The organism is Corynebacterium ureicelerivorans (assembly GCF_000747315.1).
Lineage (GTDB): Bacteria > Actinomycetota > Actinomycetes > Mycobacteriales > Mycobacteriaceae > Corynebacterium > Corynebacterium mucifaciens.
Map to the genome: position 1 here is coordinate 1 of NZ_CP009215.1, position 55,638 is coordinate 55,638.

At 64.7% G+C, this 55,638-nt stretch carries 53 protein-coding genes, 3 tRNA genes and 4 pseudogenes (1 of these 60 only partly in view); 37 read left to right on the top strand and 23 right to left on the bottom strand.

The window, feature by feature from the left end; translation table 11 throughout:
* The first annotated feature begins 69 nt into the window (after window positions 1-69).
* The 5 genes from dnaA to gyrB all read left to right on the top strand — a co-directional run bounded on the left by dnaA (window position 70) and on the right by gyrB (window position 7,300).
* The gene (gene dnaA, locus CUREI_RS00005; RefSeq protein WP_051952363.1) at window positions 70-1,608 is read left to right on the top strand and encodes a chromosomal replication initiator protein DnaA; all 1,539 of its coding nucleotides are present in this window, start codon (window positions 70-72) and stop codon (window positions 1,606-1,608) included.
* Window positions 1,609-2,166: 558 nt separating this feature from the next.
* Complete coding sequence (dnaN, locus tag CUREI_RS00010; RefSeq protein ID WP_038608935.1) at window positions 2,167-3,351, top strand: DNA polymerase III subunit beta; 1,185 nt, start codon at window positions 2,167-2,169, stop codon at window positions 3,349-3,351.
* Between the two features lie 3 nt (window positions 3,352-3,354).
* Window positions 3,355-4,536, top strand: a complete 1,182-nt coding sequence (gene recF / locus CUREI_RS00015; protein WP_038608938.1) for a DNA replication/repair protein RecF — start codon at window positions 3,355-3,357, stop codon at window positions 4,534-4,536.
* The gene (locus CUREI_RS00020) at window positions 4,520-5,116 is read left to right on the top strand and encodes a DciA family protein (protein WP_038608940.1); all 597 of its coding nucleotides are present in this window, start codon (window positions 4,520-4,522) and stop codon (window positions 5,114-5,116) included. Before recF ends, CUREI_RS00020 begins: the two co-directional genes overlap by 17 nt.
* Window positions 5,117-5,263: 147 nt before the next feature.
* Window positions 5,264-7,300: a DNA topoisomerase (ATP-hydrolyzing) subunit B gene (gene gyrB / locus CUREI_RS00025; protein WP_038608942.1), complete on the top strand. Its 2,037-nt coding sequence runs from the start codon at window positions 5,264-5,266 to the stop codon at window positions 7,298-7,300.
* A 9-nt stretch (window positions 7,301-7,309) separates the two neighbouring features.
* On the opposite strand, the gene CUREI_RS00030 is transcribed toward gyrB, so the two are convergent.
* On the bottom strand, window positions 7,310-7,744 hold the full coding sequence (locus tag CUREI_RS00030) for a DUF6918 family protein (protein ID WP_038608944.1): 435 nt from the start codon (window positions 7,742-7,744) through the stop codon (window positions 7,310-7,312).
* 138 nt (window positions 7,745-7,882) lie between these two features.
* Window positions 7,883-8,188 carry a hypothetical protein gene (locus tag CUREI_RS00035; protein ID WP_144242370.1) on the bottom strand — a complete coding sequence of 102 codons (306 nt, stop codon included), beginning with the start codon at window positions 8,186-8,188 and terminating at the stop codon, window positions 7,883-7,885.
* Between the two features lie 56 nt (window positions 8,189-8,244).
* Between CUREI_RS00035 and CUREI_RS00040 the strand changes: the two genes are divergently transcribed.
* Window positions 8,245-9,240 (top strand): PDDEXK family nuclease, encoded by a 996-nt coding sequence (locus tag CUREI_RS00040; protein ID WP_158407432.1) that lies wholly within the window; start codon window positions 8,245-8,247, stop codon window positions 9,238-9,240.
* Window positions 9,241-9,319: 79 nt separating this feature from the next.
* On the opposite strand, the gene CUREI_RS00045 is transcribed toward CUREI_RS00040, so the two are convergent.
* Both CUREI_RS00045 and CUREI_RS00050 read right to left on the bottom strand, forming a co-directional pair.
* A complete protein-coding gene (locus tag CUREI_RS00045) occupies window positions 9,320-9,589 on the bottom strand; it encodes a hypothetical protein (protein ID WP_038608952.1) in 270 nt (89 codons plus the stop codon).
* Window positions 9,586-9,798 carry a hypothetical protein gene (locus tag CUREI_RS00050; RefSeq protein ID WP_038608954.1) on the bottom strand — a complete coding sequence of 71 codons (213 nt, stop codon included), beginning with the start codon at window positions 9,796-9,798 and terminating at the stop codon, window positions 9,586-9,588. The genes CUREI_RS00045 and CUREI_RS00050 overlap by 4 nt, the downstream gene beginning before the upstream one ends.
* A 61-nt stretch (window positions 9,799-9,859) precedes the next feature.
* On the opposite strand from CUREI_RS00050, the gene gyrA reads away from it, so the two are divergent.
* The 11 genes from gyrA to CUREI_RS00105 all read left to right on the top strand — a co-directional run bounded on the left by gyrA (window position 9,860) and on the right by CUREI_RS00105 (window position 18,309).
* The gene (gene gyrA, locus CUREI_RS00055; RefSeq protein WP_038608957.1) at window positions 9,860-12,406 is read left to right on the top strand and encodes a DNA gyrase subunit A; all 2,547 of its coding nucleotides are present in this window, start codon (window positions 9,860-9,862) and stop codon (window positions 12,404-12,406) included.
* Between the two features lie 3 nt (window positions 12,407-12,409).
* Window positions 12,410-12,754: a DUF3566 domain-containing protein gene (locus CUREI_RS00060; protein ID WP_038608960.1), complete on the top strand. Its 345-nt coding sequence runs from the start codon at window positions 12,410-12,412 to the stop codon at window positions 12,752-12,754.
* 75 nt (window positions 12,755-12,829) lie between these two features.
* Window positions 12,830-12,903, top strand: a tRNA-Ile gene (locus tag CUREI_RS00065).
* Between the two features lie 19 nt (window positions 12,904-12,922).
* Window positions 12,923-12,995, top strand: a tRNA-Ala gene (locus CUREI_RS00070).
* 286 nt (window positions 12,996-13,281) lie between these two features.
* Complete coding sequence (locus CUREI_RS00075) at window positions 13,282-13,638, top strand: hypothetical protein (protein ID WP_038608962.1); 357 nt, start codon at window positions 13,282-13,284, stop codon at window positions 13,636-13,638.
* A gap of 68 nt (window positions 13,639-13,706) precedes the next feature.
* Window positions 13,707-14,459: a glycosyltransferase family 2 protein gene (locus tag CUREI_RS00080; protein ID WP_038608966.1), complete on the top strand. Its 753-nt coding sequence runs from the start codon at window positions 13,707-13,709 to the stop codon at window positions 14,457-14,459.
* 41 nt (window positions 14,460-14,500) lie between these two features.
* Window positions 14,501-15,349, top strand: coding sequence for a phytoene/squalene synthase family protein (locus CUREI_RS00085; RefSeq protein ID WP_236627220.1), 849 nt, complete (start codon window positions 14,501-14,503; stop codon window positions 15,347-15,349).
* Window positions 15,346-16,893: a phytoene desaturase family protein gene (gene crtI / locus CUREI_RS00090; RefSeq protein ID WP_038608970.1), complete on the top strand. Its 1,548-nt coding sequence runs from the start codon at window positions 15,346-15,348 to the stop codon at window positions 16,891-16,893. The genes CUREI_RS00085 and crtI overlap by 4 nt, the downstream gene beginning before the upstream one ends.
* Window positions 16,893-17,192, top strand: a complete 300-nt coding sequence (locus CUREI_RS00095) for a lycopene cyclase domain-containing protein (protein WP_038608972.1) — start codon at window positions 16,893-16,895, stop codon at window positions 17,190-17,192. Before crtI ends, CUREI_RS00095 begins: the two co-directional genes overlap by 1 nt.
* A complete protein-coding gene (locus CUREI_RS00100; protein WP_038608975.1) occupies window positions 17,189-17,455 on the top strand; it encodes a lycopene cyclase domain-containing protein in 267 nt (88 codons plus the stop codon). The genes CUREI_RS00095 and CUREI_RS00100 overlap by 4 nt, the downstream gene beginning before the upstream one ends.
* Window positions 17,455-18,309: a prenyltransferase gene (locus CUREI_RS00105; RefSeq protein WP_144242371.1), complete on the top strand. Its 855-nt coding sequence runs from the start codon at window positions 17,455-17,457 to the stop codon at window positions 18,307-18,309. The genes CUREI_RS00100 and CUREI_RS00105 overlap by 1 nt, the downstream gene beginning before the upstream one ends.
* 6 nt (window positions 18,310-18,315) lie before the next feature.
* Here CUREI_RS00105 and CUREI_RS00110 read toward each other — a convergent pair whose 3' ends face one another.
* The 3 genes from CUREI_RS00110 to CUREI_RS00120 are packed head-to-tail and all read right to left on the bottom strand — an operon-like array spanning window position 18,316 to window position 21,536.
* Window positions 18,316-18,777 (bottom strand): hypothetical protein, encoded by a 462-nt coding sequence (locus CUREI_RS00110; RefSeq protein ID WP_051952089.1) that lies wholly within the window; start codon window positions 18,775-18,777, stop codon window positions 18,316-18,318.
* Between the two features lie 54 nt (window positions 18,778-18,831).
* Window positions 18,832-20,925 (bottom strand): YhgE/Pip domain-containing protein, encoded by a 2,094-nt coding sequence (locus tag CUREI_RS00115; RefSeq protein WP_038608979.1) that lies wholly within the window; start codon window positions 20,923-20,925, stop codon window positions 18,832-18,834.
* A complete protein-coding gene (locus CUREI_RS00120; RefSeq protein ID WP_051952090.1) occupies window positions 20,922-21,536 on the bottom strand; it encodes a hypothetical protein in 615 nt (204 codons plus the stop codon). Before CUREI_RS00120 ends, CUREI_RS00115 begins: the two co-directional genes overlap by 4 nt.
* 95 nt (window positions 21,537-21,631) lie before the next feature.
* Between CUREI_RS00120 and CUREI_RS00125 the strand changes: the two genes are divergently transcribed.
* Window positions 21,632-22,186, top strand: a complete 555-nt coding sequence (locus CUREI_RS00125; protein WP_038608981.1) for a TetR/AcrR family transcriptional regulator — start codon at window positions 21,632-21,634, stop codon at window positions 22,184-22,186.
* Here the strand turns inward: CUREI_RS00125 and CUREI_RS00130 are convergent.
* Window positions 22,183-22,887, bottom strand: coding sequence for a hypothetical protein (locus tag CUREI_RS00130; RefSeq protein WP_038608985.1), 705 nt, complete (start codon window positions 22,885-22,887; stop codon window positions 22,183-22,185). The two genes, CUREI_RS00125 and CUREI_RS00130, sit on opposite strands and share 4 nt — an antisense overlap.
* Window positions 22,888-23,163: 276 nt before the next feature.
* Between CUREI_RS00130 and CUREI_RS00135 the strand changes: the two genes are divergently transcribed.
* The 5 genes from CUREI_RS00135 to CUREI_RS00155 all read left to right on the top strand — a co-directional run bounded on the left by CUREI_RS00135 (window position 23,164) and on the right by CUREI_RS00155 (window position 28,882).
* A complete protein-coding gene (locus tag CUREI_RS00135; protein ID WP_038608986.1) occupies window positions 23,164-24,114 on the top strand; it encodes a methylenetetrahydrofolate reductase in 951 nt (316 codons plus the stop codon).
* Window positions 24,111-26,363 carry a 5-methyltetrahydropteroyltriglutamate--homocysteine S-methyltransferase gene (gene metE, locus CUREI_RS00140; protein ID WP_038608987.1) on the top strand — a complete coding sequence of 751 codons (2,253 nt, stop codon included), beginning with the start codon at window positions 24,111-24,113 and terminating at the stop codon, window positions 26,361-26,363. Before CUREI_RS00135 ends, metE begins: the two co-directional genes overlap by 4 nt.
* A gap of 150 nt (window positions 26,364-26,513) precedes the next feature.
* Window positions 26,514-27,464, top strand: a complete 951-nt coding sequence (locus CUREI_RS00145) for an endonuclease domain-containing protein (protein ID WP_038608990.1) — start codon at window positions 26,514-26,516, stop codon at window positions 27,462-27,464.
* A gap of 168 nt (window positions 27,465-27,632) precedes the next feature.
* A complete protein-coding gene (locus CUREI_RS00150) occupies window positions 27,633-28,154 on the top strand; it encodes a peptidylprolyl isomerase (protein ID WP_038613558.1) in 522 nt (173 codons plus the stop codon).
* Between the two features lie 56 nt (window positions 28,155-28,210).
* Window positions 28,211-28,882: a rhomboid family intramembrane serine protease gene (locus CUREI_RS00155; RefSeq protein WP_038608993.1), complete on the top strand. Its 672-nt coding sequence runs from the start codon at window positions 28,211-28,213 to the stop codon at window positions 28,880-28,882.
* A gap of 239 nt (window positions 28,883-29,121) precedes the next feature.
* Here the strand turns inward: CUREI_RS00155 and crgA are convergent, their stop codons facing one another.
* The 8 genes from crgA to CUREI_RS12570 are packed head-to-tail and all read right to left on the bottom strand — an operon-like array spanning window position 29,122 to window position 38,440.
* On the bottom strand, window positions 29,122-29,400 hold the full coding sequence (gene crgA, locus CUREI_RS00160; RefSeq protein ID WP_038608996.1) for a cell division protein CrgA: 279 nt from the start codon (window positions 29,398-29,400) through the stop codon (window positions 29,122-29,124).
* A gap of 36 nt (window positions 29,401-29,436) precedes the next feature.
* Entirely contained in the window at window positions 29,437-31,491 is a 2,055-nt protein-coding gene (gene pknB / locus CUREI_RS00165) for a Stk1 family PASTA domain-containing Ser/Thr kinase (RefSeq protein ID WP_069202870.1), read from the bottom strand.
* Window positions 31,492-32,967 (bottom strand): serine/threonine-protein kinase, encoded by a 1,476-nt coding sequence (locus CUREI_RS00170; protein WP_038608999.1) that lies wholly within the window; start codon window positions 32,965-32,967, stop codon window positions 31,492-31,494.
* Window positions 32,968-34,413, bottom strand: coding sequence for a penicillin-binding transpeptidase domain-containing protein (locus tag CUREI_RS00175; protein ID WP_038609002.1), 1,446 nt, complete (start codon window positions 34,411-34,413; stop codon window positions 32,968-32,970).
* Window positions 34,410-35,756: an FtsW/RodA/SpoVE family cell cycle protein gene (locus tag CUREI_RS00180; protein ID WP_038609004.1), complete on the bottom strand. Its 1,347-nt coding sequence runs from the start codon at window positions 35,754-35,756 to the stop codon at window positions 34,410-34,412. The genes CUREI_RS00175 and CUREI_RS00180 overlap by 4 nt, the downstream gene beginning before the upstream one ends.
* A complete protein-coding gene (locus CUREI_RS00185; protein WP_038609007.1) occupies window positions 35,753-37,105 on the bottom strand; it encodes a PP2C family protein-serine/threonine phosphatase in 1,353 nt (450 codons plus the stop codon). The genes CUREI_RS00180 and CUREI_RS00185 overlap by 4 nt, the downstream gene beginning before the upstream one ends.
* Window positions 37,102-37,551, bottom strand: coding sequence for an FHA domain-containing protein FhaB/FipA (locus tag CUREI_RS00190; RefSeq protein ID WP_038609010.1), 450 nt, complete (start codon window positions 37,549-37,551; stop codon window positions 37,102-37,104). The genes CUREI_RS00185 and CUREI_RS00190 overlap by 4 nt, the downstream gene beginning before the upstream one ends.
* 10 nt (window positions 37,552-37,561) lie before the next feature.
* A complete protein-coding gene (locus CUREI_RS12570; RefSeq protein ID WP_038609013.1) occupies window positions 37,562-38,440 on the bottom strand; it encodes a DUF3662 and FHA domain-containing protein in 879 nt (292 codons plus the stop codon).
* A 168-nt stretch (window positions 38,441-38,608) separates the two neighbouring features.
* Here CUREI_RS12570 and CUREI_RS00200 point away from each other — a divergent pair.
* A tRNA-Leu gene (locus tag CUREI_RS00200) sits at window positions 38,609-38,692 on the top strand.
* Window positions 38,693-38,825: 133 nt separating this feature from the next.
* Here the strand turns inward: CUREI_RS00200 and CUREI_RS11480 are convergent.
* The gene (locus tag CUREI_RS11480) at window positions 38,826-39,716 is read right to left on the bottom strand and encodes a DDE-type integrase/transposase/recombinase (protein ID WP_051952091.1); all 891 of its coding nucleotides are present in this window, start codon (window positions 39,714-39,716) and stop codon (window positions 38,826-38,828) included.
* 101 nt (window positions 39,717-39,817) lie between these two features.
* Complete coding sequence (locus CUREI_RS12130; protein WP_144242372.1) at window positions 39,818-40,504, bottom strand: hypothetical protein; 687 nt, start codon at window positions 40,502-40,504, stop codon at window positions 39,818-39,820.
* A gap of 125 nt (window positions 40,505-40,629) precedes the next feature.
* Between CUREI_RS12130 and CUREI_RS00215 the strand changes: the two genes are divergently transcribed.
* Complete coding sequence (locus CUREI_RS00215; protein WP_038609019.1) at window positions 40,630-41,181, top strand: LURP-one-related/scramblase family protein; 552 nt, start codon at window positions 40,630-40,632, stop codon at window positions 41,179-41,181.
* Between the two features lie 5 nt (window positions 41,182-41,186).
* Window positions 41,187-42,539 carry an MFS transporter gene (locus tag CUREI_RS00220; protein ID WP_038609022.1) on the top strand — a complete coding sequence of 451 codons (1,353 nt, stop codon included), beginning with the start codon at window positions 41,187-41,189 and terminating at the stop codon, window positions 42,537-42,539.
* Here CUREI_RS00220 and CUREI_RS00225 read toward each other — a convergent pair.
* Window positions 42,536-43,828, bottom strand: coding sequence for a hypothetical protein (locus CUREI_RS00225; protein ID WP_144242373.1), 1,293 nt, complete (start codon window positions 43,826-43,828; stop codon window positions 42,536-42,538). The genes CUREI_RS00220 and CUREI_RS00225 overlap by 4 nt on opposite strands.
* Window positions 43,829-43,854: 26 nt before the next feature.
* On the opposite strand from CUREI_RS00225, the pseudogene CUREI_RS12135 reads away from it, so the two are divergent.
* The 4 genes and pseudogenes from CUREI_RS12135 to CUREI_RS11850 form a co-directional block, all read left to right on the top strand.
* Window positions 43,855-44,019: pseudogene (locus tag CUREI_RS12135) on the top strand (glutaminase); the annotation flags it as partial.
* Window positions 44,020-44,041: 22 nt separating this feature from the next.
* Window positions 44,042-44,296, top strand: a complete 255-nt coding sequence (locus CUREI_RS00230) for a recombinase family protein (RefSeq protein WP_051952092.1) — start codon at window positions 44,042-44,044, stop codon at window positions 44,294-44,296.
* Entirely contained in the window at window positions 44,254-44,355 is a 102-nt protein-coding gene (locus CUREI_RS12575; protein ID WP_236627290.1) for a hypothetical protein, read from the top strand. The genes CUREI_RS00230 and CUREI_RS12575 overlap by 43 nt, the downstream gene beginning before the upstream one ends.
* A gap of 65 nt (window positions 44,356-44,420) precedes the next feature.
* A protein-coding gene (locus CUREI_RS11850; RefSeq protein WP_236627221.1) for an IS3 family transposase occupies window positions 44,421-45,763 on the top strand; the annotation gives its coding sequence in 2 pieces (ribosomal slippage) (window positions 44,421-44,862 and window positions 44,862-45,763; 1,344 coding nt in all).
* Between the two features lie 62 nt (window positions 45,764-45,825).
* On the opposite strand, the gene CUREI_RS12390 is transcribed toward CUREI_RS11850, so the two are convergent.
* Complete coding sequence (locus CUREI_RS12390; RefSeq protein ID WP_158407433.1) at window positions 45,826-46,002, bottom strand: hypothetical protein; 177 nt, start codon at window positions 46,000-46,002, stop codon at window positions 45,826-45,828.
* Window positions 46,003-46,021: 19 nt separating this feature from the next.
* Entirely contained in the window at window positions 46,022-46,654 is a 633-nt protein-coding gene (locus CUREI_RS12140) for a hypothetical protein (RefSeq protein WP_144242375.1), read from the bottom strand.
* A gap of 154 nt (window positions 46,655-46,808) precedes the next feature.
* Here CUREI_RS12140 and CUREI_RS00245 point away from each other — a divergent pair.
* The 4 genes and pseudogenes from CUREI_RS00245 (at window position 46,809) to CUREI_RS12580 (ending at window position 50,578) form a co-directional block, all read left to right on the top strand.
* Window positions 46,809-48,158, top strand: a pseudogene (locus CUREI_RS00245) (IS256 family transposase).
* A 28-nt stretch (window positions 48,159-48,186) separates the two neighbouring features.
* Window positions 48,187-48,773, top strand: a pseudogene (locus CUREI_RS00250) (transposase); the annotation flags it as partial.
* Between the two features lie 170 nt (window positions 48,774-48,943).
* A pseudogene (locus CUREI_RS00255) lies at window positions 48,944-50,182 on the top strand (glutaminase); the annotation flags it as partial.
* Between the two features lie 18 nt (window positions 50,183-50,200).
* Window positions 50,201-50,578, top strand: coding sequence for an SRPBCC family protein (locus tag CUREI_RS12580; protein ID WP_269077762.1), 378 nt, complete (start codon window positions 50,201-50,203; stop codon window positions 50,576-50,578).
* A 10-nt stretch (window positions 50,579-50,588) separates the two neighbouring features.
* On the opposite strand, the gene CUREI_RS00260 is transcribed toward CUREI_RS12580, so the two are convergent.
* Window positions 50,589-51,899, bottom strand: coding sequence for a M20/M25/M40 family metallo-hydrolase (locus CUREI_RS00260; RefSeq protein ID WP_038609036.1), 1,311 nt, complete (start codon window positions 51,897-51,899; stop codon window positions 50,589-50,591).
* A 40-nt stretch (window positions 51,900-51,939) separates the two neighbouring features.
* On the opposite strand from CUREI_RS00260, the gene CUREI_RS11490 reads away from it, so the two are divergent.
* Both CUREI_RS11490 and amn read left to right on the top strand, forming a co-directional pair.
* Window positions 51,940-52,515, top strand: a complete 576-nt coding sequence (locus CUREI_RS11490; protein ID WP_051952093.1) for a TetR/AcrR family transcriptional regulator — start codon at window positions 51,940-51,942, stop codon at window positions 52,513-52,515.
* A gap of 11 nt (window positions 52,516-52,526) precedes the next feature.
* Window positions 52,527-53,885, top strand: a complete 1,359-nt coding sequence (gene amn / locus CUREI_RS00270; protein WP_038609039.1) for an AMP nucleosidase — start codon at window positions 52,527-52,529, stop codon at window positions 53,883-53,885.
* Window positions 53,886-53,889: 4 nt separating this feature from the next.
* On the opposite strand, the gene CUREI_RS00275 is transcribed toward amn, so the two are convergent.
* Complete coding sequence (locus CUREI_RS00275) at window positions 53,890-55,122, bottom strand: dicarboxylate/amino acid:cation symporter (RefSeq protein WP_038609042.1); 1,233 nt, start codon at window positions 55,120-55,122, stop codon at window positions 53,890-53,892.
* Window positions 55,123-55,259: 137 nt separating this feature from the next.
* Here CUREI_RS00275 and CUREI_RS00280 point away from each other — a divergent pair, with 137 nt between their 5' ends.
* Window positions 55,260-55,638, top strand: the beginning of a protein-coding gene (locus CUREI_RS00280; RefSeq protein ID WP_038609045.1) for a Sir2 family NAD-dependent protein deacetylase. The gene runs 554 nt beyond the window's last position; the window shows 379 of its 933 coding nt (coding positions 1-379); it begins with the start codon at window positions 55,260-55,262; the stop codon falls past the right edge of the window.

Here is a 55,638-nt window from a genome sequence, read left to right on the forward strand (position 1 = left end):
GTGGATTACACAGTGGAATGCGGTGGATTTCGCCGGATTCCGGCAGGAACGAGCAGACTGGAGACAACGTTGGCCGACCAACACCTGGCAGATCTGTGGCATGGCGTCGTCGACGAACTGCTGCGGCTTTCCGAGCAAGCCACCTCGTCGGTGCCAACCCTGACCCCACAACAACGCGCTTACCTGCGGTTAATGAAGCCGGTGGTGCTTGTGGACGGCTACGCCCTACTCTCCGCACCCCACCAGGCCGCCAAAAATGTCGTTGAAGAGTCCCTGGCTCCCCACATCACCGCGGTGCTGTCCTCCCACACCGGGCAGCCGTACAACCTGGCCGTTTCCGTCGCCGCACCCGAGCCGGAACCAACCCCCGCGCCGCAGACGAGCTGGCAGCCCACCCAATCCAACGTCGAAGCACCCGGGGTAGGAGAGCAAATCCCGATGGGGTTGGACGAGCTCGCGCAAATGCACGCGGCGCAGGTGGCGGGACGTCGTCGAGAAGCAAATGCGCACCCGACTGTGGACCGCCGCATCCCGCGCGAAAAGCCCGCGCACGACCCGGACCGCGAGGCGAGCCTGAACCCGAAGTACACCTTTGAGAACTTCGTCATCGGCTCCTCCAACCGCTTCGCCAACGGTGCCGCAGTCGCTGTCGCCGAAAACCCGGCCAAGGCCTACAACCCGCTGTTCATCTGGGGCGGGTCCGGCCTGGGCAAAACGCACCTGTTGCACGCCGCCGGCAACTACGCCGGTGTGTTGCAGCCGGGGCTGCGCATCAAATACGTCTCCTCCGAAGAATTCACCAACGACTACATCAATTCCGTGCGCGACGACCGGCAGGAATCCTTCAAGCGGCGCTACCGCAACCTGGACATTTTGATGGTCGACGACATCCAATTCCTCGAGGGCAAAGAGGGTACCCAGGAAGAGTTCTTCCACACCTTCAACGCGCTGCACCAGGCCAACAAGCAGATCATCTTGTCCTCCGACCGCCCGCCGAAGCAGCTGACCACGCTGGAAGACCGTTTGCGCACCCGCTTCGAAGGCGGCCTGATCACCGACGTGCAGCCGCCGGACCTGGAAACCCGCATCGCCATCTTGATGAAGAAAGCGGCCGCCGACGGCACACAGGTCGATCACCAGGTACTGGAGCTCATCGCCTCGCAGTTCGAGTCCTCCATCCGTGAACTGGAAGGCGCGCTCATCCGCGTGTCCGCGTACTCGTCGCTGATCAACGAACCCATCACCATGGATGTCGCACAGGTTGCGCTGCGCGACATCCTCCCCGACGAAGGGGACGTCAACATCACCGCGACCGCCATCAAAGACGCCGCTGCGGAGTACTTTCAGGTGTCTCTGGAGCAGCTCACCGGCGCCGGGAAGACGCGCCAGGTCGCCCACGCCCGCCAGATCGCGATGTACCTCTGCCGCGAGCTGACCGACCTCTCTCTGCCCAAGATTGGCGACGAGTTCGGCGGCAAGGACCACACCACCGTCATGTACGCCGACCGCAAGATCCGCAAAGAAATGACGGAGAACCGCGGCACGTACGACGAAATCCAAGAACTGACCCAGGTGGTGAAGAACCGCGCCCGCGCCCGGGGGCGGTAGTTTCCAGCTACTAGGAGCCAGCTATTCGCCGAAAAACGGCGGATAGCTGGCTCTTTGTAGCTGGATCCAGCCTTGTGGCTGACGGCCCGCCACCCCACAAACCTCAGCAGTCACTGCAGTACCACTCTCCACAGTCCTATCCACACCTGTGTAATTACACGGTTGTAGTTTCGTTAGCTCGCACACATTGTGTTCGTTGTCACAAGGCATAGAACTGGGGACAGTGTGTGCATAACCAGTGGAAGAGCGGGCTTGCAATTGTGTAATTTCACCCAGGCCGAAAAACTATCCACAGAGGCGCGTGTTTATCCACACGTTATCCACAGCCCAAATCACACGCGTGACACGCCGTGCGACCGGCAGAAAAGGGCCCCCATCCACAGATTCCCCAGCCCCTACTGTTGTTGCCACCTTTACTTCTTGTAATTCAATCTGGAGAAAGAGAGGGTGTGCAAAAGCCCGCCGACCACCCGTGCAGGCCCCCAAATGACAAATGTAGAGTGGTGTCCGATCTGACCCTGCCCACGCAATCTGCCGAGCGAAGGAGACCGCGCCGCCATGGACAACAATGTGTCGTTCCGCGTCCACAAGGACGAACTCGCCGACGCTGCGGCATGGGTAGCACGCAGCCTGCCCACCAAATCCACGCAACCGGTCCTTCGCGCGGTGGTCATCACCGCGGATGACAACGGCTTGGAATTCGCAGGCTTCGACTACGAGGTCTCCACCCGCGTGCGCATCGCCGCCGAGGTGAACGACCCGGGGCGCGTGGCTGTGGCCGGCAAGCTCCTCGCGGACATCGTGGGCACGATGCCGAACGACGCGATCGAGGTCAGCACCGACGGCAAGGTCATGACGCTGCGGGCTCGCTCCTCCCGCTTCGAACTCCCCCTGATCGCGCTGGACGACTACCCGCAGCTACCGCAGCTTCCCGAGGTCACCGGCCGGATCTCGCCGGCTGCCCTGACGGGCGCCGTCACCCAGGTGGCCTCCGCCGCCGGCCGCGACGACACGTTGCCGATGCTCACCGGCATCCACGTGGAAATCGACGGCGAGAACGTGAAACTCACCGCCACGGACCGCTTTCGCCTGGCGCAGCGCCACCTGACCTGGGAGCCGGCTCACCCCGGCGTCAATGCCGACCTGCTCATCCCGGCGAAGACGTTGCTGGATAACGCCCGCACCCTGGACACCTCCGTCGACGAGCCGGTGGAACTCGCCGCGGGATCCGCAGACAACATCGGCGGCGACGGCCTGTTCGGTCTCCACACCGGCAACCGCGAAACCACCACGCGCATGCTGGACGCCGATTTCCCCAACGTCGCGCCGCTGCTGCCCAAGACGCATACGGCGATCGCGTCGGTGGAAGTCGCGCCGCTGCTCGAGTCCATCCGCCGCGTCAGCCTCGTCGCGGACCGTAACGCCCAGCTGCGCATGCACTTCCAGGAGGGCGAGCTCACCCTGTTCTCCTCCGGCGCGGATTCGGGCGCCGCACAGGAGACCCTGCCCGCCGCCTTCGCCGGGGTGGATGAGCTACTCATTGCGTTCAACGCGGGCTATCTTCGCGACGGCCTCTCGGTCATCGGCACCGACCGCGTCGTCTTCGGGTTCACGGAGGCCTCCCGCCCGGCCATCATGATCCCGGAACCGGAGGTGATGCCCGAGCGCGGCGAGAACGGGACGTTCCCCACGCCGCAGACGCACTTCACCTACCTGCTCATGCCGGTGCGCCTGCCGGGCTAGCCCATGCATGTCCGCGAGCTTGATCTGCGTGATTTCCGCTCGTGGCCCGAGCTGAATCTCAAGCTTGAGCCGGGCGTGAGCGTCTTTGCTGGCCGTAATGGCCACGGCAAAACCAACATCGTGGAGGCGGTTCACTACTCGTCCAAGCTGTCCAGCCACCGCGTATCGACGGATGCTCCGCTCATCCACGCCGGGGCCGACAACGCCCGCATCTCCGCCACCACCGTCAACGACGGCCGCGCCCTGACAACGCATCTGCTGCTCAAGGCGCACGGCGCGAACCAGGCGCAAATCAACCGCACCCGGCTGAAATCCGCCCGCGAACTGCTCGGCGTGCTGCGGGTGGTGATGTTCTCGCCGGAAGACCTGCGTCTGATCACAGGCGAGCCCGCCGAGCGCCGGAAGTTCCTGGACGATCTCGCAGCCCTGCGAGCGCCCCGTCTTGGAGGCGCGAAGGCGGATTACGACAAAGTGCTGCGCCAACGCAACGCGCTGCTGAAAAACTCGAACATGGTGCTGCGCCGCGGGTACCAGGATGCCGACGGCGCCAGCGCGCTATCCACCCTAGACGTGTGGGACGGCCAGCTCGCGGCACTTGGCGCTCAGGTGGTCGCAGGGCGGCTTGCGCTTGTGGACGAGCTCGCCGGCCGGATCACCGAGGCGTACACGTCCGTCGCCCCGGAGTCGCGCCCCGCGTCGGTGGCGTACAGCTCCACCCTTGACCGGGCAGTCACGGAGCTCGCGGGCGGGCCGTCGCGCGACCCGGACGTGTTTGAGGCCGCCATGCTGGCCGAGCTGGGCCGGCGCCGCAAAGAGGAGATCGACCGTGGTGCAACCCTGGTAGGGCCCCACCGCGACGACCTGACGCTGATGCTCGGCGACCAGCCCGCGAAGGGTTACGCCTCACACGGCGAGACATGGTCGTACGCGCTCGCACTCCACCTGGCGGAGTACCACCTTCTGGCCAGCGAGGGCACGGACCCGGTGCTCATCCTCGACGACGTCTTCGCCGAGCTGGACGCGAAGCGCCGCGAGCGGCTCGTCCACGTCGCCTCCGACGCGGAACAGGTGCTCGTCACCGCCGCGGTGGGCGACGATCTGCCCGGCAACCTCGACGACGCCGTGGCGGCGCGATTCGCCGTGACCATGCAGGACGGGGTGAGCTCCGTTGAGCGATCTGATTAGCCGCAGCTTCGACAACGTCCGCGACACCGCCCGCAAACGCGGCGTCGCCCTCCCGGACCTCTCCCGCCAGGGCACCAGCGCCATCCCCCGGCGCAACAGACCCTCGCTTCACGACGCACCAAAGGCCGGCATCACGGTGCCGGGTTTAGAGGTGCCGGAGGAACGTCGAAAAGCAACTGTGCGAGGCATCCCCACGGGGGCCGACGGGCGCGCACTGCCGCGCAGCTACAAAGTGTCGTCCTTTGGCAACCTGCTGGGCAGCGAGATCCGCAAACGGGACTGGACCGAGAAGATGGCGCACGGCTGGGTGATGGGCCACTGGGACGAACTGGTGGGCGTGAAGATCGCAGAGCACACCCGCGTGGAGATGATCAAAGGCGGCGAGGTGCACGTGAGCTGCGACTCCACTGCCTGGGCGACGCAGATGAAGTACATGCAGCGCGAGGTGCTCTCTGCGATTGCGGCGAAGGTCGGCCCGGACGTGGTGACGAAATTGCACGTGTACGGGCCGAAAACGAAGAGCTGGCGCTACGGACCGCTGCACGTGAAGGGCCGAGGCCCGCGTGACACCTACGGGTAAGGAATCGGCGAAAAACGCGCGTGAAACGCCCTCTCGCGGGTTGGACGGGTGCCCGTAATGTCCCCCTTAGCGTGTAAGATGAGATGGGTTCAACGGGCTTGTGTGACAAACTCGGCCCATATTTACGCATGGAGGAGCTTTCCAAACGTGGCAGAGCAGCAACCCCATTACGACGCGTCGTCGATCACCATCCTCGAAGGCCTCGAGGCGGTGCGCAAGCGCCCGGGCATGTACATCGGCTCGACGGGTGTGCGCGGCCTGCACCACCTGGTGTGGGAGGTCGTGGACAACTCTGTCGATGAGGCGATGGCGGGTTACGCCGACCGCGTCGACGTGACCTTGCTGGCCGACGGTGGTGTGGAGGTCGTGGACAACGGCCGCGGTATCCCGGTGGAGATGCACCCGTCCGGCGCCCCGACGGTGCAGGTGGTCATGACCCAGCTGCACGCGGGCGGCAAGTTCGATTCGGACTCCTACGCGGTCTCCGGCGGCCTGCACGGTGTGGGCATTTCCGTGGTTAACGCGTTGTCCACCCGCGTCGAGGCGGACATCAAGCGCGACGGCAAGCACTGGTACCAGAATTTCACGATGGCCGTGCCGGATGAGCTGGTGGAGGGCGGCAACGCCCGCGGCACCGGCACCACCATCCGCTTTTGGCCGGATGCCGAGATCTTCGAAACCGTCGACTTCAACTACGACACCATCTCGCGTCGCCTGCAGGAAATGGCCTTCCTGAACAAGGGCCTGACCATCACCTTGACGGACCAGCGCGCCAGCGACGAGGAGCTGGAGCTCGAGGCCATCGCCGAGGAGGGCGAAACCGCAGCGCTTGTCGACGGCGACTCGTTCGACGACACCGTCGAGACAGCCCCAGATGTGAAGAAAAAGCGGGAGAAGAAGGTCACCTTCTACTACCCGGACGGTCTGATCGATTACGTCAACTACCTGAACAAGTCCAAGACCGCGATCCACCCGACCGTCATCGGCTTTGACCAGAAGGGCGACGGCCTGGAGGCGGAGGTGGCCATGCAGTGGAACGGCTCTTACAAGGAGTCCGTGCACACCTTCGCCAACACCATCAACACCCATGAGGGCGGCACGCACGAGGAGGGCTTCCGCGCCGCGCTGACCAGTTTGATGAACCGCTATGCGCGGGAACACAAACTGCTCAAGGACAAGGAGCCGAACCTCACCGGTGACGATTGCCGCGAAGGCTTAGCAGCCGTGGTGTCCGTGCGCGTGGCCGACCCGCAGTTTGAGGGCCAGACCAAGACGAAGTTGGGCAACACCGAGGTCAAGGGTTTTGTCCAGCGCGCGGTGAACGAAAACCTCTCGGATTGGTTCGACGCCAACCCGGCCGAGGCCAAGGCCATTGTGAACAAGGCGGTGTCGTCCTCGCAGGCCCGGCAGGCGGCGCGCAAGGCCCGCGATTTGGTGCGCCGCAAATCCGCCACCGACCTGGGCGGCCTGCCCGGCAAGCTCGCGGACTGCCGCTCCAAGGACCCGTCCAAGTCCGAGCTGTTCATCGTGGAGGGCGACTCTGCGGGCGGCTCCGCCAAGGGCGGTCGCGACTCCATGTACCAGGCCATTTTGCCGTTGCGCGGCAAGATCCTGAACGTGGAGAAGGCGCGCATGGACCGTGTGCTGAAAAACGCTGAGGTTCAGGCCATCATCACCGCGCTCGGCACCGGCATCAACGACGAGTTCGACATCGCCAAACTGCGCTACCACAAGATCGTGCTGATGGCGGACGCCGACGTGGACGGCCAGCACATCGCCACCCTGCTGCTGACCCTGCTGTTCCGCTTCATGCCGGAGCTGGTGGAAAACGGCCACGTCTACCTGGCCAACCCGCCGTTGTACAAGCTCAAGTGGGGCAAGGGCGAGCCTGGTTACGCCTTCTCCGACCGCGAGCGCGACGAGCAGCTGGCGGAGGGCCTGGAGGCCGGCCGCAAGATCAACACGGATGACGGCATCCAGCGCTACAAGGGCCTCGGCGAGATGAACGCCAAGGAGCTGTGGGAGACCACGTTGGATCCGGAGACCCGCATCCTGCGCAAGGTGGAGCTTGAAGACGCCCAGCGTGCCGACGAGTTGTTCTCCATCCTCATGGGCGACGACGTCGCCGCGCGTCGCAGCTTCATCACCCGCAGGGCGAAGGACGTCCGCTTCCTGGACGTCTAGCGGGGACCGCTACGCGAAACGCTCCACGATGTCGCCGAGCTCCGGCAGCGCCGGGCCGACAATGTCCGTGGCCTTGCCGCGTAGCGACGAGTAGACCTTCTGCACGGGCCCGGGCAGGGAATCGACCTGCTTGTCGCCGGCGGCGAGCATCGCCTTGATCACCTCGTCCTCGCGGCCGGCGAGGAATTCCCCGAAACCCTGCTGGTCGCTGGCCTGGTAGGCGGACCAGTACGGGCTCAGCTCGTCCACGATCTGGGGGAGCACCGCGTTGATGCCTTTGGAGACGGCGTCCGAGTCAGCTTTCTTCCCGGCTGCGAGCGCCGACTTCAGCGCCATGCCGGTGAGGCCGGACTGGCGCGAAACAGTGGTGTCGGCGAGAGAAGCGAGCTCCTCGACGACCTTCGGACGGATATCGTTTGCAAGTAGCTGAGAGAGATCTGTCATGCGGGCCAGTGTAATGGGAAAACGGCCGGTGCAAGCCGGCCGTTTTCGGTTGCAGCTCTTCCACCGCAGCGCCTCACAAGTTACATGGTCCACTGCAACCACAACGGGCACAACCGTAACACAGGCCGCGGGTGGGGGCTAACGCTGTGGCAGGGAACCGTTTACGTACGTATGCGCCAGCTGCGTCAGGTTGAACTGCGCCGCGAGTTTGTCGATAGCGGCCCGGACTGGCGGGACAAAATCGATGATGAGCTGCGCCGTGACGGCCGTCGCCGCCAGCGCGATCGCAAGCGAAAGAGGCGCGGACCCGGTGTACAGGCCCTCGAGGGGGCGCTTCGGCGGGACTTCGAATTCCGCATTAGGGGCAGCGGCGGCCATGGTTGGGGCGGTGAGTGCGGCGGCAGCGAGGGCGGTAGCGGTCAGACCAGCGGCGATTCTCCTCATAGCAGTCATCGCAGGTGCGGGGGAACCGGTTTGCAGCCCGCCGCGTCTAAGTGCACATGAGCCACCTTCATAACGGGATGACCATGCCGGCCGGTGGATTGCTGCACGTGAACCCCGGACGGATCCCGCCGGGGATGGCAAGCGTGAACGGGCAGTTTGTGGTGCCGCGGGACTACCTTCGGCCGTCGTCAGTTGTGCTGCGCGATGCAGTACGCCATCCGCGCCGAGTGCAATACGCGGTACCCGCCCAATACCGCGCGGCGGCATGTGCGCTCACGCACCCGGGCACTACGCTCACAGGATTCGGTGCGCTGGCCCTTTACGGACTGCCGTACCTCGCCGACGCTCACGACGTGGTCCTAGTCTCGCCGACGCTCAGCGTGAAACGGTGGGGGAGGTCATTTACCCCGACCCTCATGCGCAAGCAGCTCCAACCACATGAAGTGTGGAAGGTGGTTTGCCGCAACGATTTGATCAATATTGCCACACCGCCGGTTGCGGTAGCGCAGGCGTTGCAGCTCATCCGGACACAGCGCTGCTCTTGGCCGGTACATGCGACCGGGGATGAGGAAACGCGCGTTCGGGCAGTACAGCTCGTGGACGCCTGCCGCAGGTTCCTTGGCATCGCCCCAGAGCAGATCGCCGCCGCGGGCAGGGGTCGCGTGAATAACCGGTGGCTCGCGGACGTGGTGAGGGCGTCGAGCGCGCTCGCTGATTCTCCAAAGGAGACCGAAATGCGGCTCTTGGCAGTACCGGTGGCCAGGAAGTTCGGGCTGAAACCGGAAGAGCAGTTCGAATTTTGGGCGGACGGGCAGTTGATCTCGCGCGCTGACCTGGCGTTTCCGGAGGCGAAAGTCGCGCTGTACTACGACGGCGGCCACCACGACGAGAAGGGCACACGCGTGCGGGACACGCGGATCGATCTTTACCTGACCTCCATCGCGTGGCGCCCGCTGCGCTACGGCACAAACATGCTCGGAGGCCTGCCGCATCACCTGGAGGTTGTGCTACGCGAGCGGGGATTCGCAAAAGTTGACACGCCCGAGCGCTGACCTGGGCGTTTCGGCGGCGGTTTCGGGTGAATTGTCAACTTTTACCAACAGCTGCCTATCGACGACCCTTCGGTGCCCCTCACCCCGCCCAGCGGCGGTACACCTCGGCGGCGACGTCTGCGAACCCGGCGTTGGAGGCACCGGGGGAGAGGGGCTGCAGCGCTCGGATCGTCTCGGCCAACTCGCGGGCTGCTGCGGCAACGGAATCGAACACCGGCACGCCGTGAAACCTAGACCCGGGAACGGCGGCGCAGGCGGCGAGGGCGGCGAAGGAGCGGACGTGGCAGCCGTGGACGGCGCAGTACTCGTCGGCGACGGCCAGGAGCTGCTCCGGGGTAAATCCCCTCATTGCCGGGCCTGCCGTATGCGGGCTTCCATTCCGGCGTAGGAGGGGATGAGGGAGCGGGCGAGGTCGGTGACGTGGGCGTCGTCAAGCAGACGCGATGCTGCCGCGACTACCGCACGGCGCGCGGCCTCCTGCTTCGAGCAGCCCCAGGCGGAGGCGAGCAGGACGAGGGCTTGGTCCTCGTCTGCGGTGAGTCTGAGCGTCATAGCCATACCATTGTGATACCACGGTGCTGCTTCGTCGCCGCGCAGAAGCCCGGTAGACTTAACAACCATGGCTGACGAGACCTCGAGCGGCGCCGACCGCATCCAACCAATCGACATCAACGAGGAGATGCAGACCAGCTACATCGATTACGCGATGAGCGTGATCGTTGGTCGCGCGCTCCCCGAGGTGCGCGACGGCATGAAGCCGGTGCACCGCCGCGTGATCTACGCAATGTACGACGCCGGTTTCCGCCCCGAGCGCTCCTACGTCAAGAGCGTGAAGGCCGTCGGCGAGACCATGAGTAACTACCACCCGCACGGCGACAGCGCCATCTACGACACCCTGGTGCGCATGGCGCAGCCCTGGTCAATGCGCTACCCGCTTGTGGACGGCCAGGGCAACTTCGGCTCCCCAGGCAACGACGGCCCGGCAGCCATGCGTTACACCGAGTGCAAGCTCACCCCGATCGCCATGGAGATGGTGCGCGACATCCGCGAAAACTCCGTGGACTTCGCCCCCAACTTCGACTCCAAGACCCAGGAGCCGACTGTCCTTCCGTCCCGCGTGCCGAACCTGCTGATGAACGGCTCCAACGGTATTGCGGTGGGCATGGCCACCAACATCCCGCCGCACAACCTCAACGAGCTTGCGGACGCCATCCAGTGGATCCTGGACAACCACGACGCCGACGAGAAGGAAACGCTCGACGCCGTGGTGGAGCGCGTGAAGGGCCCGGACTTCCCCACGGCGGGGCTGATCGTGGGCGACCAGGGCATCAAAGACGCCTACGCCACCGGCCGCGGCTCCATCCGCATGCGCGGCGTCACGGAGATCGAGGAGATTGGCAACCGCCAAGTCATCACCATCACCGAGCTGCCGTACCAGGTCAACCCCGACAACTTCATCCACAGCATCGCCGAGCAGGTCACGGCCGGCAAGATGGTGGGCATCTCCAAGATCGAGGACGAGTCCTCCGACCGCGTGGGCATGCGCATCGTGGTCACGCTCAAGCGCGACGCCGTGCCGCGCGTGGTCTTAAACAACCTGTACAAGCACTCGGCGCTGGAGACGAACTTCTCCGCCAACATGCTCAGCATTGTCGACGGCGTTCCGCGCACCCTGCGCCTGGACCAGATGCTGCGCTTCTACGTCAAGCACCAGATCGAAGTCATTGTCCGCCGCACCCAGTACCGCCTGGACGAGGCCGAGAAGCGCGCCCACATCCTGCGCGGCCTGGTCAAAGCGCTGGACGCGTTGGACGAGGTCATTGCCCTGATCCGCCGCTCGCCGACTGTGGACGACGCGCGCCAGGGCCTGATGGACCTGCTGGACGTGGACGAGATCCAGGCCAACGAGATCCTGGCCATGCAGCTGCGCCGCCTGGCGGCCCTGGAGCGCCAGAAGATCGTGGACGACTTGGCCGCTATCGAGGAACAGATCGCGGACTACAAGGACATTCTGGCCAAGCCGGAGCGCCAGCGCGAGATTGTGGGCGACGAGCTCAAGGAGATCGCGGACAAGTACGGCGACGAGCGACGCACCCAGATTGTCGCAGCCACCGGCGACGTCACCGAGGAAGACCTCATTGCCCGCGAAAACGTGGTGGTCACCATCACCTCTACCGGCTACGCCAAGCGCACGAAGGTGGACGCGTACAAGAGTCAGAAGCGCGGCGGCAAGGGCGTGCGCGGCGCCGAGCTGAAGCAGGACGACGTGGTGAAGAACTTCTTCATCTGCTCCACGCACGACTGGATCCTCTTCTTCACCAACTTCGGCCGCGTCTACCGCCTGAAGGCGTACGAGCTGCCGGAGGCGGGACGCACCGCCCGCGGCCAGCACGTGGCCAACCTGCTGGAGTTCCAGCCGGAGGAGAAGATCGCCCAGATCATCCAGATCCAGTCCTACGAGGACGCGCCCTATCTGGTACTGGCCACCCGCGACGGCCGCGTGAAAAAGTCGCGCCTGACGGACTACGAGTCGGCGCGCTCCGCCGGCTTGATCGCCATCAACCTCAACGAGGGCGACTCGCTCATCGGCGCGTGCCTGGTGGGCGAGGACGACGACGTCCTGTTGGTGTCCGAGCAGGGCCAGGCCATCCGCTTCTCCGCGGACGACGAGCAGCTGCGCCCAATGGGCCGCGCCACCGCCGGCGTGAAGGGCATGCGCTTCCGCGGCGACGACCAGCTGTTGGCCATGACAGTGGCCAAGGACGGCGAGTACCTGCTGGTGGCCACCTCGGGCGGCTACGGCAAGCGCACCGCCATTGAGGAGTACAACGCGCAGGGCCGTGGTGGCATGGGTGTGATGACCTTCAAGTACAGCCCGAAGCGCGGCAAGCTCATCGGCGCGCTTTCCGTCGCCGAGGACGACCAGATCTTCGCCATCACCTCCGCCGGCGGCGTGATCCGCACCGAGGTGAACCAGATCCGCCCGTCGTCGCGCGCGACCATGGGCGTGCGGCTGGTCGACCTGGCGGACGGCGTGGAGCTCCTGGCCATCGACCGCAACGTGGAGGATGCGGGCGAGGAAGAGGCCACCGCAGTAGCCACCGGCCAGAAGACCATCGAGCAGGCGATCCACGACGGCGCGACTTCCGCCGAGGCCGAGGAGTAGCCCGTGGCTGTCCGGAAAGTGACCGTCCGCAATATCGGCGCCGTCTCCACCTTCAAGGTGGCCGCCCTGCTGGCGATGGCCGGCTTCATCGCCTGGATGGGCGCGTGCGTGCTGCTCTATTTCGCGCTGGAGCAGGCCGGGGTGGTCGAGTCGGTGAACTCGCTGATCGGTGGCGTGGGCGGCGACCAGGTGGTGGACCTGAAGCTCGCGATGTCCGTTGCGGGCCTGCTCGGCCTGGTGGGCTTCCTGTTCCAGGTGATCATGGCGCCCCTGACGGTGATCATGTATAACGCCATCGCGGACTTGGTCGGAGGCATCAGTTTCACCATGTCCAACCGCTCTCGTTAGCCGCTGCAGTTATAGGCCACAAGCTGGGGATTTGGAGGTGCACAAGGGCCTCTGTAATATTCCTATTCGTTCCCAGGGCCTATAGCTCAGTCGGTTAGAGCGCATCGCTGATAACGATGAGGTCGCAAGTTCGATTCTTGCTAGGCCCACGGTACCTCCGGGTACGGCGGGGCATTAGCTCAGTTGGTAGAGCACCTGCTTTGCAAGCAGGATGTCAGGAGTTCGATTCTCCTATGCTCCACAGGAACCACAAACGCTCCCTCTGCATTGCGCAGGGGGAGCGTTTGTTTGTGTGCGCGCTCTCTTCGGCACCAAAGTTCCCGCCAGGGTACGAACGTTCCCTGGGCCACCAGGCCAGCACATGGGGTGGGTGCGCAACCGTGCAGTTCACGTGGTGCGCGTGCAGAAAAGCCGCGGCACTTTCGTACCAAGTCTGCGCAAATACGCAGATTTTGCTTGATCGCCGCTGGTGAAGGCCTTACTGTCTGAAATCACACCGACCGGCCACCACTTCAGGAGGCCACACTATGAAGAAGTTCACCAACGCGGCAGCAGCATCCGTCCTCGCGGGTGCAATCGTCCTCTCCGGCACCCCGGCTCAGGCTGCAGAGACCGCCGACACCGAGACGGCTGCAACCACCACCACCGCAGCTGAGAAGCCGGCCAAGGAGAAGAAGGAAGAGCTGACCTGGCAGGAGCGCAACGAGCGCGCCCAGGCTCAGATCGACATCACCAGCCAGCGCCTGGACAACGGGAAGAAGGGCCTCGAGGTGACTGACGGCATCATCAACTCCTCCTCCAACCTGAAGGACCTCTTCACCCCGCGCATCGTGAAGGACGGCGGCCTGTCCACCCTGCTGAAGATCATCGGCAAGTTCATCTAAGGCTGCCACCCCACGCACCGGCTCGAATGGGCCGGTGCTTTCTGTATTGGTGCCCATATACTTTCCCCATGCCGACCATCGCAGTGGTGATTCCGTGCCGCAACGACGCCGCACTGCTCGACCGGTGCTTGGCCAGTTTCGACGTCCAGACACGCCCGGCCGACGCCGTGGTCGTGGTGGACAACGGCTCGACCGACGCCTCCGCCGACACTGCGCGGGCGCATGGCGCTGAGGTGGTCGCGGAGCCGCGCCGCGGGATCACGTGGGCGGGCGCGGCAGGCTACGACCGAGCCGCGCAACTCGGCGCGGACATTATCGTGCGCACCGATGCGGACGCGCACGTCCCGCCCGACTACCTGGCCGTGCTGGAAAGCCTGTGGCACTGTGCGGGACCCGATGTCGTGGGTGTGACCGGGCCCGCCGAGTTCGACGGCGTCCCGGCGGTGGTGTCCCGCGCCTACCTCGGGGCGTATAGGTACAGCGTGGGCTCGGCGCTGGGCCATCCGCCGCTCTTCGGTACGAACTGCTCGTTCCGAGCGCGCTGGTGGGTGTCTGTCCGGGAGACGCTGGACCTGGCCGATACGCGGGTGCACGACGACATGCAGCTATCGTTCGCCGTGCGGCCTGGTGAGACGGTCCTCTTCGTCCCGGGGCTTGTGGTGGGGATGGACCCGCGGGCGCTGCGTGGCGGATGCCAGCTGGTCAACCGCTTCCGGCGGGGCTGGCATTCCATGATGCGGGGGTTTGCAACGTCGCCGCCGTGGCGGAGGTTGCCGGGGCGATGGGCGATTTCCGGGCCCAGCGTCGGTGCTGCGCTGTAGGATTTGACCATTACCGCAACGTTTCACCGTAAGGGCCCGCTGTGACTGATTCTTACCTCTCCCGCTACGACCGCATGGCGGACCGAGTCGCGGCGCAGGTGATCGGGCACTACTCAACGAGCTTCTCGCTGGCCACCCGTGTGCTCGATCCTGGCACGCGGCGCGACATCCGCAACCTGTACGCGGTCGTGCGCATTGCCGACGAGATCGTGGACGGCGCCACCGCGGAAGCCAACGAGTGCCCCGAAACCGCGCTGGATGTGTACGAGGAACAGGTGCTGCACGCGCCGCGGCACCGCTTCCACACTGATCCGGTGCTGCACGCCTGGGCCAATACCTACCGACGCTGCGGTATCAAGGACGACCACGTGCGGGCGTTTTTCTCCTCCATGCGCCGGGACACTACGCAGACGGACTACAACGCGGGCGACTTAGGCGCCTACATCTACGGCTCTGCCGAAGTGATCGGCCTGATGTGCCTGGATATCTTCCTGAGCGAGCATGACCCGAGCGAGCAGGACCGCCGCACGATGGAAGATGGAGCCCGGGCGCTCGGATCCGCGTTCCAGAAAGTGAACTTCCTGCGCGACCTGGGTGAGGACTCACGTGAGCTAGGGCGGGCGTACTTGGGTCCCGTGCTGGACGAGGACCTCAAGCGCACGCTGACCGGTGAGATCACGGAAGAACTCGACGCAGCGCGTACCGCCATTCCGCTGCTTCCCGTCGCCGCGCGCAGGGGAGTGGCCGCCGCCGAGGCACTTTTCCGGGACCTCAACGAGCGTATCGCCGCCACACCAGCCGAGGACGTGGCCGCTGCGCGGGTCAGCGTGCCCAACCACCGCAAGTTCCTGCTCACGGCGCGGGCAATACAGAAAGCGAGAACACCATGACACACCCTCAGACCGCGATCGTGATCGGCGCCGGCGTCGCCGGCATGGCCACCGCCGCGCTGCTCGCCCGCGAGGGGATCCGCACCACCGTGGTGGAGAAACTCCCCAGCCACGGCGGCCGCGCGGGCAACGAGTCCGTGGACGGCTTCCGTTTCGACACCGGCCCCAGCTGGTACCTCATGCCGGACGCCTTCGACCACTTCTTCGCCCTCTTCGGCAAACGCACCACGGACCTACTGGACCTGCAGCCGCTGACCCCCGCGTACCGGCTCTTCCCCGAGGGCGAACGGCCTATCGACGTCGTCTCCGGCCGCGACAACGCCATCGAGCTCTTCGAGTCCCTCGAGCCCGGTGCCGGCGCCAAGCTGCGCGAGTATCTCGACAGCGCGGAGGAGACCTACGACCTCGCGCTCGAGTACTTCCTCTACACCACCTTCCGCTCCGTCGCCCCGTTTACGCAGATCACCGGCCAATACCGAAAGCTCGCGCGCTACCTCACGGAGCCGCTGGACCACTTCGTGGCCAGCCGCTTCAACGACACCCGCCTGCGTCAGATGCTCACTTACCCGGCGGTCTTCCTGTCCTCCCACCCCGCGCGCACGCCGAGCATGTACCACCTGATGAGCCACACGGACCTCACCCAGGGCGTGCTCTACCCGCAGGGCGGATTCGGCGCAGTCATGGACGCCTTCTACGACCTCGCCGTGGAGCAGGGTGTGCAGTTCTCGTTCGACACCGAGGTCGCCGCCATCAACTACGCCGGGCGCAAGGCCACGGGCATCACGCTTATCGACGGCCAAAGGCTCGACGCCGACATCGTCGTCTCCTGCGCGGATCTGCACCACACCGAAACCCGGTTGCTGCCCAAGGAAAAGCGCACCTACGACGAGCGCTACTTCGCCCCGCGCGACCCGGGCCTGGGCACCGTGCTGGTCATGCTGGGTGTGGAAGGCGAGATCCCGGAGCTCGCCCACCACAACCTGCTGTTCTCCCGCGAGTGGGGGGAGGACTTCGCGGCCGTATTCGACGGCCCCGTCCCGCAGCGCCCCCTGGGCGCCTCCCGCTCCATCTACGTGTCCAAGCCGAGTGCAACCGACCCACACGTGGCGCCCGCTGGGCATGAGAACCTGTTCGTGCTGGTCCCCGTGGCAGCCGAGGAGGCGATCGGCCACGGCAACATGTACCGGGAGCAGGCGAGCGAGCAGGTCGGGCGCATCGCCGACGCGGCGACCCGGCAGATCGCGCAGTGGTGCGGGGTGGAGGGGTTGGACCGGAGGATCGTCGTGAAGCAGACGCTCGGGCCCGCGGACTTCGCCGAGCGCTACCACGCCTGGTCCGGCGGATCCATCGGACCCGCACACACGCTGCGGCAATCCGCGTTCCTGCGCGGCTCCAACAAGAGCCGCAAGCTGGACAACCTGTACTACGCCGGTGCTACCACCACACCCGGAGTTGGGGTGCCGATGTGCCTGATTTCGGCGGAGAACGTGATCAAGCGCCTCAACGGCGACACCAGCCCGGGTGCGTTGCCGGAGGCCCTGTAATGCAGTTTGCCTACCTCGGCGTGCTGCTGTTTTCGCTGGCCGGCATGGTGATCGTCGACCACCGCTGGAAAACCGCTTTCTTCCGCGACCCGCGCAAGGCCGCCCTGCTTTCCGCTGGCTGCGTGGTGGCGCTGCTGTGCTGGGACGGCCTCGGCATAGCGACCGGCACGTTCGTGCGCGGTGACTCGCCGTACATGGTGGGCATCGACCTGGCGCCGCAGCTGCCGCTGGAAGAACCCGTTTTCCTGTTCTTCCTCACCTACCTGACCATGAACCTGACGGGCTTGCTGCGCGCATGACGTACCTGTACATATCTGCCCCGTTTTTGCTTGCCGCTGTTGCGCTGTGGGCGCGGGTGCGGCCGTGGAAGCTCACTGCGGCTGTCACCGGTGTGCTGTTCGCGCTGACCATCATTTTTGACAACCTGATGGTGGCGGCAGGCCTGTACGAATTCGGCCACGCCACCACCATCGGCGTGAACATCGGGCGCATTCCCGTGGAGGATTTGTTCTACCCGCTGTTCACCGCCCTGGTGGTGACGGCTGTGTGGAGGAGGAACTGATGCTGAGCGGAATTCTTGCGGCGTCTCGGCCGCTGAGCTGGGTCAATACCGCAGTCCCGTTCGCGCTGACCTACCTGCTGGCGCAGGGCGAGGTCACCGTAGAGCTCGTGGTGGGCTTCATCTTCTTTCTCGTCCCTTACAACATTGCGATGTATGGGATAAACGACGTCTTCGATTATGAATCCGACATTGTCAACCCCCGCAAGGGCGGCGTGGAGGGCGCGGTGTTGCCCAAGACGATGCACCGGCCGCTTTTGGTGGCATCCGCCGTCACCGTCATCCCGTTTGCGCTGTACCTCTTCGCGGTAGGCACGTGGGCGTCCGGGGCGACGCTGGCCCTGGCGCTGTTCGCGGTGGTGGCGTACTCCGCCCCGCCGCTGCGGTTCAAGGAGGTGCCGGTGCTGGACTCCGCGACGTCCTCGGCACACTTCACCCTGCCGGCTGTGGTGGGCGCGTTGATCGGGGGCGGCTCCATCGGCGGCAACCTCGGCGTGGCGCTGGTGGCTTTCTTCCTGTGGGGGATGGCTAGCCACGCGCTCGGGGCGGTGCAGGACGTGCAGTCAGACCGCGCCGGGGGGCTGCATTCCGTGGCAACCGAGCTCGGGGCTCGTGCGACCACGCGCGCCGCCGGCATCTTTTACCTGGCGGCAGCCGTGCTCTGCTTCGTCCTGCCTTCGCCCGGCTGGGCCGTCGGCCTTTTGGGCGTGGGCTACGTTGCCAACACGCTGCGGTTCTGGAACGTCACGGACGAGACATCGGCCGCCGTGAACCGCGCGTGGAAGGTGTTCCTCTGGTTGAACTACCTAACCGGCGCGGTGGTCACCATCGCCGTGCTGGCCAGCGTGGTGCTGTAGGAGAACCTACTTCTTGGGCAGCGCGGCCAGCGCGAGGCCCGCGCCCACGAGCCAGGCGTCCTTCGCCATAGCCGTGCCGGCGTCGGACGGGCGGATGCCGTCGTCCTTGGTGTACTGGTCGCCGCGGAAGTACATGCTGAGCAGACCCGCGCCGAACGCAGTGAGGCCCAGGCCGGCCAGGCGGTTCGGGATCAGGGGGCACAGCAGCGCGGCGCCGAGCGCGGTTTCTGCGGAGGCGAGGCCGGTAGCAAACGTCTCGGCGTCGACCTGGCCAAGCTGAGGAACTCCGTCCACAGCCATATCGCGCAGGCCCTCCGCGCCGTCCTTGTCCACCTTGAACTTGCCCAGGCCCGCGTTCAGGATGAACGCGCCGGTCGGGATGCGCAGGGCCGCGGAAACAAGGCGAAGGTCCGTCTTGTCCTTCTTGGTAAGGCCGCGGGACGGGAGGAGATTCAGCGGGTTGAACATGGGCGGGATCCTTTTCTGCTTGTACGGAAAATGTCTACCCCGCCCATCGTAGGGCTAAACCGTCAATTCGGGGTGGAGGTCGCGCAGCTGCATCACCCGGCGGGCGCGAAGCGCTAGGCAGGAGATGACCACGGCGCCCACGCCCACGGCGAGCAGGACAGTGACGGCGGTCCACATGCGCGGGTCGTACGACGTGGTGTCGAACAGGGCGTAGCGCATCAGGTCCACCGAGTAGCGCATCGGATCCCAGCTGTGCACCCACTGGATGAACTCGGGCTGCACCTCGGGCGGGTACAGGCCGTTGGATGCCACCAGCTGCAGCGACATCAGCGCCATAGTGGCCAAGCGTCCGGGCGCGGGGCCGAGCGCGGTGTTGAGCGCCAGGATGGCGGCCACGAACACCCAGGAGACGAAAACCAATACCCCGAACATGGTCAGCGGGTGCACCGGCTCGATATTCAGGATGCAGACCTGCATGACCCAGAGCGCGACCGATTGGACGAAGCCGATGATGAACGACGGGATCATCGTGTACAGCAGCACGCGTAGAGGGTTCGTGCCGGAGTCGATGGCGCGACGGCTAAACGGCGGCATGATCATGTACATAATCAGCACGCCGAACCACAGGGACAGCGACAGGAAGAAGGGGCTCAGGCCCTTGCCAAAGAACGTGAGGCCGTCGCCGATGTGCTGGGTGCGCACCGGCTCTGCCGTAGCATCGATGGCCTTGTCCAGACGCTCGCCCTCCCAGCTCGGTGCCTTCTCGGCGCCGTCGGCCAGGCTCATGGAGAGCTCGCCGGTGCCGTCGGAGAGCTTGATCAGGCCGTCGTTCAGGTCGCCCAGGCCCACGACCAGCTGGCTGGACCCGGCCGCCAACCTCGACGTGGCGTCGGTGGCCGTGCTGGCCGCCACCACCAGCTTGCCGGTGCCGTCCTTCAGGGTGGTCACGCCCGCGAGCAGGGTGCCGGAGCCGTCCTGCAGGCGCTTCAGGCCGTCCGCCAGCGTCTTCGACGCTTCCGTCGCCTGGTCCACGCCGCTGCGGTACTGGGCGTTCGGGTCGGACAGCTCGGTCGCCAGCTTGTGGGCGCCGTCCTGCAGTTGCACCAGCTGGCCCACCAAGTCGTTCTGCGTGACTGCCTGCAGCGGCCCAGAGTTGACCTGCAGCTGCACACCGCGGGCCTGGTCCGCCAGCTGCTGGGAGCCCGGAATGGGGGAGCGGTCCAAGTCCGCGATCACGTTGTTCAGGTTCGCGTTGATGTCGTCCAACGCGGCTTGCAGCTCGGTGATCTTGCCCGCGAAGCCCGCGATCTTGTCCACGCCGCCGGCGATCTGCGTAGCGCCATCGCCAAGCTGCTGCGTGCCCGACTGCAGCTTCACCATGCCGTTGGACAGCTGGTCGGCGCCGTCGGAGGCGCTGTTGAGGCCGTCGTTGAGCTGCTGGGCGCCGTCCTGCAGGCGGCCGGCGCCGTCGTCGAGCTTGGTCACGGCGTCCGGCAGTTCTTGGACCTTGTCGTTGAGCTGCTGGATGCCGTCGTTGAGCTTCGTGCCGCCCTCGTTGAGCTTTTCGGAGCCTTCGTGGGCAGAGTTGGCGCCCTCGTCGAGCTGCTCAGCGCCGTCCGAGGCTTTGTGCACGCCGTCGGAAAGGGTGTTGATGCCCAAGAAGAGCTGCTCGGCAACCTTGCCGCCCACGGTGTCGGACACGGCCGACGCGATGGCGTCGGCAGCCTTGTCGCCCAGCATGGTGGGGATGAAACCGTTGGTCTCGTTCAACGTGATGTTGATCTTCGCGGCGTGCGGGTTGTCGTCCTGGACGCTGGTCGCAGCCTCGCTGAAGTCCGTAGGGATCTCCAAGCCCAGGTAATACTTGCCGGACGCGATGCCTTCCCTCGCCTCCTCGGCGCTCACCACCTGGAAGTCCAGCGGGCGCTGGTCCAGCAGCTCGTCGACGACCTCCTGGCCGTTCTCGCCCTCGTCGGAGTTGACCAGGGCGACCGGGAGCTTGTACAGGTTGCCCAGCGGGTCCCAGTACGACCACACGAACAAACCGCCGAAAAGCAGCGGAAGTAAGCAGATCGCCAAAATGGCAAGCTTGGGAAGCTTGCCGTGGGCGAACAGGCGGAAGTTGGATCCAATGTGCAGGCCGCTCATAGCCCCTTCTCATTCACTGTGTTCACCATGACGGGTAGGTAGGCCGCGACTCCCCGCAGGTCGCCCAGAATCTTCTCGCGGATGTCCATTTTGCGGACCTGGTCCACGTCATCCACAATCAGCATCTTCGCGTCCGGGCGGGCGATAAGACTCAGCAGAACGCGCAGGCGGAAGCGGTCTGTCGGCCCGATGTCGCCGACCTGCGCCATCAAGTCGATGTCGGTCAGCTGCAGCGGCTCCAGCCACTTCTCCACGTGCGGGTGCGACTTGACCGCCTCAGACGCGCGCGGGGTGCGGGCGAAAAAGCCCTGCGACCACGCGATCTGCTCGCGCACCACGTCGCGGATGCGCACTAGGCGCTCCAGGCTGTCAATCTCCGTTACGCCGGCAAGCGCGACGTCCTTGAAGCGCTGGCGTGTGGCCGTCTCTTCGCCGTCGAGGAAAATGGTGCCGCTGTGCGGGTTGAAACGCCCTGCCAGCGCGAGGCTGAGCAGGGTCGAATCGGATTCTCGCCGCGTGTTCAGCAGGGTCAAGCCCCGGCCGATATCAAACGTTTCCGGAGCGTCGCCCTTGCGTAGCACGAGGTCTTGGGTGCTGAGTATCGGGGTCATGCGGTCCCTTAACCGTAGGGTGGACTATCACTTAACCCGTGATATGGTGCTCTCTAACATAGCCACTGTCAAACCTAAAAGGGGGCGAGACAGATATGCGCGCAGACGCCAGGGCGAAGCGCGACCAAATCATCGCCGCCGCGCTTGCTCAGATCGGCTCTCGGCCGAACTCTGAAATCACGCTCGAGGGCATCGCCGCGGATGCAGGGGTGGGCATTGCCACGCTGTACCGCCACTTCCCCTCGCGCGCCGCGTTGTACGACGCGTGCGCCATCGTGTTCCTCGAGCAGATCGAGACGCTGCTCGACGCGACCCTCGACGGCTTTGAGGAGGACCCTGCCGGCCGGTTCGAGCGGTTCGTATGGACGCTCGTGGAATCCAGCGTGGGCATCCTCACCACCGCGCTTGCCGCCGAGCCGAGCGCCGAAGCGGTAGTGGAGCGCCGTGACGCGTTCATGGACAAGGTGCAGCTGCTTATCGACGCCGCGGCCCCCTACGGCATCATCGCCCCGGGGCAGTCGCCGTGGCACTTGGCCACGGAGCTCATCATGGCCACCCGTCCGCTGGCGGCGCCGCTGGCGGAGCTTTTTCCAGACGTGCGCGACAGGCTGGTGCGCCACCTCATCGCCGGGTGGCGCACCACGGCTTAGCGGTCGTCCCGCAGCTCGTGGCGGCCGAATTCTGCGCCGCCGTCCGCGTTGTTCTGCGCTTCCGCCTCCGCCTCAAGGTCGTGGCGGGCGTGGGTGGTTTCCCGCTGGTTGTCTGCCAGGGTGTCCAGGGTGGTCAAACCGTCAGTGTCGGCCTCGTTGGGGTGCTGGCGGTCGTCCTCCGTGCGGGTTGAGTAGACGATGGTGGAGCTGCCCCGGCGGTCCGTCTCGGTACGGGTGGGGGCGGGGTGAGCGGTCTTCGCCGTGTTGTCGCCGGACAGCTTGTCCTTGAGGAAGAACTCCCACGCGGCCCAGGCGCCGCCGGCGAGTGCGGCGGTGCCGAGGGTGGTCTTCACAACCTTGCCGAAGCCGCCTTTCTTCTTCTTTGCGTCCTTGGCGTGGGCGCGGAGCAGCTCCTGGCGCTCCTTCCGACTCGGGGCAGCCTCGGCGAAGGCGGCGCGGCGTCGGTCCAAGCGATCGTGCGCATCGCGCGTGATGTCGCCGGCGTGCGCGCGGGCGGAGCCGTAGAGCTCCTCCAGCTCGCTGGTGTTCAACTTCTCGTGCAGATTGTCCAGGTCGCCGTCCTTCAGATTGTCCAGAAGGGACTGGTAGATGTCGCGCTCGCGCTTGTCGCTTTGCTGGCGCAGGTACTTCAGCGCCTGGTTTGCGCCGGTGGCGACGAGGCCGACGGTCTTGAGGTTCATGGGATTCTCCTTGCGTTTCCTTGTGTTTCTCGTGGTTACGCGGCCCAGGGTAGCGAAATCCGCAGACATCGACCGTGCGGTTGTGAACCAAGCGTTATGCAAAAGTGAACCAAGCTGTTCATTTTGCGTGATTAACATTCACGGCGAAAAAGCGCGTGAACAGCGCAGACGGGGAAGAAAAACGGGCCCGCATTGTGGCCGCCATGTGGCCTTTATAAGTTTCAAGGCACCGTTTAACCACGGTGCAAAACATCCCCAGCCGAGAAAGGTCGTGCCATGTTCGAAGACACCCCTTCGACTAGGCTGTCCGCCTCGGCGCCGCTGGACCGCGAGGGCGCCCCGCTGATCCGCCGCCCCCGCCCGAAACGCCAGCGCACCGCCCTGAGCTTTGAGATCATCCCGCCGCGCCCCACGGACGACAGCGCGAAGATCGACGAGCTCATCGCGGGCCTGGCCGAGTACAACCCGGACTACGTCTCCGTGACCAGCTCGCGCCGCAGCGAGTGGCTGGAAGGCACCGCCGCCGTGATCTCCCGCATCGAGGAGACCACCGATCTGCGCACCATCGCGCACCTCGCCTGCACCGCAGGCACGCGCGACGAGATCGCTGAGTGGGTGCGGGTGCTTATCGACGCCGGCGTGCGCGGGTTCCTCGCCCTGCGGGGCGACCTGCCCGAGACGGGACTTCCGGCAGATCACCTCCAGTACGCCACCGACCTGCTCAACCTGATCCAGGACGTGCAGGAGGAAGAGGCCTTCCGCCTCGCAGGCGGCAAGCTGGCCCTGTCCGTGGCCTGCTACCCCAAGGGGCACGCGGAATCGCGCAACCTGGACCACGACCTCGATGTGCTGCTGACCAAGCAGCGCCTAGGCGCGGACTTCGCCATCACGCAGCTCTTCTTCGAGGCCCAGGACTTCCTGGAGTTCGTGGAGGTGGCGCGGCTGGCGGGCGTGCGCATCCCGCTCATCCCCGGCATCATGCCCATGACCTCCTTGAAGCGGGTCAAGCGAATGGGTGAGTTGTCGGGGTTGGAGGTGCCGGAGGGCGTCGAGAAGCAACTGCGCGACGCTGACGACGAGTACGAGGCCGGCATGCAGCTCACCGCCGACTTGGCGCGCGAGATCCTGGACGCCGGCACCGGGGGCTTACACGTGTACACGCACAACAACTTGGCCGTTACGCGGGACTTTTTGGACCGCATCGGAATAGATAGAGGACAACAATGACCACCTTCCCGAAAGCCACCATCGAGGGCTACCCCCGCATCGGCGCGAACCGCGAGCTCAAGCGCGCGCTGGAGAGCTACTGGGCGGGCCGCATCGACGCCGACACGTTCCGCTCCACCTCCCGCGCCCTGCGCGTGAACAACTACAACCACCTGCGCGACCTCGGCCTGACCGAGGATTACGCCATCCCCGCGGACGTCGCGCTCTACGACCAGGTGCTGGAGACCGCGCTGACCGTCGGCCTGGTGCCGGGCGGCACTGACCTGGACGAGGAATTCGCCCTCGCCCGCGGCAACGACACCCGCGTGCCGCTGGAGATGACCAAGTGGTTCGACACCAACTACCACTACCTGGTGCCGGAGATCGCCGCAGGCCAGGAGATCAAGGCCGTGCCGGAGCGCATCCTGCGCATCGTGGAAGAGGCGCGCGAGGCCGGCCACAAGGTGCGCCCGTACCTAGTCGGCCCGGTCACGCTCATCGCGCTGTCCAAGCCCGCCGAGTGGTCGCTGCTGCCCGCGCTTGTCGACGCCTACGGCGAGGTCTTCGCAGCCCTGAAGAACGCCGGCGTGGAGTGGGTCCAGGTTGCAGAACCGGCCGTGGTTGCAGACCTGTCCACCCCGGACGCCGAGATCGCAGATTACCTGCGCGAGGCCTGGTCGAAGCTGCTCGCCTCCGACGAACGCCCGAACGTCTACCTCACCACCCCGTACGGCGCCGCACGCGAGGCCCTGCCGGTCCTCGGCGAGCTGGGCGTGGAAGCCCTGCACGTGGACCTGTCCCCGTGGACCCTGGAGGCGGACTCCGGCTACCCCGAGCGCGTGCGCACCCAGATTCCGGAGTCCACCCACCTGGTCGCAGGTCTTGTCGACGGCCGCAACGTCTGGACCGCGAACCTGCGCGAGCGCACCGAGGTGCTCGAGTCCCTCGGCGACCGCCCGGTGTCCGTGTCCACCTCCACCTCCCTGCAGCACGTGCCGCACACCCTGAAGGCTGAGCGCAACATCCCGGTCGAGGTCGCCCCGTGGCTGGCCTTCGCCGACGAGAAGCTCGCGGAGATCCAGGCCCTGGTCGCCGGCGAGGAAGGCGCCAAGGAGGCGTTCGCCCAGTCCGACCGCGCCGTGCGCACCCGCTCCGAGTCCGAGACCATCCACAACGCTGCCGTTGTCGACCGCGTCGCAGCGCTGCCCGAGGGCGAGGTTAAGCGCGAGCCCGCGTTCAGCGAGCGCAACAAGGTCCAGCGCGAGGAGCTCGGCCTGCCCACGCTGCCCATCACCACCATCGGCTCCTTCCCGCAGACCCCGGAGATCCGCAAGGCCCGCGCCGACCACCGCGACGGCGTGCTCACCGACGAGCAGTACACCGAGGCGCTCAAGCAGGAGATCAAGCAGGTCATCGAGCTGCAGGAAGAAATCGGCGTGGACGTGCTGGTCCACGGCGAGGCCGAGCGCAACGACATGGTGCAGTATTTCGCCGAGCTTCTCGACGGCTTCGTGGTCACCGAAAACGGCTGGGTCCAGTCCTACGGCTCCCGCTGCACCCGTCCGCCGATCGTGGTCGGCGACGTCTCCCGCCCGGAGGCGATGACCGTGGAGTGGGCGCGCTACGCCCAGTCCCTGTCCGAGAAGCCGGTCAAGGGCATGCTCACCGGCCCGGTGACCATCCTGGCGTGGTCCTTCAAGCGCGACGACGTGCCGCTGTCCGTCTCCGCTGACCAGATCGCGCTCGCGCTTGCCGACGAGGTCCGCGACCTAGAGGAAGCCGGCATCAAGGTCATCCAGATCGACGAGCCGGCGCTGCGCGAGTTGCTCCCGTTGCGTGCGGATGACCGCGCCGCCTACCTGGACTGGGCCGTGCGCGCCTTCCGCCTCGTGTCCCTGCAGGCGAAGCCGGGCACCCAGATCCACACCCATCTCTGCTACTCCGAGTTCGGCCAGATCATCGACGCTGTCGCCGGCTTGGACGCCGATGTGACCTCCATCGAGGCCGCCCGTTCCAAGATGGAGCTGCTCGAGGACATCGACGAGACCTTCCACTCCGAGATCGGCCCGGGCGTGTGGGACATCCACTCCCCGCGCGTGCCGGCCACCGAGGAGATCGCAGGCCTGCTGCGCGCTGCCCTGGAGAACGTGCCCACCGAGCGCCTCTGGGTCAACCCGGACTGCGGCCTGAAGACCCGCGGGTACAAGGAGGTCGAGCCCTCCCTGCGCAACCTGGTCGCGGCCCGCGACGAGGTTGTCGGCGAGCTGTAGACGTCGTAAAGCATTAGCCCCCCACAAACCTCGTTAGTTGCACCTCGTTAGTCCCCTTCGCAGGGCGATAAACGGGGTGCAACTAACGAGGTTCACGCGTCTATTGCCGCACTGCGTTACGATGGGCGCAACATTGATCGGGGGGTCAACATGGATAAAGACGCACTCGTTGCGCACCTCGTCGGGCCGGGGAGAGCCGACGAACAGGAATGCATCAAGCTGTCCGCGACCAAATTCATAGCGAAGACGGTGTGGAACGGACTGAAGCTCCACGAATGCGAGTTCCTCCGCGTCTACGCGGCAGGCACCACGGCCCACAAGGCGGTGCTGATCGGCAGGTCCGCAGCAATGATCCAATCAATTTGGACGCTGCCGATCAGGGATGCACCGGTAACCCTGGCCAACCCGGAGCGGATGCCGCCGAGGAAGGCGCAGTGGCCCAAGGGAGTGGAATACCGCGCGATGAAGATCCCACCCACCGACTACGGTGTTGTAACCCCAGCGGGGGAACCTCTGCGCGTGACCACCCGCACTCGCACCGCCGTCGACATCGCCCGCATGTACGGGGTCCGCCACGGCGCCGTGGCAATGGATTCGCTGTTCTACCGGCAATCTTTCGCCGAGCAAGACAGAATCCGGACGCAACTGCGCGCATGCATCGACCGCCTCGCGGGGAAGCGGGGCATCGCCAACGCCCGCCAAGCGCTGGAGTGGAGTTCCACCCGCTCCGAGTCGCCGTACGAATCACTCGCTCGCGTTATCCTGCGCGAACGTGGCATTGTTGTCCAGGAGCAGATGTGGATTGGCCGGTATGCGCGCCCGGATCTGTTGTGGGGGCAACTCGCCATCGAGATCGACGGTGAAGGCAAAATGGAAGGCAAGGAAGCCGCGCTCGACCAAATCTCCCGGGAAAACTGGATTCGCATTCAACGCTATGAGGTCGCACGTATCCCTCCCCGGGACATTCTCGGCGACGAGGAGGGGGTTGTGCGGCAGATCCTGGAGCTCAAGGAGCGCTCCATGCTTCTCGACGGACCAAAGGTCATCGCCACCTCCTACCGCCCCCAGCACGGGGAAGATTGGCGTCGGAAAAAGAGCTAGGGGAGTAGCTGGCCGGTTGCTGGCGCCCGCCAGCCCCAGCGCCTTGGACCCCAAACCTCGTTAGTTGCACCTCGTTAGTCCGCTCTATAGGGCGATAAACGAGGTGCAACTAACGAGATTTACCGGGGAGGTCGGGTGTTGCGCGCGAACCCGCGTACCCTAGAGGGCATGACGCAAAAGACTCAGACGATGACTCTGCACACCAACCACGGTGACATCGCCATCGACCTCTTCGGCAACCATGCGCCGAAGACGGTCGAGACCATCACCGGCTTGGCTAAGGGCACGACCGAATACTCCACCAAGAACGCCTCCGGCACCACCGAGGGCCCGTTCTACGACGGTGCGATCTTCCACCGCATCATTCCGGGGTTCATGATCCAGGGCGGCGATCCGACCGGCACCGGCACCGGCGGCCCGGGCTTCCAGTTCGCCGACGAGTTCCACCCGGAGCTCCAGTTCGACCGCCCGTACCTGCTGGCGATGGCGAACGCTGGCCCGGGCACCAACGGCTCCCAGTTCTTCATCACTGTGGACGCAACCCCGTGGCTGAACAACCGCCACACCATCTTCGGCGAGGTCACCGACGAGGCCTCCAAGAAGGTCGTCGACGAGATCGCTAACGTGCAGACCGGCCGCATGGACCGCCCGGTTGAGGACGTCGTGATCGAATCCATCGACATCGCCTAAGCCCCCACGCATCAGGCCCCCGCCCCGCGCGGGGGCTTTTTCGTACCCTGAAGACCATGCCTGCACTCCGCGACCTACCCCGCACCGCTCCCGCCACCACAGTTATCGCAGCGATCTGCACCGTCGTGTTCCTCGCCGCCGCGCTTCAGGCCCGCTCGTTGACGGACGTGGTGTGGGATTCGGCGGTCGGTGCCAGCACCGTCCTGTACGGCCCGGAGGTCTACGGCGCGGGCTACCTGCGCGCACTCACCGCCGGTTTCATGCACCTGGACATCACGCACCTCTTCCTCAACATGCTGATGCTCGTCCTAGTGGGTGCGGAGGTGGAGCGGTTCATCGGTACCGGGCCGTACGCGCTGGCGTGGGTGGCGGGGGTGCTGTGGGCGTCGGCAAGCGTGCTGGCAATGAGCTTCACGACGCCCACCGCCGGCGCTTCCGGCGCGCTATACATGCTCATGGCGGTACTGGTCGCCATCGCCTTCCGGCGCTCGACGGATCTGCGGGCGCCGCTCGCGCTGGTTGCGGTGAACGTGGCCTACACGCTGTTGAGCCCGGCGGTGTCGTTGTGGGGCCACCTGGGCGGGCTGGCGGCGGGGGCGGCAATGGCGTGGCCGCTGACCTCTCGGAACGCGCGCACGCGCTGGATCACCGCAGGGGCAGCCATCGTAGCTGCGTGCGTTGTCATATGGGTGCTAACGATCCCGTCTACGCTCCCCGTGTACGTGTGAGTTGTCCACAGCGCTTATCCACAATGTGGAGAACTACAGGCGTGTAGTTCCTCGAACGACACGTCGAACGCCCCGTCCGACACGCCGACGAAACCAGGCGTTTTCGAACCGGGAGCAGCACATTTCCCGCCCTTGTGAAGTTTGTGCACAGAGTTATCCACAGGTGTGGAAAGTTATCGGGCACAAGAAAACCGGGATGTGGCACAGATGTGCCGCATCCCGGTTCCGGGGTCTGAGCGCTAACGCCAGCCCATGGTCATGAGCAGGCCGAGAATCATGCCAGCGAAGCCAATGGCGTAGTTCCACGGGCCGAGCTGCGTGAGCCACGAGATCTGGTCGCCCGCCAGGTAGTACAGGATGAGCCAGGCCAGACCGAAGATCATCAGCCCGAACATGATCACCTTGTACCACACCGGGGTGCCGCCCGTATTCACCTTGACCGGGGTGCGGCTGGCGCCGGCAGCGGCGCTGCTGCCGGCTGGGCGGATGGGATCCTTGGTTACTTTTGCTTTAGGCATGGAGTGCACTCCCTAGGTTTGTACGGATATCTACGTCTACAGTCCAAGCCCGCGCTGTACGTCACGCAGCGCGTTTTGCGAGTTCCGGGGCTGAACTGTAGCAGGCTGGCCTCCGGTCGCATTGCTCTGCGGGACGAGCTCGGCGGCGTCGAACTTCCACAGGTTGTAACCAATCGCTTGGTCCTTGCGGATCGTGTCGCCTGCGGGAACCTCCTGGTGGCCGATCAGCCCGCTGTCTACAAGCGCCCCGGTAGGCACGGTCGGCCCAGGAGTGAGGCGGCCGTTCCAGCCCGCGTCGCGCAGTGTGCGCTCAGCCTCGGCCGGATCAAGGCGGGTGATCTGCGGCATGGTCATGAGCATGCCGTTGGAGACGCGCAGCTCAACGGTGGTGCCGGTTTCCACATCGGTGTTCTCGCCGGCGACTGCGAGAACCTCTCCCTCCGGCTTGGCGGAGTCCACGCGGGTCACGGTGGAGCGCAGCTGCAGCGAGGACAGGGTCGCGGTGGCTTGTTCCACGTTCAGGCCCACCAGGGACGGCACTTGCACCATTCTGGGACCGGAGGAGACGGTGATGGTGATCCGGGAGCCCTTCGCAATCTGCGTGCCGCCAGCCGGCTGCTGGGCCAGGATGACGCCTTCGGGGATGTTGTCGCTGGTTTCGCGGCGCACGCTCGGGTTGAGTTCCAGCCCGGCGTTCTTCAACTCGTCGACGGCTTCCTCGGTGGTCAGGTTCGTCACGTCGGGCACGTCCGTCATCTCCCTGCCGGAGGAGACGGTCAGGGTGATCTGGGTGCCCCGCTTCAGCTCGGAGCCGGCGGCGGGGTTAGTGGAGATCACGTTGCCGCGTTTGATGTCTGGGTTGGGTTCCTCCATCACGCTGACGGAGAAACCGAGGCCTTCGAGCTCGCGAATGGCGTCGTTGCGCGGGACGTCGACAAGCTCCGGCACCTGCACCATTGCTTCCTGCACGGGCGAAGGCGCGCTTTCCTCGTCGGCGGAGAAGTAGTCGTAGACAAACCAGGACACGACAGCGGCCAGCAACAGGCCTAGCAGTGCGGCCAGCCACTTCAGCCAGTTGGAGGCGGTTTTCTCGTTTGCCGCGCGGTGGTCGTCGTAGCGCGTGTGGCCGGTTGGCTCGACCGGCTCTCTGGGCGCCACGGATTCGCGCACCACGTCGCCGACCACAACCGTGTTGTCTTCGGACAGCAGATCGGCGCTCGACAGATGGTTCTGCGCGGCGGTGGTGACGCTGCCACGCTCGAGCAACTCCAGGTCAGCACCCATCTCGTTTGCCGTCTGGTACCTGTCCGCGGGGTGTTTTGCCATCGCGGTCAGGATGACAGCGTCCACGTTCACCGCCTCGTTGTCGGACAGCGCAGCTGCGGTCCGCTCTGAGGGCGGCACGGGGTCTTCTTGGACATGCTGGTAGGCCACGGCGAACGGCGACTCGCCCTCGAAGGGCGGAACGCCGGTGACCGCTTCGTACATGACGCAGCCGAGCGCGTAGATGTCGCTGCGCGCGTCTGCGGGTTTGCCCCGCGCCTGCTCGGGGGATAGGTACTGCGCGGTGCCGATGACGGCCGAGGTTTGCGTCATGGCGGAGGTGGAATCGTCCAACGCCCTGGCGATGCCGAAGTCCATGACCTTCACGGCACCGGTATTAGTCACCATGATGTTGGCGGGCTTGATGTCGCGGTGGATAATGCCCGCGTCGTGGCTGGCCTGCAGCGCACGTGTGACCGGTAGCAGCAGTTTGGCAGCGCGCTCGGGTGACAGCGGGCCTTCGTTGCGCACGATGTCGCGCAGGTTCATGCCGTGAACGCGCTCCATGACGATGTAGGGCACGTCTACACCGGATGTTTCCACGGCGCCGGTGTCGTAGACCGAGACGATGTTGGGGTGGTTCAGCCGCGCGGAGTTCTGCGCCTCTCGGCGGAAGCGCTCGCGGAAGCTTTCGTCGCGCGCCAGGTCGATCTTCAGCATCTTCACGGCGACCTGGCGCCCCAGGGACACGTCGGTGGCGGCATACACGTCCGACATGCCGCCGGTGCCGATGATTTCGCCGAGTTCGTACCGGTCCGCGATCAGCATTTACCTGCCACCTCCGAGCAAGTTCTCAAGATTCGGCAAGTCTATCGCAGTAGTGGTCTGGGTTCCCGCCTCAGGAGCGCTGCTCGTCGGCGGCGCCATCTCCGGCGTGGACTGCACCGCTGAGGTTTCGGGGCGCGCGGGTTCAGCCGGGGCGGCGGGCGCCGATTCCGGGGCCGTGTCCTCGACGCGCAGGGTGCCCGGGTTGCGCGACTGCGTGACGGTGGTACGTTCGCGCCGCGTGGTCGTCTCGGTGACCTCTTCCTGGGTCTCCTCGACCTCGCTCGGGGTGGTCACGGTCGTGGTCCGCGGGGTGGCGGCGGGGGAGTCGCCGCTGGAGCGGTCGAACAGCCCGGCAGTGTACGCCCAGGCAACACCGCCGCCGACCAGCGCCAAAGCGAGCAGGGTGGCAACGATGGGGCCCGCCGATGAGCCCTTTTTCGCGGGCGCGGGCACGGGCGCGGGTTCGGCCGGAGGACGTCGGGAAGCAACGGCCCGGGTCGGCGCCGGCGTGTAGGAACCCTCCGGGCGCGCGGTCCGCTCGTCGGCGACGCTGGCCAGCATCTGGGTGGACGCGGTCGCGGACGGCTCGGTGGCCACTACCTGGGTGTGGCCGCCGGGCTGGGCGGGGCGCAGCCCTTGGCGGACCTGAGAGATGGCCAGCTGGAACTCGTTACCGTCGTGGAAGCGCTGACCGGGGTCTTTGCGCAGGGCGATCTCGATGAGCTCACGCGCGGGCGCGGAGACGCTGATCGGCAGCGCGGGCGGCTCAGCGGACACGTGCGCCAGTGCCACCGACACCGACGAGTCGCCGGTGAACGGGCGCTTGCCGGACAGCAGCTCGTAGCCCACAACGCCCAAAGAATAGACGTCGCTCGCGGCGGTGACCTTGATGCCCTGGGCCTGCTCCGGGGAGACGTACTGCGCGGTGCCCACGACCATGCCGGTGCGGGTCAGCGGCACTGCAGCCGCGGCCTTGGCAATGCCAAAGTCGGTGATCTTCACCTGCCCGTTCTGGGTGATCATGAGGTTGCCCGGCTTGATGTCGCGGTGCACTAAGCCCATGCGGTGGATCACGGCCAAGCCGTGGGCAGCCTGCTCGAGTACGTCGAGAGCCATGGCCTCATCCAGCTGCCCCTCACGCGCGATCAGGTCCGCGAGCGACTCGCCGCGGATGTACTCCAAGATGATGAAGCAGACGGTGAATCCCGCGCCGGTGTCCGCCTCCCGGTAGTCGTAGGTGGCCACCACGTTGTCGGAGTTGATGCCCTGCGCGCTCAGCGCCTCGTTGCGGAAGCGCGCCAGGAACTCGGCGTTGGAACTGTACTCGGGGCGCAGCACCTTGATGGCAACTTCGCGCTCGTTGGCCAGGTCGTCCGCCAGCCACACGGTGGACATGCCGCCGTGGCCGATGATCCACTGCAGCTGGTAGCCGTCGCCGACGAGCCGCTGGAGGTCCTCGCGGTTTTCGGTGTTCATCTACTCTGCTCCTTCCACAGGTGCGGGGGCGGCGCGCAGGACGGCGCGGCCGATGGGGCCGGAGACCTGCCCGCCCGTGGCAGCTTCGCCGAGGTTGCCGCCGTTTTTCACGACGACGGCAACGGCAACGTCCTTCGCCGGGTCGAACGCGACGTACCACACGTGCGGCGCAGCGCCCTCGGCGTGCTCCGCGGTGCCGGTCTTGGAGGCGAACCCGTTGCCGTCGTAACCGTACGACCAACGCTCGGATCCGTACATCAAGTCCGTGATCGTCACGGCTTCCTCCTCCGTTACGGCTTCGTTCAGCTCCACCGGTTTGGCCTCTTTAACGACCTTGCCGTCCGCGTTACGCACCGCGCGCACGACGTGCGGCTCCATGCGCTTGCCCTTGTTGGCGATAGTCGCGGCCATCACCGCAGCCTGCAGTGCCGTCATGGTCACGTCGCGCTGGCCGATCGCGGACTGCGCGAGCTCCGCACCGCCAGGCAGCTCGCCCAGCGAGCCGGCCGCGTTGGGCAGGCCGAGGTCGTAGCTCTGGCCGACACCGAAACGGTCCGCCGCGTCGCGCAGCGCATCCGCGCCCACCGCGAGACCCATTTGTACGAAGGCCGTGTTGCACGAAAGGGCGAAGGCGGTGCTCAGCGGCACTTGACCGCCGCCGGCGCATGCCTGGCCACCGTAGTTGGTCAGCGGGATGTTGTCGGTGCCGGGCAGGATGATCTGCGCCTCACCGGTCAGCGGCGAATCGGGCGTGTAGCCGTTTCGCAGGCCCGCGGCGGTGGTGATGATCTTGAAGATCGAGCCCGGCGGCAGCTGCTCTTGCGTCGCGTGGTTCAGCAGCGGGTTAGCCGGGTTGCTGTTCACCTGCGACCAGGCGTCCTCCGAGGTCGCTGGGTTGGCGATGCCGTTGGGGTCGTAGCTAGGGGTCGATGCCATGGCGAGCACCTCGCCTGACGACGGCCTGACGGCCACAACCGCGCCCTCGTAGCCCGGTTCAGCCAGCTGGTCGAACGCGAAGGCCTGCAGGCTGGGATCCAGGGTCAGCTCCACCGTGTCGCCCTTATTGCCGTCCTCTGTGCCGGTGCGCAGGAAGCGGGAGGAGGTGCCGGAATCCCCGGTGAGTTCGCCGTTGTACGTGGCTTCCAGCTGGGAGGTGCCGAACTGGTCGGAGGCGTAGCCCACCACCGGGGCGAAGGACCACGGCATGTTCGGGTATGCGCGCTGGTAGAACCCGGTCTCCTCATCACGGTAGCTTTGGGCGAGCACGGTGTCGCCGGCGACGATGTCGCCGCGGTTCGTGCGCTTGAGCTCCATGAGGATGCGCGAGTTGTGCGGATCCTGCGCATATTCCTCCTCGCGCATGCCCTGCACCACGGAATAGTTGACCAGCAGCGCCACAATAAGTAGCAGCGAGACGACGGCGCCGAATCGGATGGACTTGTTCATCGCACGCTCACCTTCTCAGGCTGGGCGGCGGCAACAGCGTCGTAGTCCGCCGGGCGGTTCGCGCCGTTGGAGATGCGCAGCAGCAGGCCCAGCAGGATGTAGTTCGCCATCACGGAGGAACCGCCGGCAGACATGAACGGCGTGGTCAACCCGGTCATGGGGAGCATGGCCGACACGCCGCCGGCGACCACGAAGATCTGGATGGCAATGGTCAGCGCGAGCCCGGAAGCCAACAGCTTGCCGTAGGAGTCGCGCGCCTGCATCGCGGTGCGGAATCCGCGGGTGACGAAGACGCCGAACAGGCACAGCACCGCGGCGATGCCCACGAAGCCGAGCTCCTCGCCGAGGGCGGCCAGGATGTAGTCCGAATGCGCAACCGGCACCAGTTCCGGGTGGCCGTACCCGAGGCCAGTGCCGGTAATACCGCCCCAGCTCAGCCCGATCAACGCGTTGGCGGGCTGGTTGCCAATGCCCTCGAAGTCCGCGAACGGGTCAAGGAAGTTGCTCACGCGCTCCTGGATCTTGGAGCTGACCTGGTACACGGCGTAACCGCCGATAGCCACCAGCGCAAGGCCGATGGCCAGCCAGGACGCGCGCCCGGTAGCGAAGTAGACCATTCCCAGCACGGTGGCGAACAGCAGTAGCGCCGGGCCGAAGTCGTTGGACACCGCCATGATCAGGATGGCGATAGCCCACACCATCAAGATGGGGGCGAGATCGCGCAGGCGCGGGAACGTTAGGCCCGCGAAGCGCCTGCCGGCCACGGTGAACAGTGCACGTTTCTGGGCCAGCAGCTGCGCGAAGAAGATCAGCAGCAGGATCTTGGAAAACTCGCCGGGCTGGATGGAGAAGGGGCCGAGCCACAGCCAGATCCGCGCCTCTTCGTACCCCGGGGGCTGCGGCCACACCAGCGGCAGCGCCAAGAGGATCAGCCCTACCAGCCCCAGCAGGTAAGAGTAGCGGGACAGGGACTTGTGGTCCCGCACCACGATCAAGGTCAGCACCATCAGGCCAACGCCCACCAGGGACCACAGCATCTGGCGCTCCGCGAGCGGGCCGTACCCGGGTCGCTCCGCCAGGTCGAGGCGGTAAATCACTACCAGGCCGATGGCATTGAGTAGCGCCACCACGGGCAGCATCACCTGGTCCGCGTAGGGCGCCAAGACAGCGATGGCCACGTGGGCGATGGCGTAGACGCCGACGAACCCGCCGATGATGTAGAGCATCTCCGTGGACAGGGTGCGGCCTTGGCTCGTCTCTAAGCCGAACAGCATGAGCGCGAGCAGGGCTGCGGCGAAGAGCAGGAGGAGCAGCTCACGGCTGCGGGAGCGCAGTCTGTTCATCGGATCTCCCTGCACGTGTCGTTGTCGGGCGTCTGACTGTCCACGCAGCCCGGCAGCGCCTGATCTGCCAGCTCGTTGAGTTTGGCCAGTACGTCGTCGTAGGAGCCGGTGACGGTTTCCACCTCGCGCTGGTCCTTGGGCAGGTCCTGCACGTTGAAGACGTGACAGTCGCCCGGCGTGGAGTCTTTGGCAATGACGCGCAGTTTGCCGTCTGGGTTCAGACAGGCGTGCTGGATGTCCTCGGTCTGCGCTTCGGCGAAGAGGTTGTCGCGGGTGGTGTGCTGCACCGCGAACTCGCCGGAGCCTTCAACCTTCAGCGTGTAGCTGTCCGTGTCACGCGACTGCGCCCACGCCAGGCCGGCCACGGCCAGGACGAGCAGCAGCACGAGTGTCGTGACCACCCACGGCCACACCGATGACGCTTGTTTCGTGCCGGTGCCGCTAGTGTGGCCCTCCTCATCGTCGGAGAGGTCGGCGTCCTGCGTCTTTGCGCGGTTGTGGTCCGGCGTGATGGTCTCGGATTTGCGCAGCAGCGCCGCCGCCCGGGAGGCGGCCGAATCCGGGTGGGACGACTGGTAGTCCGGGGCCAACGCCCCAGCCTTCACTACGGCGCGGGATTGCCCCTCGGCCGCATCGTCAGCGACCACCTCGGCTACTACGACCGTTACGTTGTCTGGCCCGCCGGAGCGCAGCGCCAGCTCAACTAGTCGCTGGGCAGCCATCTCCGGCGTGCCGTCGCCCAACGCGATCTCGATGGTCTCCCGCGTGACCGGGTCACTCAGACCGTCGGAGCACAACAGCACACGGTCGCCCGGTTGCACCTGCAGTGTCTCCAGGTGCGGCTCAACCGGCCGGCCGGTATACGCCTTGAGGATCAGGGATTTCTGCGGGTGGGAGGACACGTCTTCAGGCGCGAGCCTGCCGTCGTCCACGAGCGACTGCACGAAGGTGTCGTCAACGGTGATTTGGCGAAGCTCGCCGTCGCGAAGCCGGTAGCCCCGCGAATCGCCAACGTGGATGAGGCCGAACTCGCGGCCGTTGAACATCAGCGCGGTCAGCGTGGTGCCCATGCCAGCTTGCTCCGGGTGCTCGGCCACCGAGGCCTCGATAGCCGCGTTGGCGTCCTCGGCTGCGGCACCCAGCAACGCGAGCATGTCCGCGTCCTCCGGGTCGCGGTCTAAGTGCTCGAGGTGCTCCACCATGATCTGGCTGGCCACCTCGCCGGCGGCGTGGCCACCCATGCCGTCCGCAAGCACCAGCAGGTTCGGCCCCGCGTAGGCGGAATCCTCGTTGTTGCCCCGGACAAGGCCACGGTCGGACACCGCAACGAAATTCAGCGAGAGCTTCACGGCATCAGCCTCACAATCGTGCGTCCCATCTTCATGTCCGTGCCCACGGTCACCCGTTCAGGCTGATCAATGCGCACCCCGTTGACGAAGGTGCCGTTGCGCGAATCCAAGTCCTCCACAAACCAGTCGCTGCCCCTGCGGAACAGGCGCGCGTGGCGTGATGAGGCGAAATCGTCGCCCAGCTGGAAGTCATTGTCGCCAGCTCTGCCGACAGTAAAGTCCTCCAAGCTGGCAATTTCCATGTGCGACCCTTTCAGTGGCCCCTCAACCACCGCAAGAGTCCGCGCCTTCTCCCTGGGTGCGGCCGCAGGGGCAGTGGCTTGGCGACGCACAGCTCCGCCCGCCGACACCACATCCTTTCTCTGGGTCCACATGACCAGAAAGATGAAGACCCACAGCAGGGCCAACAGGCCGAAACGGGCGCTCAGGATGACTGTCGAATCCATGGTGTCCCCTCTACGGGCGGAAGTATTCGGTGCTGGGGTGGGACACCGAGTCCGTGAACTGCGGCTGGCTCCCGCCCGCCTGCGGCTGGTCCTGCGCGCCGACGATGCGGACCTCGATGTTGGAATGGCCCAGCGTGATGACGTCCCCGTCTGCGAGCATCCAGTTGTCCACCGGCTCGTCGTTGACCGTGGTGCCGTTGGTGGACTGCAGGTCCACCAACACCGCCACCTCGCCGTCCCAGGTGATCTCCGCGTGCTGGCGGGACACACCCGTGTCCGGCAAACGGAAATCCGAATCGTTGGAGCGGCCTAGGATGTTGGAGCCCTCGTGCACCAAGTAGGTGCGCGACGAGCCGTCCTGCAGCAGCAGGCTCACCGTGGGTTGCTGCGGATTCTGCTGGGAGTTTTCCGGGGTGGGTTCGGACATTGCATCCTCCTTCAATTGCGAGCGTGAGGCGCGGCGCTTTGTCGGCTCCGCCACAATGGCGTCGAAGCCGCTGGCAACGTCCGGCATGGTGTCGATGTAGCTGGACACCCGGAGCTGGCCAGTGCGCAGGCCCGACTCCTCCGCGATACGGACAACCGCAGGGCCGTCAAGGAACCACTGCTTGTTGCGCACGTACCGCATGAGCTGGTCGGCGAGGTCCGCAGGAAGATCGCGGTTCCGCGACAGGTTCTCCAGGTCCTTCGAGGACACCCCAACTGCGTAGACGTTGGGGGCAACGTATTCGTCTCTGTCTGTCACGACCAGCGAGTCCTGGGCTTCCTGTTTGACCAGCTCTTCAATCTCTTCAGGCACAACCTTGCCGCCGAACAGCGCCGCCATTGAGTTGTCCAAGCCGCGCTGCAGGGAACTGTCCAGCTTTGCCAGCCTGTCCATCACTGCCATCTTCGTGCGCACCTCCTTTCTTCACATGCGAATTTCAGTAACTCGGACAGTATAGGTGGCCAGCCCGACACGACCTATCCGTCCAGCGTGCGCCCGTTGACGTAAAAGGGCATTGCGCTGCGGATTTGTAGTTACTGTGACCTACGTTCTATATTGATCAAGTCGCCCGCCCGGGTGGCGGAATTGGCAGACGCGCTGGCTTCAGGTGCCAGTGTTCGCAAGAACGTGGGGGTTCAAGTCCCCCCCCGGGCACAGATCGGTCCCGACCCACACTCTTCGGAGCGTGGGCCGGGATTTTTCGTTCGTGCCCCGGGTAGTCGGAATTTGTTCATGCCCGGGTCTGCGGACTTCCTGTGAACCACACTGGTGGCCGTTGTGTTGTTGGCTAGGTGGTTTTGGCTATGTTTCGTTGTTTAGCCAGGGTTGTGTATTGCCCGTCTGGTCCGGTGGTGAGTCTGTCAAAGACGAACCAGTCCAGATAATCGTCAAGATACTTCATAAACTCCTCGGTTGTGTGCTTTTCGGGGCGAATTCCACTGGCGTGAAGTTCGCGCTTGATGGTGCCGAAGAACCCTTCTACTCGGGCGTTGTCGCCGCTGTTGCCGAGCCGGGATAGGGACGGCACCATCAACCAGGCGTTATCGCACGGGTTCTCGTCTGTGCAATGTGTGCATTGTTGCTTGTCGTGACTGATATCAGTCAGTCGGTCAACCCAATCGATGTGGCGGTAGTGCCAGCCACGGTCGGTGTGCAGTTCGGGGCGTTGGCCTGGTTGTATTTGCTCGAGCCCAGCTTCAAGCATCGTGTTGGTCAGCAACGCCGCTGGTCGCGTTGCGCAGGTATACGCGATGGGCATGTTGTCGTGGAAGTCGATCAGCGGGCTAAAAAAGACTTTGCCGTCAGCGCATTGAAACTCGGTGATGTCGGTGCCGAGTCTTTGGTTTGGCGCATCGGCATAGAAATCGTGTACCAGATCCTTCCTGCCCGCCTGCCTGCGACGATCCGCCTGCGAACGATATCTTTGCGAAACGTGGGTGCCATTTTTGGTGACAGTGTCGATGTCTCCAACCAGACATCGATTTGCTGGGCGATGCGCAGTTTCGCCCTTGTACGAGCTGTAGCGCTTCGTGCGTTTCATCTTCGGCTGCAGGTGTTCTTCGCGCATGATCGTACGAATCGATTTTTCCCCCAGCGACAGACCGTTCGCTTTGCACACTTCACTCACGCGGCGGTAGCCGTAGACCATGCGGTTGCCCTCACAGGCGGCGGTAACCATTGCCTTGGCCTGGCCTTTTCGGTCGACTAGAGGGTGTTTTAACCGCCTGCATGCCGACTTGTAGGTGTTGTATTTCAATCCGTAGTAGGCGCAGCAACGCGTTACTTGGTATCCGACGTCCCGGAGTCGTCTGACAGCCGTAGCGACGACCACGCTATCGAGCGTCTCCGGGTTTGCGCTTTTCCCTCAGATTCCATCACCGCCTCAAACAGCGCTTTATCCGCCAGACGCATAAACCGCTCTTGACGCAACAGGTCTTTGAGGGTCTCAACGTCATCCGGCAACGCTGCCTCATCAAACGGAGCTGTTGGCTGCTCATGGTTGCGTGAATGTGCACTCTCACCGCGCGGGGCGCGTTGTGATTGACGTTGTGTTTCGGCCTTCTTGCGCTTGCGTTTTTGGGCTTCGTGGTGTTCTTTCACACGCGCCAGTGTCGCCTGTTCTATCTTCTGCGGTGTCATCCCACGCCGCGAACCCGCATCCGGAGCGAACTTGTGCGTCCACGCCGCCACGGAACTCGCAGCGACCCGAAAACGCCATCCAATCTCGCGGGTGGATGCCGACGTTGTCACATTCGCCCGGACGACCTCAGCAATCAACTCGGCAGAACGCCAACCTTTATCGACCCCGCTGCCATGACGGGCGTTGCGTGCCCATCCCGAAATTGAAGCGGTAGAAGGAACAGACCTACATTCCTCCCGAATCAACTGCGCACGAACCTGCGAAGCAGCAAGCCCCTGCCCCGAAAGCTCAACGGCACGCTGCCGTACCTCCGGCGGATAACTCATCCTCGAACTCCGATCCCGACGACCGATGGTTCACAGGAAGTCCGCACAGCCGCCCGCGGAAAATCGGTGAAGAAATTTGCGGGGCGGGTAAAAAAGCTCCCCCCGCCCGCGCTAGATTTGTCGGTATGTGGGCGGAACGCGAAATCGTTGTAAAGCAAACGAAAGCGCTCGGGCGCGACGCGTTTGCCATCGAAACTCCGGATGGGCAGCTGCTTGGCACCGCCCGCCAGACGCGGAAGATGAGCAACCTGGTCAAAGCATCGCGCGGGGTGGAGGTGTTCGACGCGGCGGGCGCGCATGTGCTGAGCATTGAGGACCCGGCCAACTTCATCCGCGACCAGTACGTCGTGCACCTGGCAGACCCGCCGATGGAGCTGGCGAGGCTGACCAAGCGGTTCGCATGGCTAGGCTCCAAGTTCGACGTGGAGGTCGCGGGCCTACCGGACCTGCAAATCCAGGGCCAGGTATTCGACCTGAACTACGCGCTGACCAGCCAGGGCCAAGAGATCGCCCGCGTGGATGCGGAATACTCCGGCGTCGGGCGGATGCTGATGGGCAAGACCAGCTACCGCGTGGCCATCCAACCGGGCCTGGACCAGCGGGAGCACGCCGCCGTGATCGGCATCGCGCTCGCGATCGACATGCGACGCGCGAAGATGCGGAGAAACTCGGGCTAACAGGCATGACCAAAGCGCAGCGCTGGGGCTTTTTCGCGGTGGTGTCGCTGGGCCTGCTGATGATCAGCCTGGACAACTCCATCCTGTACACGGCGCTGCCGGCGCTGGAGCGCAGCTTGGGCGCCAGCCCCGAGCAGGGCCTGTGGATTATCAACGCCTACCCGCTCGTACTGTCCGGCTTGCTGCTGGGCACCGGCGCGCTGGGGGACAGGGTCGGCCACCGCCTGATGTTTCTTGCCGGGCTGGTGATTTTCGGCGCGGCATCCCTCGGTGCCGCGTTCGCGCCGGGACCGTTCGCGCTCATTCTCGCCCGCGGCCTGCTTGGTGCGGGCGCCGCGGTGATGATGCCGGCCACGCTCGCCCTGATCCGGCTCACGTTCCCTGACGAGCGCGAACGCAACACCGCAATCGGCATCTGGGGCTCCGTCGCGGTCGCAGGTGGCGCGCTCGGCCCGGTCGTGGGCGGCGCGCTGCTGGGGCACTTCTGGGTCGGCTCCGTGTTTCTGATCAACGTGCCCATCGTTGTCGGCGCACTCGTGCTCACCGTCGCCCTCGCGCCGCCGAACCTTCCCAACCCGGACAAACGGTGGGACCTGGTCTCGTCCCTGTACGCGCTTGTTGCCCTCTCCGGGCTGACCATGGCCATCAAGCAGGCCGCTAACCCGCAAAGCGGCGCGTGGCTTTTCGGCGGGGCCGCGGCGGCCGTCCTGGGCGGCTGGCTGTTCGTGCGCCGTCAGCACCGGTTGGAGGACCCTCTGCTCACCTTCGAGATCTTTCGCTCCCGCATGTTCACCGGAGGCGTGCTCGCGGCGGTGGGCGGCATGTTCGTCCTCGCGGGCGCGGAGCTGATGACCACGCAGAAACTGCAGCTTATCGACGAGCTGACGCCCCTTGCCGCCGGGGCCACCGTCGCCGTGATGGCCGCAGCCGCCATACCGGCGAGCGCGCTCGGCGGCGCGTACCTCCACGCGGTTGGTTTCCTGCCGCTTATCACGGGCGGTTTCGCTGGTGCGGCAGTGGGCGCGGGGGTACTTGTTGCCGGAGGGACGTGGATTGGGTTGGTGCTGCTGGGACTGTCGGCGGGGTCGGTGATGAGCGTGTCCTCGATTGCGATCATCGGGTCCGCCCCCATGCACCGTTCCGGCATGGCCGCCGGTGTGGAGGAGGTCTCCTACGAGCTGGGCACGCTGGTCACAGTGGCGCTGACCGGGTCGTTGCTGCAGGCTGGCCTGGATCGCGGGGTGGAGTACACCGTCGCGTACCGCAGCGTGATCGCGGTGTTGGGGGCGGCGGCCGCGGCATTCTGCGTGGCAACTGCGGTGTGCTTCCGGGGGAATCCAAAGTCGGGTGGCGCCTAGTACAGCTCCCGCGTTGCGGACTCGATGTCCTGAATGAGGAAGCAGTTCGCGTACGGCAGGTCCTCGGCGGTGCCTGCGGTGTCCAAAAAGTCAACCGCCAGGTGGTTAAGCAGGGGCACGACGTCGGGCGGCTGCCTGTTCACCACCCGGGCGAACCCGATGTCCTGCTCGGCGTAGGCGGCGAATAGCGCGTCCTTCACGGCGTTCGCCGCGTCGTCGTTGCCGGTAGGGAACGTGACGCGGAAATCCCGCGGGATGCAGAAGTACAGGGCGTTGGCGTACTCGAAGACCGCGTCGTCGTCGCCGGCTTCGGCGGCGGCCGTCAGGGCGTCGAAAAGCAGGCGCCCATGCGCGGCGGACGCATTGCGCGCGACGATGTGCTCGAGCGCCTCGCCCACGGCTTCCACCAGCTCGTCGCGCCGGGAGGGGTCCCCGGCGAGTATGCCCGTGCACTCCTGGGCGTGGGCGCAGGAGAGGTAGTACTCCACCGCGCTGGTCTCGTAGGCGAGGTAGCTGAAGTGCGCGTCCAGGCCGCGGCGCAGGTCGCGCAGGATCTCGTACGGCAGCTCGGTGCCGTCGTCCACGATGTCCGCGTGGAGGATGAACCTGCCGGCATGCCAGTGACGGTCCATGATCAGCGTCGAGTCCCGGTAGTTGGGGTAGAGGTCCGCGGCGAAAACCATCCGGCCCTCGGCGTCGAATTCCGGCTCGGTGGTGAACTGCACGGACAGCGCGTCGATGTCAGGCATGCGCGTGAACGCGAAATCTTCCACCGTCTGCGTGTCGTCCACCACGGCGTACTCGTCCGCCGAGGGCTCGGACAGCGGCCGGACCATCACCGCCTCGAGCTCGTCCCACGCGCCCTCCATAGCGTCCTCGATCTCAAACTCCCCGGCGAGCTGTACGGCGTATTCCGCCAGGCAGTAGGCGTACGAGAACCGCGGCTCCACCTGCTCCAACCGGCCCAGCGCGTCGCGCAGCCCCTTGAGGTAGAAGAACTGGTCGGACACGTGCCCGTCTTCGGCGTCGCGCGCGAGCTCGAAGCACTGCCACGCGTACGCAAGGTCCGCGTAATGGCGCGGCTCTGCCACCCGCGGGCGCCCGTACGGCCGCCACATGGCGCAAAAGGCGTCCAGGTACGCGTTGACGTTGCGCAGCTCGCGCTCGTCCAGGCTGCCGCTGATGCGCCAGGTGATGTCGTAGTCCCCGCACGCGCCGGCTCCTTTGATGAGGTTCATGCGCTCCATCAAACTCGGCCCGCCGACATTGCCAGCGATCCGTTCGAACATGTCGTGCCCGGCTTTACACTGTCCGCATGCTCCCGTCAGTGACTGAACACCTTCAAGCCATCGTCGACAGCGTCCGCGACCACGACAGCGGCGAACTCGCGGATTACATCGACGTGCTCAAACACGCCGACCCGGACAAGCTGGCACTGGCCATGTGCACCACGGACGGACATCTTTACGCCGTGGGCGACGCGGATTAGCAAAGGGGTGTCGGTGAAACTCCTCAGAGAGGGGCAGATTTACTCGAAGGACTCCACCCCGATTGTCAAGTTGATGTTGGGATTGCTGGGTTCGGTGGCCGAGTTTGAACGTTCCATCATCCGAGAGCGTCAGGCAGAAGGATTGCTCGGGCGAAGGAGCGCGGGGCGTACAAGGGGCGCGCCCGCGCGCTCACTGATGATCAGATTGAGCAGGCATACGAGTGGATTAATGATGGCGTACCGAAAGCTGAGATTGCTCGTCGGTTGAAAGTGGGACGAACAACTCCCTACTCGTACGTAAAAAGGAATAAACCCCCGTCAGCCTAAGAGTGAACTGCTCCCCATTAGTTGGACTGAGAAATCAGTTACCGACTAGTGGGGAGTAGTTTTCTTTGAGAGCGCGAAGTTCGCTGAGTGAAGAGCAGCGTGAGCAGTTGGTGGAGTGTTTCGAGCGGGGCATGGGATACCGAGCAGCTGCGAACATCGTCGGGGGTTCGACAAGCGCAATACGCAACCTCTATCGGCGGTTTCAGCTGCGTGGCAGGCTATGTCTTGTGGAGAAACCGACTAAGCAGCAGTATTCGTTCGAGATCAAGAAGGAAGTTGTCCAACGCCACCTTGCCGGCGAGACAAGGATGGATCTTGCACGTGAGTTTGGCCTGTCGTCAGACCAACTCGTCAAAGATTGGTCCTGGAAATGGCGCAAAGGCGGCGATGAGGCGCTAATGCCGAAGCCGAAGGGCAGACCCAAAGGCTCGACCGCACTGAAGCGGCTTACAGAAGAAGAGAAGCTGCGCCGTCAGATCGCACGGTTGGAAGCGGAAAACGCTTATCTAAAAAAATTGCGGGACTTGAGGAATCAGGGACGCGCCTGAAAGTTCAAGCGATCGTCATCCTCAAGTCGCACCACCGCTTGGAGTACCTCCTAGACGCCGCTGGCATCCCACGGTCGACATTCTTCTACCACCAGAAACGACTCAACGAGCCAGATAAACATGCTGTGCTCAAAGACGCGATCCGGGAAAGCTTCGAACGCAACAAGCATCGCTATGGCTACCGGCGGGTGCTGCTGGACCTGCGTAACCAGGGCTGGGTGGTCAACCACAAACTCGTCTACAAACTCATGTGCGAGATGGGTCTTCGAGCCAAGATCCGCCAACGCAGGCCGTATGTTTCCTACGCTGGGACGATCAGCCACATCGCTGACAACACACTTGACCGCAAGTTCACCCCGGATAAGCCGAATACCGTCTTTGTCAGCGACGTCACCGAGTTCAGGGTCGCAGGCCGCAAGATATACCTGTCACCGGTGATGGACTTGTTCGACCGCTCCATCGTCGCTCACACCGTTGCCACATCGCCGTCGATAGCCTTTACCGCCGATTCTTTATCCAAGGCAATCGCGGCGTGTGCGCCTGAACCCGGGTGGATGATGCACACCGATCAAGGCTTCCAGTACCAGCATGCCTCCTGGCGTGACCTGATCGGCGACAACGGTGGTGTTCAGTCGATGTCGCGAAAAGCCAACTGCTACGACAACGCGGTCATGGAGAACTTCTTTGGACACTTGAAGACAGAGATGTACCACGGTGAAGTCTTCGACACCGTCGAGGAGTTCAACCAAGCGATCGACGAGTACATCGGGTGGTACAACACCGAACGCGTCCAACAACGACTCAAGGGCCTGACCCCGATGCAATATCGGAATCAGACCCTTGAAGCCCTCACCGCCTAGAATTAAACCAGTCCAACTTTCGGGGGCTAGTTCAGAGGGGAGCGGGGATTCATTGAGAATGCTTAGGAGGGCCTATTTTTAGGCATGGTGCGCAAGCGTATTCCCGCAGCGAGAGTGCAGAGGATCATGCCGCAGATACCAATGATGATATCCGCCTTGTCTGCAATGAAGAGACCAATAAGGATCACCCCAGCAATAAGGAGAACGATCGACAGAAAAGGGATGCGCTTCTCTTTCATGATCTATCTAGTCTTAGCTTTACTTTTGAGGGGTGCAAGCAGGGAAAGGGAGGCCGGGTACTCGCCAGATAATAATTCCTTGGTCGTTCCAGTCGCACAAGTTACCAGCGGCAGCTAGTGCTGTCAGCCCTGCCGCCACCCATCCTGCGGGGCCTGCAATGCCTTCGCTAGCCAGCACGGCCGCTACTCCGGCTGCGCCGCCTCCAGCTCCGACAAGTTTGGAGACCTTGGACAGAGTGTCATGGCTGATGTAGACCCTTTCTACCGGGCCCCATCCATCTATCTTGGTTTCATTTCCGTAGGTGGTGATAGGTGGGGTTTCGCCATTAGCTTGTGAAGCATTGGCAATGGAGATGAATTCGTCGATGCGAGCTGCAGCGTCTTTGTTGGCGCGACGTTCGACGTCTGGGATGTTTTCAGAGACGGTGCCGTCGTCTGATGTGTGGATATACCGCCCTAGTTTTTCGAATGCGAGACGGTCTGCTTCGGATCGGTATTCGATACGAGTCTTTTCGTCGTGGGAAGAAGCAGCGCTGTTAGTAGGTTTTGCGGAATTGTTTGCGGGGGCAGCTTGGACTGCTGGCGCAAAGATGAACGTGCAGGCGACGGCGACGGTTATGCCGCGTCGAACGATAGTGCTGTGGCGCATCATCTGACTCTCCTTAATTCTGACTCTCCTTAATGTTGTAGTGGGGCAAGGCGCATAAAGAAGATATCACTAATATCTAAATTCCGCTATTCTTAATTTGCGAGCGTGTCAGGAGTTTTGTGTGTGAGGGTCTGATCTAAAAGGAGTTTCACCGATAATGACTACGGTGTCACCGAAGATAAGGCCACGACCCGGCGAGGGTCAACGAGATCAGCGAGAAGCTGATGGATAACCCCGAGCTCGCTAAGCTCATCGGCGAGCTGTCAACCTCCACCGACGATGCCAGCGAGCTGGTGAAGGGGCTTTTATAGGCTTCGATTAACGCGGGCCTGCAGGCTTAGATGGATGCCCATTTGGGCTACGAACACTCCGACCGCAAAGCGAAAGCCCAGGTAGAGACTGCTGGTGGTGGTAACCACCGCAACGGGTCCTACACCAAAACCGTCGGCTCTGGCTTCGGCCCGCTATATGTAACCGTGCCCAGGGATCGGGCGGGGACGTTTCGCCCGCAGATGGTGCCCAAAGGTACGCGCCGGCTCACTGAGCTTGATGACATGATCATCTCGCTCTACGCCGGCGGGATGACCGTGCGCGACATCCAGCACCACCTCGCAACCACCCTTGGGGTGGACGTGAGCCCGGACACGATCAGCACGATCACCGACGCGGTACTTGATGAGGTGATGCTGTGGCAGAACCGCCAGTTAGATGAGTTCTACCCGGTGATCTTCCTCGACGCGCTGAAGGTGAAGATCCGTGACGGCTACCGCGTGGTCAACAAGTCTTGCTACATGGCCGTTGGCGTGGACATCGACGGCATCAAACACATCTTGGGGTTGTGGATCGCCGATACCGAAGGCGCCGCATTTTGGGCATCCGTGTGCGCTGACCTTGCCAACCGTGGGGTCCAAGACGTGTTCATTGTCTGCTGTGACGGGCTGAAAGGCCTACCCGAGGCAGTGAAGGCAACCTGGCCGAACTCGATGGTGCAAACCTGCATCGTGCACCTGCTCCGGGCGGCGAATCGGTGGGTGTCCTACCAAGACCGCAAACCCGTCTCCAGTGCGCTACGGGAGGTCTACACCGCACCGAACGAGGACACCGCGCGTGCCGCCCTGGATGCTTTCGAGGCCAGTGAACTGGGCCGTAAATACCCGCAATCGGTCAAGGTATGGCGCGACGCGTGGGAGAGGTTCGTGCCGTTTCTGCAGTTCCCGCCAGCGGCCCGCCGAGTGCTTTACACCACGAACGCGATCGAATCGCTCAACGGTGAACTGCGTAAAGCAACCCGAAACCGGGGCCAGTTCCCGAACAACACTGCGGCGCTGAAAACGCTGTGGCTGATGATCTGCAACATCAAGGACAAGCGCGCTGCCCAGCGGGCGAAGAAAGCGAAACGGGCAACTGAGTGCAACGGCTATATTGAAGGGGCGAAAGCCAACGGGTGGAAACAAGCCATCAACCAACTAGCCGTGGCTTACCCCACCGATTCGCGGACTACTTATAAACCAAACCCCCCGCACACAAAGAATCGGACACCCTCAGTCCACGCGTCGTGGAAAGGCTTTTTCCAAGACCTGAAAGCGCGTGGGCTTACCGGCGTCTTCTTGGCCACCAGTGACGCCCACGAGGGCTTCCAACACGCGATATCCGAAGTGCTGCCCGATGCGTCGTGGCAGCGGTGCCGCACCCATTTCGCGAAGAACCTCGTGCGAGAAAGTCCCCAAGACTTAAGGGGCCGATGGTCTCAGCGATGTTCCAGACGATCTTCCAATAGCCTGATGCCCAATCCACCTGGGCGCCAGCCCGCGAAGTAGTCGACCTGCTGGAACCGAAATTCCCCCAGGTTGCAACCTACCTAGAAGCAGCGCCGAAACCGGTCTGGACGAAGGTGTGGTCCAATATCCCCACCGAGCGGTTAAACCGGGAGCTCCGCCAGCGCACCGATGTCGTGGGTATCTTCCCGAATAGGGAATCGATCATTCGGCTTGTCGGTGCGGTCCTTGCCGAGCAGCACGACGATTGGATCCAGTAGAAACGCTACATGTCACTATCCGCACTCGAACACACAAAACATCTCATGCACCAAACTGGTGGTAAACATGGCGAGCTCACCAGCTAACCGCCTAACCAAACTCCCCAACTTCATACCAAGCCGAAAGCACACACGGCTACACCACCACCACACGGGACTTGACCTGCATGTGCGGATCTCTTTTACAGGCAGGTACGAATATGCACGATCATATCCGTTTTAAATGACTTCGCAGTCTGCGCCCCTACACTGTCCGCATGCTCCCGTCAGTGACTGAACACCTCCAGGCCATCGTCGACAGCGTCCGCGACCACGACAGCGGCGAACTCGCGGACTACATCGACGTGCTCAAACACGCTGACCCGGACAAGCTCGCACTGGCCATGTGCACCACGGACGGGCATCTCTACGCCGTGGGCGACGCGGATTACGAGTTTTCCATCCAGTCCATCTCCAAGCCGTTCGTCTACGCGCTCGCGCTCGACATGTACGGCCCCGAGGAGGTGCACGCGCACGTTGGTGTCGAGCCCTCGGGTGAGGCGTTCAACAAGCTTTCGCTTGACGACGACGGACGTCCCGCCAACCCCCTCATCAACGCAGGCGCCATCACGGTGAACCAGCTCATCGGCGGGCCCGATATCCCGGTAGAGCAGCGCAGTGAGAAGCTCCGGGACTACTTCTCCCGCTTGGCAGGCCGCGAACTGACCGTTGATGAGCGCGTGCTCGACTCCGAGCTGGACGCCGCCGACCGGAATAAGGCGTTCGCCCACATGCTGCGCGAGGCCGGCACGATCAGCGACGACGCGCACGACGCCGTGGCCAGCTACATTGCCCAGTGCGCGGTGCTGGTGACGGTGAAGGATCTGGCGGTGATGGCGGCCACCCTCGCAGCCGGCGGGAAGCAGCCCGTGACGGGGGAAAGGGTCGTCTCCACCGAGGCGGCGCGCTTGGCCCAGGCCGTGATGGTCTCGTCTGGCATGTACGACGCGTCGGGCCAATGGATGGTCAACGTGGGCATCCCCGCAAAGTCGGGTGTCGCAGGCGGGTTGATTGGGACGCTGCCGGGGCAGCTCGGGATCGCGTCGCTCAGCCCCCGCTTGAACAAGCAGGGCAATTCAGTGCGCGGGGTGAAGATTTTCCGCGAACTGTCCAGTTCGATGGGCCTGAACATGCTGTCTTCCAACTTCTTCGTCGCGCCGGGGATCCGCCGCATTGAGCGCCGCGACGACGCGGATATTGTGGAGCTGCAGGGCATGATCAACTTCACCAACGCGGAGAAGATTCTGCGCGGGCTGACAAAGCGCCGCCTGCCAAACACGAAGCTGATTCTGGACGTCTCCAACGTCACTGGATTTAACAAGGCCGGCCGCGACTTGATTAAAGACGGGCTGATGAAGTTCCGGGACGACGGCATCGACGTGGCTATCTACGACCCGGAGAAGACCCTGTCGGACTGGACGTTCGCGGACGGCACCACGGCGCAGGCGATCCGGGACTTCACCGCCTCCTTCTCCGTGCCCGCCACACGCGAGGAGGTGTACCGCGCGATCACGACACCCAACAGCTGGTGGGACCAGCAGGCGGAGGGAAACGCCAGCGAAAAGGGCGGCGAATTCCACGTGGAGGACCGCGACTTCTCCGTGCAAGAGGCGGACGACGGCAAGCGCGTGGTCTGGGCCGTCGAGCCCACCGACCAGGAAGACCACGAGTGGGACGACACCTCCCTCATCTTCGACATCTCCGAGGAGGACGACGGCGAGACCAAGGTGAGCTTCACCCACCGCGGCATGCGCCCGCACGACCGCGGCTACGACGAGATTGCCAAGACGTGGAAGGAGCGCATTGCCAAGGGCCTGCAGCCGCTGATCAGCCGGGAGGAGGAGCACGCGTAGTGCGGGCGGCCTATGCCCCCACGAATCGGCGTAGCAGGGAGCGGTACGCCCGCACGGTCAGGTCCACGTCTTCCACGGCGACGGATTCGTCGTGGCTGTGCAGCTCGCCCAGTACGGACCCGAGCGTCTCCTCCCGCCCGTGGAGGGCGAACCCGTAGCCCACGCCTGCCTTGCGGCGGGCGAAGCGCAGGTCGGAGCCTCCAGCGGCGATCGTGGGGATGACCGGGGCGCCGGGGAAGAATTCGTCGAAGGTGGATACGATGGCGTCGTAGAGCGGGCCCGAGGTGGGGGAGACGGTGCCGTCTTCCGTGATGAGGTGGGTGATCTCCACCTCGCCCGCCAGATCGCCGAGCGCATCCCGCAGCACCTGGTCGATGTCCTCCTGCGTCTGCCCGGGCAGCGGGCGGATGTCCAGCTCCATCCACGCCACGGACGGCAGCACGTTGATGGCGTTGCCGGCCCGCAGGACGGTGGGGGAGATGGTCAGGTGGCTCATCGCGTGGGAGTAGCTCTCCAGCTGGCCGAACGCCTCGTAGCCCTCACCGGCAAGCAGCGCCTTCTCCGTTGCGGGATCGAACTTCCAGGCGCGGACGTATCCCTCCCAGAGCTCGTCGCTGCGCACGGTCGGCTCGATTGCGGCGATGCGCCGCGCGACCTCGCCGATTTTCGCCACCGCCATGTCACGGCCGAACGGTGCAGAGCCGTGGCCTGCGTCGCCATGGACGGTCAAGCGCCGCTGGCCCGCGCCCTTCTCGCCAACGACAACGACTAGGGCGTCGGAGCCGTCGGACACGGGCAGGTGCGAGCCGCCCTCCTCCGACAAGCAGTTTTTCCAGGAGAAGGAAGCGTTCTCGGCGAGCCACGCGGCGCCTAGGCCGCCGCGGGCCTCCTCGTCTGCGCATCCCACGAAGGTCACGGTGCCGCGCGGGCGCCCGTGCTGCGCCACGTCGCGCACGCAGGCGGCCATCGCGGCGGTGATGTAGAGCATGTCGGTGGCGCCCCGGCCGTAGATGCGCCCGTCCACGATCTCGCCACCGAAGGGATCCTGGGTCCATTTGTCCTCGTCGACCGGGACAACGTCGGTGTGGCCGAGCAGCGTGAGCGGCTCGGCCGCGGGGTCGGTCCCCTCGACCGTGAAGGCGATGGACACCCGGTCCGGGTGGGGCTCGTAGCGCTCGACGCGCACGTCCGTACCTGCGAAGAAGGCCTCGAGCGTGTCGGCGTTTTTCGCCTCCTGTCCAGAATCCGCCGTCAACGCGTTGACGCATCCGTTCCGGATGAGGTCCTGGAGGAGGGCGATGGTGGTATCGGTTAGGCTCATAGCCCAAAAGCCTAACGTCCGAGCATCTGGAGATTCCAGGATGAACCACGTCGTTCCTGGCCGCCGGTCTGACAGCACCGACCCGCGAGCCATCCGCACCCGTAACGCTCTCGTCCAAGCCACCATCGGGTTGCTGCAAACGCACACCGTCGCGGAACTCAACGTGTCGCAGATTGTCAAAGAGGCCGGGGTGAGCCGGCAGGTGTTTTACCAGCACTTCACGGACCGCGACGGCCTCGTGCTCGCGACCGCAAAGGACATGATCAAGGAGGCCTACGAAGGCTTCGCCGCGAGATTCAGCATGGACCGCGACTTCCAGGCGGCCGTCACCGCGCTCATGGAAACGCTGACGGACCACTACGAGGCCGCCGTCCACATCATCGATTCGCCGGTGCACAGCCAGCTCGACCAGGAGGTCGTGCGCATCATGCTGCCCACCATGCGCGAGGCGCTGCGCGAACGCGAGGGGGCCGATCCGCAGCTTCTCGACGACATGGCCAAGTTCTACATCGCGGGCTGCCAGCACTTGCTGGAGGAGGGCGTCCGCCAAGGCGCGTCGCCGGAGGAGATCGGCCAGCGCGTTGAACTCGTGCGCCGGGTGCTCATCCACGACTAGCCTTGCGGGGTATGGAACGCGTACCGGAGGTCGTCGCAAAGCTAAAAGAGCTCTATGAGGCGTCGTGCGAGATCGCGCGCTCGGGGGATTTCAGCCGCTACGGGGAGGTGCGCTACCCCAAGCTCACAGTGGAGGTGCTGCAGTGGCGCCCGATCGACCGCTCCGAACCCTTCGGCTACGTCGACGAGGCCGGGACCTACTCCGCCGTCATCTCCCGCCCAGACCTCATGGAGGGTTACCTCACCGCGCAGCTTGAGGCGCTGACCTCGAATTACCCGTGCGAGGTTGAGGTCGGGTACTCGGACGTGGTTATCCCGCCCGCCTACATCAAGGGCATGCCGCCGATCGACGAAACGCTGAACTTGCCGCGCCCCACCTTGGACGAGGTGCACGACGCGATTGTGGACGGCCACTGGGATGCCTTCCACGGCGCCGAAAAGCCGCTGTTCCACTTCGGGCCGCAGCGATTTGATCTGGCGCTCGCGCGCCTGGAGCACTACACCGGCATTGAGACGGACTCGCTGCAGCGCTTCATCCTGTTCACCAACTACGCCATGCACGTCACGGAGTTTGTGAAGTTCGGGCTGCGTGAGCTGTCCAACCCGGACTCGAGGTACACGCGGCTGGTGCTGCCCTCAGGCGAGACCGTGTCCGACACCGTAGCGCTGGAGGACCTGGAGCTGGGGTCGAAGTTTCAGATGCCGCGGTACGACTTGGTCACCGAGGGCGGCGACGGCATCACCATGATCAACATCGGCGTCGGGCCCTCGAACGCGAAGACCATCACCGACTCGTTGGCGGTGTTGCGGCCCGAGGCGTGGATCATGATCGGGCACTGCGCGGGCCTGGACGCACGTATGCGCATCGGCGACTTGATTCTGGGCAACGCGTACGAGCGGCACGACCACGTGTTGGACGATTATCTTCGCCGCGAGCTGCCCATCCCCGCCGTGCCCGAAATCCAGCGCACGCTGGAAAAGGCGGTGGCCAAGGTCTACGGGGAGGATGCGTCGCTGATGCGCACCGGGACCGTGCTCTCCACCGGGGACCGCAACTGGGAGTGGAAAGACCCGCGCGATTTGTGGGAGTGGCTCCGCGGCTCCACCGCCGCGGCCGTGGACATGGAGTCGTGCACCATTGCAGCGAACGGCTACCGGTACCGCGTCCCGTACGGCACGCTGCTGGCGGTGTCGGATTTGCCCCTGCACGCCGTGCCGAAGTTGCCGGCCGGGGCTCAGGCGTTCTACTCCAATTCCAAGGAGGCCCACGTCATGTGCGCCGTCCGGGCCATGGAGAAGCTGGCGCGGCACCCGGAAAGACTGCGCACCCGCAAGCTGCGGCGCGCGATCGGCGAGGTGCCGTTCAGGTAGGGCGCTAGGCCCAGCGGGATTCGTCGAGAATGCGCTCCCGCTTGGCCACGACGGTTGCCACCACGGACTGGCCAGTGACGTTGACGGCGGTGCGGCCCATGTCGATGATCGGGTCGACCGCGAGCAGCAGGCCCACGCCGGACAGCGGCAGGCCCAGGGTGGACAGCGTCAGCGTGAGCATGACGGTCGCGCCGGTGGTGCCGGCGGTGGCCGCGGAGCCGAGCACGGACACGATCACAATCAGGACGTAGTCGGAGACGGAAAGGTTGATGCCGTAAAACTGGGCCACGAATAGCGCGGCGACGGCGGGGTAGACGGAGGCGCAGCCGTCCATCTTGGTGGTGGCGCCGAGGGGGATGGCAAAGGACGCGTACTGGCTGGGAACGCCCATGGCCTCCTCGGTGGTGCGCTGGGTCACCGGCATGGTGCCCATGGAGGAACGGGTGGCAAAGCCCAGCGTGGTCACCGGCCAGACGCGGCGGAAGAACTCCAGCACCGGGATCCTGTGCGCGGCCAGCACCACGGGGTAGAGCACGAACAGCACCAGTGCCAGGCCGATGTAGATGGCCAGCACGAACTTGCCCAGCGAGCCCAGCGCGTCCCAGCCGTAGGAGGCCACAGCGTTGCCGATGAGCGCGGCGGTGCCGATCGGCGCGAGGCGGATGATCCACCACAGCACCTCCTGCACCACCTTGAGCAGGGACTCGTTGAAGGCGATGAACGGCTCAGCGGTCTTGCCCACGCGCACGGCGGCGATGCCGAACAGCAGGGAGACCACCAGGATCTGCAGGACGTTGAAGTTCACGGACGCGCCGGAAGCTCCGAGGCCGAAGATGTTGGCGGGCACCACGGAGTTCAAAAAGCCCATCCACGACCCCGTGGAGGACGGCTCCGCAGCCGCGGCCGCATCGACGGAGGTGTTCGCGCCGGGCTTGACCACCAGCCCAACCACGATGCCGATGAGCACGGAGAAGAACGCGGTGATGGCGAACCAGATTAGCGTTTGCGCGGCGAGGCGCGCGGCGTTGGTGACCTGGCGCAGGTTGGCCACGGATGTCACCACGGCGGTGAACACCAGCGGCGGGATCAGCAGTTTCAGTAGCTGGACGTACGTGGATCCGACCCAGTCGAGGGTCGCGGCCAACGGCTCCACGTCGACGGCGATGAAGCCGAGGACGAGGCCGATGATCAGGCCGTAGATCACTTGCGCGCCGAAGCTAGTTGCCCATTTAGGCACGAGCGGCTCCTTCTAGACAGAACTGTTCAGTAACGTTGGTAAGACCCGGCTAACCTACTCCTTTGCATCCGGTTTGCAAACCCCTTCTGATAGACAACACGGTCTGCTTACGCGTCAGCGTCTACACTGCCCAGACGATGGACACCCACTTCGACGACCCAGCGATCGCCATGGCGCACCGCTCCGCCGTGCGCTCCATCGAACGGGTTGTCACCGAAACCACGTCGCCGACGCCGGGCGCGGATGCCAGGATCATCGCCCAGCTGCGCAACCCCAAAACGCTCATCATCACCGGCGCCGGCATCTCCACGGACTCCGGCATCCCGGATTACCGCAGCGCAAACGGCCGCCTGACCAAGGGCCGCCCGATGACGTTCCAGGAGTTCGCCCACTCCCCGGCGCAGGTGCACCGCTACTGGGCCCGCGCGTTCGTGGGCATGCACTACATGCGCCAGGCGCAGCCCAACCGCGCCCACTACGCGCTGGTGGAGCTGGAGCGGGCGGGCCTGATCCGTG

What these genes read in the sequence shown, in the direction of transcription:
- CUREI_RS00105 (WP_144242371.1), top strand. Translation starts at nt 17,455, where the DNA reads ATGCTGAGCGGAATTCTTGCGGCGTCTCGGCCGCTGAGCTGGGTCAAT.
- CUREI_RS00080 (WP_038608966.1), top strand. Translation starts at nt 13,707, where the DNA reads ATGCCGACCATCGCAGTGGTGATTCCGTGCCGCAACGACGCCGCACTG.
- CUREI_RS00225 (WP_144242373.1), bottom strand. Translation starts at nt 43,828, where the DNA reads ATGTTCGAACGGATCGCTGGCAATGTCGGCGGGCCGAGTTTGATGGAG.
- CUREI_RS00115 (WP_038608979.1), bottom strand. Translation starts at nt 20,925, where the DNA reads ATGAGCGGCCTGCACATTGGATCCAACTTCCGCCTGTTCGCCCACGGC.
- CUREI_RS00145 (WP_038608990.1), top strand. Translation starts at nt 26,514, where the DNA reads ATGGATAAAGACGCACTCGTTGCGCACCTCGTCGGGCCGGGGAGAGCC.
- CUREI_RS00110 (WP_051952089.1), bottom strand. Translation starts at nt 18,777, where the DNA reads ATGTTCAACCCGCTGAATCTCCTCCCGTCCCGCGGCCTTACCAAGAAG.
- CUREI_RS12140 (WP_144242375.1), bottom strand. Translation starts at nt 46,654, where the DNA reads ATGATGCGCCACAGCACTATCGTTCGACGCGGCATAACCGTCGCCGTC.
- dnaN (WP_038608935.1), top strand. Translation starts at nt 2,167, where the DNA reads ATGGACAACAATGTGTCGTTCCGCGTCCACAAGGACGAACTCGCCGAC.
- CUREI_RS00120 (WP_051952090.1), bottom strand. Translation starts at nt 21,536, where the DNA reads ATGACCCCGATACTCAGCACCCAAGACCTCGTGCTACGCAAGGGCGAC.
- CUREI_RS00030 (WP_038608944.1), bottom strand. Translation starts at nt 7,744, where the DNA reads ATGACAGATCTCTCTCAGCTACTTGCAAACGATATCCGTCCGAAGGTC.
- CUREI_RS12390 (WP_158407433.1), bottom strand. Translation starts at nt 46,002, where the DNA reads ATGAAAGAGAAGCGCATCCCTTTTCTGTCGATCGTTCTCCTTATTGCT.
- recF (WP_038608938.1), top strand. Translation starts at nt 3,355, where the DNA reads ATGCATGTCCGCGAGCTTGATCTGCGTGATTTCCGCTCGTGGCCCGAG.
- CUREI_RS00260 (WP_038609036.1), bottom strand. Translation starts at nt 51,899, where the DNA reads ATGAGCCTAACCGATACCACCATCGCCCTCCTCCAGGACCTCATCCGG.
- CUREI_RS12130 (WP_144242372.1), bottom strand. Translation starts at nt 40,504, where the DNA reads ATGAGTTATCCGCCGGAGGTACGGCAGCGTGCCGTTGAGCTTTCGGGG.
- CUREI_RS00035 (WP_144242370.1), bottom strand. Translation starts at nt 8,188, where the DNA reads ATGAGGAGAATCGCCGCTGGTCTGACCGCTACCGCCCTCGCTGCCGCC.
- CUREI_RS00170 (WP_038608999.1), bottom strand. Translation starts at nt 32,967, where the DNA reads ATGAACACCGAAAACCGCGAGGACCTCCAGCGGCTCGTCGGCGACGGC.
- CUREI_RS12570 (WP_038609013.1), bottom strand. Translation starts at nt 38,440, where the DNA reads ATGGCAGTGATGGACAGGCTGGCAAAGCTGGACAGTTCCCTGCAGCGC.
- CUREI_RS00050 (WP_038608954.1), bottom strand. Translation starts at nt 9,798, where the DNA reads ATGGCTATGACGCTCAGACTCACCGCAGACGAGGACCAAGCCCTCGTC.
- CUREI_RS00175 (WP_038609002.1), bottom strand. Translation starts at nt 34,413, where the DNA reads ATGAACAAGTCCATCCGATTCGGCGCCGTCGTCTCGCTGCTACTTATT.
- CUREI_RS00075 (WP_038608962.1), top strand. Translation starts at nt 13,282, where the DNA reads ATGAAGAAGTTCACCAACGCGGCAGCAGCATCCGTCCTCGCGGGTGCA.
- CUREI_RS00040 (WP_158407432.1), top strand. Translation starts at nt 8,245, where the DNA reads ATGAGCCACCTTCATAACGGGATGACCATGCCGGCCGGTGGATTGCTG.
- CUREI_RS11480 (WP_051952091.1), bottom strand. Translation starts at nt 39,716, where the DNA reads ATGGTTACCGCCGCCTGTGAGGGCAACCGCATGGTCTACGGCTACCGC.
- CUREI_RS00215 (WP_038609019.1), top strand. Translation starts at nt 40,630, where the DNA reads ATGTGGGCGGAACGCGAAATCGTTGTAAAGCAAACGAAAGCGCTCGGG.
- metE (WP_038608987.1), top strand. Translation starts at nt 24,111, where the DNA reads ATGACCACCTTCCCGAAAGCCACCATCGAGGGCTACCCCCGCATCGGC.
- CUREI_RS00150 (WP_038613558.1), top strand. Translation starts at nt 27,633, where the DNA reads ATGACGCAAAAGACTCAGACGATGACTCTGCACACCAACCACGGTGAC.
- pknB (WP_069202870.1), bottom strand. Translation starts at nt 31,491, where the DNA reads ATGCTGATCGCGGACCGGTACGAACTCGGCGAAATCATCGGCACCGGC.
- CUREI_RS00155 (WP_038608993.1), top strand. Translation starts at nt 28,211, where the DNA reads ATGCCTGCACTCCGCGACCTACCCCGCACCGCTCCCGCCACCACAGTT.
- CUREI_RS00125 (WP_038608981.1), top strand. Translation starts at nt 21,632, where the DNA reads ATGCGCGCAGACGCCAGGGCGAAGCGCGACCAAATCATCGCCGCCGCG.
- crtI (WP_038608970.1), top strand. Translation starts at nt 15,346, where the DNA reads ATGACACACCCTCAGACCGCGATCGTGATCGGCGCCGGCGTCGCCGGC.
- CUREI_RS00190 (WP_038609010.1), bottom strand. Translation starts at nt 37,551, where the DNA reads ATGGATTCGACAGTCATCCTGAGCGCCCGTTTCGGCCTGTTGGCCCTG.
- gyrA (WP_038608957.1), top strand. Translation starts at nt 9,860, where the DNA reads ATGGCTGACGAGACCTCGAGCGGCGCCGACCGCATCCAACCAATCGAC.
- CUREI_RS11490 (WP_051952093.1), top strand. Translation starts at nt 51,940, where the DNA reads ATGAACCACGTCGTTCCTGGCCGCCGGTCTGACAGCACCGACCCGCGA.
- CUREI_RS00095 (WP_038608972.1), top strand. Translation starts at nt 16,893, where the DNA reads ATGCAGTTTGCCTACCTCGGCGTGCTGCTGTTTTCGCTGGCCGGCATG.
- amn (WP_038609039.1), top strand. Translation starts at nt 52,527, where the DNA reads ATGGAACGCGTACCGGAGGTCGTCGCAAAGCTAAAAGAGCTCTATGAG.
- CUREI_RS00220 (WP_038609022.1), top strand. Translation starts at nt 41,187, where the DNA reads ATGACCAAAGCGCAGCGCTGGGGCTTTTTCGCGGTGGTGTCGCTGGGC.
- CUREI_RS00130 (WP_038608985.1), bottom strand. Translation starts at nt 22,887, where the DNA reads ATGAACCTCAAGACCGTCGGCCTCGTCGCCACCGGCGCAAACCAGGCG.
- crgA (WP_038608996.1), bottom strand. Translation starts at nt 29,400, where the DNA reads ATGCCTAAAGCAAAAGTAACCAAGGATCCCATCCGCCCAGCCGGCAGC.
- CUREI_RS00100 (WP_038608975.1), top strand. Translation starts at nt 17,189, where the DNA reads ATGACGTACCTGTACATATCTGCCCCGTTTTTGCTTGCCGCTGTTGCG.
- CUREI_RS00045 (WP_038608952.1), bottom strand. Translation starts at nt 9,589, where the DNA reads ATGAGGGGATTTACCCCGGAGCAGCTCCTGGCCGTCGCCGACGAGTAC.
- CUREI_RS00135 (WP_038608986.1), top strand. Translation starts at nt 23,164, where the DNA reads ATGTTCGAAGACACCCCTTCGACTAGGCTGTCCGCCTCGGCGCCGCTG.
- CUREI_RS00180 (WP_038609004.1), bottom strand. Translation starts at nt 35,756, where the DNA reads ATGAACAGACTGCGCTCCCGCAGCCGTGAGCTGCTCCTCCTGCTCTTC.